This is a genomic window from Novosphingobium ovatum (assembly GCF_009909235.1).
In the GTDB taxonomy this organism is placed as follows: Bacteria; Pseudomonadota; Alphaproteobacteria; order Sphingomonadales; family Sphingomonadaceae; genus Novosphingobium; species Novosphingobium ovatum.
The window spans coordinates 1-57,327 of record NZ_JAAAPO010000009.1; the positions used below are offsets into that span (position 1 = coordinate 1).

At 65.9% G+C, this 57,327-nt stretch carries 48 protein-coding genes and 1 rRNA gene (1 of these 49 only partly in view); 26 read left to right on the plus strand and 23 right to left on the minus strand.

Features of this window, described 5'->3' with window-relative positions; genetic code table 11:
* Positions 1-89, plus strand: a 5S ribosomal RNA gene (rrf, locus tag GTZ99_RS16330); the annotation flags it as partial.
* A 102-nt stretch (positions 90-191) separates the two neighbouring features.
* Here rrf and GTZ99_RS16335 read toward each other — a convergent pair.
* From GTZ99_RS16335 to GTZ99_RS16345, 3 genes are read right to left on the minus strand one after another with little or no spacing between them, the layout of a single operon-like run.
* Positions 192-803, minus strand: a complete 612-nt coding sequence (locus GTZ99_RS16335; RefSeq protein ID WP_161720838.1) for a DUF938 domain-containing protein — start codon at positions 801-803, stop codon at positions 192-194.
* The gene (locus GTZ99_RS16340) at positions 800-1,915 is read right to left on the minus strand and encodes an ATP-binding protein (RefSeq protein WP_161720840.1); all 1,116 of its coding nucleotides are present in this window, start codon (positions 1,913-1,915) and stop codon (positions 800-802) included. The genes GTZ99_RS16335 and GTZ99_RS16340 overlap by 4 nt, the downstream gene beginning before the upstream one ends.
* Positions 1,912-2,589: a response regulator gene (locus GTZ99_RS16345; protein WP_161720842.1), complete on the minus strand. Its 678-nt coding sequence runs from the start codon at positions 2,587-2,589 to the stop codon at positions 1,912-1,914. Before GTZ99_RS16345 ends, GTZ99_RS16340 begins: the two co-directional genes overlap by 4 nt.
* A gap of 103 nt (positions 2,590-2,692) precedes the next feature.
* Between GTZ99_RS16345 and GTZ99_RS16350 the strand changes: the two genes are divergently transcribed.
* From GTZ99_RS16350 to GTZ99_RS16360, 3 genes are read left to right on the plus strand one after another with little or no spacing between them, the layout of a single operon-like run.
* Entirely contained in the window at positions 2,693-3,811 is a 1,119-nt protein-coding gene (locus tag GTZ99_RS16350) for an efflux RND transporter periplasmic adaptor subunit (RefSeq protein ID WP_161720844.1), read from the plus strand.
* Positions 3,812-3,826: 15 nt separating this feature from the next.
* A complete protein-coding gene (locus tag GTZ99_RS16355) occupies positions 3,827-6,973 on the plus strand; it encodes a multidrug efflux RND transporter permease subunit (RefSeq protein WP_201742585.1) in 3,147 nt (1,048 codons plus the stop codon).
* The gene (locus GTZ99_RS16360) at positions 6,966-8,294 is read left to right on the plus strand and encodes an efflux transporter outer membrane subunit (RefSeq protein WP_161720845.1); all 1,329 of its coding nucleotides are present in this window, start codon (positions 6,966-6,968) and stop codon (positions 8,292-8,294) included. The genes GTZ99_RS16355 and GTZ99_RS16360 overlap by 8 nt, the downstream gene beginning before the upstream one ends.
* A gap of 40 nt (positions 8,295-8,334) precedes the next feature.
* Here the strand turns inward: GTZ99_RS16360 and GTZ99_RS16365 are convergent, their stop codons facing one another.
* Positions 8,335-10,569: a xanthine dehydrogenase family protein molybdopterin-binding subunit gene (locus GTZ99_RS16365; RefSeq protein ID WP_161720847.1), complete on the minus strand. Its 2,235-nt coding sequence runs from the start codon at positions 10,567-10,569 to the stop codon at positions 8,335-8,337.
* Complete coding sequence (locus GTZ99_RS16370; RefSeq protein ID WP_201742586.1) at positions 10,566-11,045, minus strand: (2Fe-2S)-binding protein; 480 nt, start codon at positions 11,043-11,045, stop codon at positions 10,566-10,568. Before GTZ99_RS16370 ends, GTZ99_RS16365 begins: the two co-directional genes overlap by 4 nt.
* Before the next feature lie 316 nt (positions 11,046-11,361).
* On the opposite strand from GTZ99_RS16370, the gene GTZ99_RS16375 reads away from it, so the two are divergent.
* The 3 genes from GTZ99_RS16375 to GTZ99_RS16385 are packed head-to-tail and all read left to right on the plus strand — an operon-like array spanning position 11,362 to position 15,454.
* The gene (locus tag GTZ99_RS16375) at positions 11,362-12,453 is read left to right on the plus strand and encodes an HlyD family secretion protein (RefSeq protein WP_161720849.1); all 1,092 of its coding nucleotides are present in this window, start codon (positions 11,362-11,364) and stop codon (positions 12,451-12,453) included.
* Positions 12,454-12,455: 2 nt separating this feature from the next.
* Entirely contained in the window at positions 12,456-14,015 is a 1,560-nt protein-coding gene (locus GTZ99_RS16380) for an MDR family MFS transporter (protein WP_161720851.1), read from the plus strand.
* A gap of 20 nt (positions 14,016-14,035) precedes the next feature.
* Positions 14,036-15,454, plus strand: a complete 1,419-nt coding sequence (locus tag GTZ99_RS16385) for an efflux transporter outer membrane subunit (RefSeq protein ID WP_161720853.1) — start codon at positions 14,036-14,038, stop codon at positions 15,452-15,454.
* A 67-nt stretch (positions 15,455-15,521) separates the two neighbouring features.
* Here the strand turns inward: GTZ99_RS16385 and GTZ99_RS16390 are convergent, their stop codons facing one another.
* Positions 15,522-16,097, minus strand: a complete 576-nt coding sequence (locus GTZ99_RS16390) for a TetR/AcrR family transcriptional regulator (protein WP_161720855.1) — start codon at positions 16,095-16,097, stop codon at positions 15,522-15,524.
* A gap of 144 nt (positions 16,098-16,241) precedes the next feature.
* Here GTZ99_RS16390 and GTZ99_RS16395 point away from each other — a divergent pair, with 144 nt between their 5' ends.
* The 7 genes from GTZ99_RS16395 to GTZ99_RS16425 all read left to right on the plus strand — a co-directional run bounded on the left by GTZ99_RS16395 (position 16,242) and on the right by GTZ99_RS16425 (position 25,305).
* The gene (locus tag GTZ99_RS16395) at positions 16,242-16,910 is read left to right on the plus strand and encodes a TetR/AcrR family transcriptional regulator (protein WP_161720857.1); all 669 of its coding nucleotides are present in this window, start codon (positions 16,242-16,244) and stop codon (positions 16,908-16,910) included.
* A 101-nt stretch (positions 16,911-17,011) separates the two neighbouring features.
* The gene (locus GTZ99_RS16400) at positions 17,012-17,449 is read left to right on the plus strand and encodes a c-type cytochrome (RefSeq protein ID WP_227711440.1); all 438 of its coding nucleotides are present in this window, start codon (positions 17,012-17,014) and stop codon (positions 17,447-17,449) included.
* Entirely contained in the window at positions 17,446-19,077 is a 1,632-nt protein-coding gene (locus GTZ99_RS16405; protein ID WP_161720859.1) for an FAD-binding oxidoreductase, read from the plus strand. Before GTZ99_RS16400 ends, GTZ99_RS16405 begins: the two co-directional genes overlap by 4 nt.
* A 102-nt stretch (positions 19,078-19,179) precedes the next feature.
* On the plus strand, positions 19,180-20,193 hold the full coding sequence (locus GTZ99_RS16410) for a LacI family DNA-binding transcriptional regulator (protein ID WP_320076705.1): 1,014 nt from the start codon (positions 19,180-19,182) through the stop codon (positions 20,191-20,193).
* 131 nt (positions 20,194-20,324) lie between these two features.
* Positions 20,325-22,661: a beta-glucosidase BglX gene (bglX, locus tag GTZ99_RS16415; RefSeq protein WP_227711441.1), complete on the plus strand. Its 2,337-nt coding sequence runs from the start codon at positions 20,325-20,327 to the stop codon at positions 22,659-22,661.
* A gap of 100 nt (positions 22,662-22,761) precedes the next feature.
* Entirely contained in the window at positions 22,762-23,904 is a 1,143-nt protein-coding gene (locus tag GTZ99_RS16420) for an acyltransferase family protein (protein WP_161720863.1), read from the plus strand.
* A gap of 189 nt (positions 23,905-24,093) precedes the next feature.
* The gene (locus GTZ99_RS16425) at positions 24,094-25,305 is read left to right on the plus strand and encodes an MlaA family lipoprotein (RefSeq protein ID WP_161720865.1); all 1,212 of its coding nucleotides are present in this window, start codon (positions 24,094-24,096) and stop codon (positions 25,303-25,305) included.
* 21 nt (positions 25,306-25,326) lie between these two features.
* On the opposite strand, the gene GTZ99_RS16430 is transcribed toward GTZ99_RS16425, so the two are convergent.
* The 8 genes from GTZ99_RS16430 to GTZ99_RS16465 form a co-directional block, all read right to left on the minus strand.
* Positions 25,327-26,187, minus strand: coding sequence for an alpha/beta hydrolase (locus GTZ99_RS16430; protein WP_161720867.1), 861 nt, complete (start codon positions 26,185-26,187; stop codon positions 25,327-25,329).
* A gap of 89 nt (positions 26,188-26,276) precedes the next feature.
* Positions 26,277-28,595, minus strand: a complete 2,319-nt coding sequence (locus GTZ99_RS16435; protein WP_227711442.1) for a TonB-dependent receptor — start codon at positions 28,593-28,595, stop codon at positions 26,277-26,279.
* A gap of 100 nt (positions 28,596-28,695) precedes the next feature.
* Entirely contained in the window at positions 28,696-29,532 is an 837-nt protein-coding gene (locus GTZ99_RS16440) for a fumarylacetoacetate hydrolase family protein (RefSeq protein WP_161720869.1), read from the minus strand.
* A 6-nt stretch (positions 29,533-29,538) separates the two neighbouring features.
* The gene (locus GTZ99_RS16445; RefSeq protein WP_161720961.1) at positions 29,539-30,459 is read right to left on the minus strand and encodes a VOC family protein; all 921 of its coding nucleotides are present in this window, start codon (positions 30,457-30,459) and stop codon (positions 29,539-29,541) included.
* Positions 30,460-30,466: 7 nt separating this feature from the next.
* Positions 30,467-30,895 carry a GlcG/HbpS family heme-binding protein gene (locus GTZ99_RS16450; protein ID WP_161720871.1) on the minus strand — a complete coding sequence of 143 codons (429 nt, stop codon included), beginning with the start codon at positions 30,893-30,895 and terminating at the stop codon, positions 30,467-30,469.
* Entirely contained in the window at positions 30,892-32,406 is a 1,515-nt protein-coding gene (locus GTZ99_RS16455) for a bifunctional 3-(3-hydroxy-phenyl)propionate/3-hydroxycinnamic acid hydroxylase (protein WP_161720873.1), read from the minus strand. The genes GTZ99_RS16450 and GTZ99_RS16455 overlap by 4 nt, the downstream gene beginning before the upstream one ends.
* A 5-nt stretch (positions 32,407-32,411) precedes the next feature.
* Positions 32,412-33,671, minus strand: a complete 1,260-nt coding sequence (locus tag GTZ99_RS16460) for an amidohydrolase family protein (protein WP_161720875.1) — start codon at positions 33,669-33,671, stop codon at positions 32,412-32,414.
* Positions 33,672-33,812: 141 nt separating this feature from the next.
* Positions 33,813-34,727 carry a LysR family transcriptional regulator gene (locus GTZ99_RS16465; protein ID WP_161720877.1) on the minus strand — a complete coding sequence of 305 codons (915 nt, stop codon included), beginning with the start codon at positions 34,725-34,727 and terminating at the stop codon, positions 33,813-33,815.
* A gap of 50 nt (positions 34,728-34,777) precedes the next feature.
* On the opposite strand from GTZ99_RS16465, the gene GTZ99_RS16470 reads away from it, so the two are divergent.
* From GTZ99_RS16470 to GTZ99_RS16480, 3 genes are all read left to right on the plus strand, one after another.
* The gene (locus GTZ99_RS16470; RefSeq protein WP_161720879.1) at positions 34,778-35,146 is read left to right on the plus strand and encodes a hypothetical protein; all 369 of its coding nucleotides are present in this window, start codon (positions 34,778-34,780) and stop codon (positions 35,144-35,146) included.
* A complete protein-coding gene (locus tag GTZ99_RS16475; protein ID WP_161720880.1) occupies positions 35,143-36,270 on the plus strand; it encodes a class I SAM-dependent methyltransferase in 1,128 nt (375 codons plus the stop codon). Before GTZ99_RS16470 ends, GTZ99_RS16475 begins: the two co-directional genes overlap by 4 nt.
* A gap of 80 nt (positions 36,271-36,350) precedes the next feature.
* A complete protein-coding gene (locus GTZ99_RS16480) occupies positions 36,351-37,499 on the plus strand; it encodes an aminotransferase (RefSeq protein WP_161720882.1) in 1,149 nt (382 codons plus the stop codon).
* Here GTZ99_RS16480 and GTZ99_RS16485 read toward each other — a convergent pair.
* Positions 37,496-38,389 carry a LysR family transcriptional regulator gene (locus GTZ99_RS16485; RefSeq protein ID WP_201742587.1) on the minus strand — a complete coding sequence of 298 codons (894 nt, stop codon included), beginning with the start codon at positions 38,387-38,389 and terminating at the stop codon, positions 37,496-37,498. The two genes, GTZ99_RS16480 and GTZ99_RS16485, sit on opposite strands and share 4 nt — an antisense overlap.
* Positions 38,390-38,518: 129 nt before the next feature.
* Here GTZ99_RS16485 and GTZ99_RS16490 point away from each other — a divergent pair, with 129 nt between their 5' ends.
* The 6 genes from GTZ99_RS16490 to GTZ99_RS16515 all read left to right on the plus strand — a co-directional run bounded on the left by GTZ99_RS16490 (position 38,519) and on the right by GTZ99_RS16515 (position 43,683).
* On the plus strand, positions 38,519-39,310 hold the full coding sequence (locus GTZ99_RS16490) for a DODA-type extradiol aromatic ring-opening family dioxygenase (RefSeq protein WP_161720884.1): 792 nt from the start codon (positions 38,519-38,521) through the stop codon (positions 39,308-39,310).
* A gap of 30 nt (positions 39,311-39,340) precedes the next feature.
* Positions 39,341-39,940, plus strand: coding sequence for an FMN-dependent NADH-azoreductase (locus GTZ99_RS16495; protein ID WP_161720886.1), 600 nt, complete (start codon positions 39,341-39,343; stop codon positions 39,938-39,940).
* Positions 39,941-39,972: 32 nt separating this feature from the next.
* Entirely contained in the window at positions 39,973-40,590 is a 618-nt protein-coding gene (locus GTZ99_RS16500) for a YceI family protein (RefSeq protein WP_161720888.1), read from the plus strand.
* A gap of 368 nt (positions 40,591-40,958) precedes the next feature.
* Positions 40,959-42,350, plus strand: coding sequence for an MFS transporter (locus GTZ99_RS16505; RefSeq protein WP_161720890.1), 1,392 nt, complete (start codon positions 40,959-40,961; stop codon positions 42,348-42,350).
* The gene (locus tag GTZ99_RS16510) at positions 42,347-43,390 is read left to right on the plus strand and encodes a class I SAM-dependent methyltransferase (protein WP_161720892.1); all 1,044 of its coding nucleotides are present in this window, start codon (positions 42,347-42,349) and stop codon (positions 43,388-43,390) included. Before GTZ99_RS16505 ends, GTZ99_RS16510 begins: the two co-directional genes overlap by 4 nt.
* Positions 43,387-43,683 (plus strand): hypothetical protein, encoded by a 297-nt coding sequence (locus tag GTZ99_RS16515; RefSeq protein ID WP_161720894.1) that lies wholly within the window; start codon positions 43,387-43,389, stop codon positions 43,681-43,683. The genes GTZ99_RS16510 and GTZ99_RS16515 overlap by 4 nt, the downstream gene beginning before the upstream one ends.
* A 155-nt stretch (positions 43,684-43,838) precedes the next feature.
* Here the strand turns inward: GTZ99_RS16515 and GTZ99_RS16520 are convergent, their stop codons facing one another.
* The 8 genes from GTZ99_RS16520 to GTZ99_RS16555 form a co-directional block, all read right to left on the minus strand.
* Complete coding sequence (locus tag GTZ99_RS16520; protein ID WP_161720896.1) at positions 43,839-46,277, minus strand: TonB-dependent receptor; 2,439 nt, start codon at positions 46,275-46,277, stop codon at positions 43,839-43,841.
* A gap of 27 nt (positions 46,278-46,304) precedes the next feature.
* Positions 46,305-47,078 carry a phosphatase PAP2 family protein gene (locus GTZ99_RS16525; protein ID WP_161720898.1) on the minus strand — a complete coding sequence of 258 codons (774 nt, stop codon included), beginning with the start codon at positions 47,076-47,078 and terminating at the stop codon, positions 46,305-46,307.
* Between the two features lie 260 nt (positions 47,079-47,338).
* Positions 47,339-48,016, minus strand: coding sequence for a response regulator transcription factor (locus tag GTZ99_RS16530; protein ID WP_320076706.1), 678 nt, complete (start codon positions 48,014-48,016; stop codon positions 47,339-47,341).
* Positions 48,017-48,061: 45 nt separating this feature from the next.
* Positions 48,062-49,459, minus strand: a complete 1,398-nt coding sequence (locus tag GTZ99_RS16535) for an FAD-dependent oxidoreductase (RefSeq protein WP_161720902.1) — start codon at positions 49,457-49,459, stop codon at positions 48,062-48,064.
* Between the two features lie 31 nt (positions 49,460-49,490).
* Positions 49,491-50,387 carry a LysR family transcriptional regulator gene (locus GTZ99_RS16540; protein WP_161720904.1) on the minus strand — a complete coding sequence of 299 codons (897 nt, stop codon included), beginning with the start codon at positions 50,385-50,387 and terminating at the stop codon, positions 49,491-49,493.
* A gap of 3 nt (positions 50,388-50,390) precedes the next feature.
* Positions 50,391-50,723: a DUF5333 domain-containing protein gene (locus GTZ99_RS16545; protein WP_161720906.1), complete on the minus strand. Its 333-nt coding sequence runs from the start codon at positions 50,721-50,723 to the stop codon at positions 50,391-50,393.
* Positions 50,720-51,901, minus strand: a complete 1,182-nt coding sequence (locus tag GTZ99_RS16550) for a class I SAM-dependent methyltransferase (RefSeq protein ID WP_161720908.1) — start codon at positions 51,899-51,901, stop codon at positions 50,720-50,722. The genes GTZ99_RS16545 and GTZ99_RS16550 overlap by 4 nt, the downstream gene beginning before the upstream one ends.
* Positions 51,902-52,091: 190 nt before the next feature.
* A complete protein-coding gene (locus tag GTZ99_RS16555; RefSeq protein ID WP_161720910.1) occupies positions 52,092-52,577 on the minus strand; it encodes a nuclear transport factor 2 family protein in 486 nt (161 codons plus the stop codon).
* Positions 52,578-53,108: 531 nt separating this feature from the next.
* On the opposite strand from GTZ99_RS16555, the gene GTZ99_RS16560 reads away from it, so the two are divergent.
* The 3 genes from GTZ99_RS16560 to GTZ99_RS16570 all read left to right on the plus strand — a co-directional run.
* Entirely contained in the window at positions 53,109-55,448 is a 2,340-nt protein-coding gene (locus tag GTZ99_RS16560) for a TonB-dependent receptor (RefSeq protein WP_161720912.1), read from the plus strand.
* Positions 55,449-55,538: 90 nt separating this feature from the next.
* Positions 55,539-56,651, plus strand: a complete 1,113-nt coding sequence (locus GTZ99_RS16565; RefSeq protein WP_161720914.1) for a glycoside hydrolase family protein — start codon at positions 55,539-55,541, stop codon at positions 56,649-56,651.
* A protein-coding gene (locus GTZ99_RS16570; RefSeq protein ID WP_161720916.1) for an alpha/beta hydrolase family protein crosses the window boundary here: on the plus strand, positions 56,644-57,327 show its 5' portion. It continues 273 nt past the right edge of the window; 684 of the gene's 957 nt are visible here — the first part of the coding sequence; the start codon lies at positions 56,644-56,646; its stop codon lies beyond the right edge, outside the window. The genes GTZ99_RS16565 and GTZ99_RS16570 overlap by 8 nt, the downstream gene beginning before the upstream one ends.

Below are 57,327 nucleotides of genomic sequence, written 5' to 3' on the forward strand. Positions count from 1 at the left end.
ACCCGATCCCATCTCGAACTCGGCCGTGAAAGTAGTTTGCGCCAATGGTACTAACGCTCAAGCGTTGGAAGAGTAGGGCGTCGCCAGGCATTATCGCTCGCGCAATCACACAAAAAACCCATTTGCATTGTCTGTATAAATAAGAAAAAGCGCCTTACCTCATGCCGGTAGGGCGCTTTTGTCGTTTGAGCTTATTCTCCCCTGATCAACACCAGGGACAGGTTGTCAGCCGGCATATGGACAGTATCGTGATGGTAGAATCCATGGCTTTGCGCACATGCCACGACATCGGCCACTTCCCGCAGGCCCCATTCTGGATGGCGGCTGCGTAAATCGCTGTCGAATGCAGCATTCCCCGGCTGCAGAGGCAATCCAGCCTGCCGATAGGGCCCATACAGATAGACCACACCGCCGGGGCGAAGCACCCTCTTGGCGCCCCGCATCAGGGCCTCTGTCGCGGACCAAGGGCTGATGTGCACCATGTTGATGCAAACAATGGCGGCTGCTTCTGCAACGGGCCAAGGTGCCTGTCGCGTGTCCAAGGCTATCGGCGAACGCAGATTGGGCAAATCGCCGGGCATGAAACGGGCCATGCTGGCCAGCGCTTCGGGCGCCGGGTCAGACGGCTGCCACGTCAGCTTTGGCAAGTGCCGGGCGAAATGGGTGATGTGTTCCCCGGTGCCGCTGGCGATTTCCAGCACCAGTCCGCTGGGCGGCAGATGCGCGCGTAGCACCTCCAGAATGGGATCGCGATTGCGCTGCGCCGCCGCAGAGGATCGACGCAGGTTCAAGGGATCGGTCATGGCAGGTTCTCGCCGGTTGGGACGAAGGTGGACACAAGGGCAGGCTGGGGCAGCAACAGCAGAAAGCGCGATTGCGTGCCGTCTCGGTGATAGGCTGCCTTGCCGCCATGGGCGCTGGCGATCGCCTGCACCACGGCCAGGCCAAGTCCTGATCCGGTGCGATGGGTGTTTTGCGCGCTTGCGCCCCTGCTGAACACCTCAAACAGCGCCTCGACCTGCGCCTCGGGGACGCCCGGACCTTGGTCACCCAGCGCGATTTCCAGCCCGTTTGGCCCCAACGCCGCCTCCAGCCGCAAGGTGCAGGGGTGGGCATAGTGCAAGGCATTGTCCAGCAGCGCCAGCAATGCCTGCCGCAACCGTCCCGCATCCAGCCGGGCGATGACTGGCGGGCAGGACACGTGCAGGCCAAATTGCGCCTTGGTCAGTGTGGGTTGCATCAAGGCGGCCCATTCGGCCAATTCCTGCGTCAGATCGACGTCGGTCAGCCGCAGTTCCAGCCGCCCGATATCGGCCAGACTGACACAGCGCAGATCCTCGACCAGCCGCGCCAGACCATCCACCTGCGACAACAGCCCGCGCAACAAGGCCTCGTCCATGGCAAAGACGCCATCCGACACGCCCTGCAACCGCCCCTTCAGAATGGTCAGCGGCGTGCGCAATTCATGCGCGATCTGGGCGTTCCAACTGATGGCATTATGCGCCCCCTTTTCCAGCCGCGCCGCCATGGTGTTGAAATCGGCCACCAGCATCGCGGTTTCGCCCGGCGCTTCCAGTACGGGATTGGCCCGCGCGCTCAGGTCACCATCGGCGATCGCGCGGGCGGCGCGGGCGACCTCGTGCATGGGCAGGACGATACAGCGCGAAATGCGCAGTCCCAGCCACCCGGACAAGGCGATGCCCATCGCCGTCACCACCCCCATGATCGCCAGATCCCACCCGCTGGGCAGGGCGGAATAGTCGGGCGGGAACAGTTGCGGGGCGATATGGATCGCCACCGTATAGGCGACATAGAACGCCAGAAAGCTGAAGACGACCGTGCCCACCGCCACCATCGCCATGGCCAGCGTCAAATGGCGCGACAGGTCAAAGCGGGGCTGGCGGCGCATGTTCATGCCGCCGCGCCCATGCGATAGCCCACGCCGCGCACGCCTGCGGGCACGCCCGCGACGCCCGCCTCTTCCAGCTTGCGGCGCAGTTTGCTGATGTGGCTGTCGACGGTGCGGTCCAGCGCGTCTGATCCGGGCAGGCAGGCATCGACCAATTCACCGCGGGCGAATGTCTTGTGCGGGCTGCGGGCCATATGCAGCAACAGGCGAAATTCGGTCAGGGTCAGCGGCAGGTCACGCCCATGGACGCGCACAATATGGCTGTCGGTGTCGACCTCGATCGCGCCAACGCGCAACACCGCGCCTGCCGCGCCCTGTCCGGTGCGGCGCAGGATGGCGCGCAGGCGGGCCACCACCTCGACCGGGTTGAACGGTTTGACCACATAGTCATCCGCCCCGATCCGCAGCGCCTGCAATTTGTCGATATCCTGATCCAGCGCGGTGATCATGATGACGGGGGTCTCGGCCTCGCGGCGGATCTGGGACAGGACCGCCCAGCCATCCAGATGCGGCATCCCCACGTCCAGCAACACGATGTCAGGCCGCAGCGCCCGGTGCAGGTCCAGCGCCACCCGGCCATCTGCGGCATGCACGGTGCGAAACCCCTCACGCTCCAGATAGGCGCGCAGGATATCGGCGATGTCGCCGTCGTCTTCGGCAATCAGTGCAAGCGCGCTCATGGCAAAGGCGTTATCATGGCAGACGTATGTGTCGCCAGACGCCTCCATCAAATCTCCACACAACCTCCACACAAGGGCAACGCAGCCCAGCCATAGGTCCAGCATGGTGCATTCTCTTTCCCGTCCGCTGATCCCTGTCCTGACCCTGTTGCTGGCCGCCTGTGGCAGTGGCGCGCCGCCGATGGCGCCCCCCGTGGCCGAGGTGCTGATCACCCCTGCCGCGCAGCAGCCGATTTCGCTGGCCGATGAATTGCCCGGCCGCGTGGTGGCCTATCGCACGGCCGAGATCCGCCCGCAGGTGGGCGGGATTGTGCAGGCGCGGCTGTTTACCGAAGGCGCGATGGTCGGCGCGGGACAGCCGCTGTTCCAGATCAACCCGGCCCCGTTCCGTGCGGATGCGGCCAGCGCCGGGGCGGCGATGGCGCGGGCGCAGGCCACCTATGCCCGCGCGCGGAGTCAGGCTGATCGGCTGAAACCGCTGGTGGGGGCCGATGCGATCAGCGCTCAGACCTATGACGATGCGGTGGTCGCCCGCGATCAGGCGGCGGCCGATGTGGCGGCGGCGCGCGCGGCTCTGGACCGGCGGCGGCTGGATCTGGGCTTTGCGCGGGTGACATCGCCCATCGCGGGCCAGATCGGCGCGGCCCGCGTGACCGAAGGCGCGCTGGTGGGTACGGCGGATGCCAACCCCATGGCGACCGTGCAACAGATCGACCGGGTGTATGTGGACGTGCGTCAGCCCGCCGCCCGTCTGGACGCCTTGCGCGCGGCGGTGGCCGAAGGCGCGGGGGCGGTGGCCGCCCCGGTCGAGATCATCGGTGCCTCGGGCGCGCCGCATCCGGTCAAGGGGCGATTGCTGTTTTCCGATGTGACGGTGGATGCGGGCACGGGCAATGCGGTGGTGCGGGTGCTGGTGGACAATCCGGGCAACCGGCTGTTGCCGGGCATGTATGTGCGCGCCCGCCTGCCGCGTTTGCACCTGCGCAATGCCATCACCGTGCCGCAACAGGCGGTGGCCCATGACGCGGCCGGCCGCGCGCTGGTGCATGTCTGGACCGGCAAGGCCATCGCCGATCGCATGGTCGAGGCGGGCGATGTGGTCGACGGGCAGGTGATCATCCTCAAGGGGCTGAAGCCGGGCGAGCAGGTGGTGGTGGTGGGCATGGACCGCGTCCTGCCGGGCGCGCCGGTCAAGGCGCTGCCCTGGCGCGCGGCGCGCTGATCAACGGAGGCCCAGATGATCCCCCAGTTTTTCATTACGCGCCCCGTGTTTGCCTGGGTGGTGGCGATTGCCATCGCGCTGGCAGGGCTGATCGCGCTGCCATCGATTCCCGTGGCGCGGTTCCCTTCGGTCGCGCCGCCCGCGGTGACGATCACCGCTACCTATCCGGGGGCCACGCCCCAGACGATGAATGACGGCGTTGTCGCCCTGATCGAGCGCGAATTGTCGGGCGCCAAGAGCCTGCTCTATTTCGAGGCCAGCGCCGACACATCCGGTTCGGCCACCATCACCGCGACATTCCAGCCGGGGACCGATCCTGACATGGCGCTGGTTGATGTGCAGAACCGGCTGAAGCTGATCGAGCCGCGCCTGCCGCAGACCGTGCGCCAATATGGTCTGGCGGTCGAGGCGGCCAATAGCGGGTTCCTGTTGCTGGTCGGGCTGAATTCGCCCGATGGCCGCTATGACGAGGCTTCGCTGAGCGATTATCTGGCGCGCAATGTGGTGAACGAGCTGAAGCGCATTCCCGGCGTTGGCCGCGTGCAAAGCTTCTCGGCGGAAAAGGCGATGCGGGTCTGGGTCGATCCGGCGCAGCTGATCGCCTATGATCTGGCAATGGCGGATGTGACATCCGCGATTGCCGCGCAAAACATCCAGATCGCGCCGGGCACGCTGGGCGCCGAACCGGCGTTGAAGGGCCAACGCGTGCTGGTGCCGCTGACCGCCAGCGGCCAGCTGACCACGCCCGCCGAATTCGCGCGCATCGTGCTGAAAGCCGATGCCAATGGCGGGGCGGTGACCCTGGGCGATGTCGCGCGGGTCGAGATGGGCCAGCAGAATTACATGATGTCCACGCGCGAGAATGGCCGCGCGGGGGCATCGCTGGCGGTGCAGATGGCGCCGGGCGCCAATGCGGTGCAGGTGTCGGACGCGGTGCGCAAGCGCATGGCCGAAATCGCCCGCGCGATGCCCAGTGGCATGGAATGGACGATTCCCTTCGACACCGCCCCCTTTGTCCGCGTCTCCATCGAAAAGGTGCTGGAGACGCTGGCCGAGGCGATGGTGCTGGTGTTTCTGGTGATGTACCTGTTTTTGCAGAACATCCGCTATACGCTGGTGCCCGCCGTGGTGGCGCCGATCGCGCTGCTGGGCACGGTGGCGGTGATGGCGCTGGCGGGCTATTCACTGAACGTATTGACGATGTTTGGCATGGTGCTGGCGATCGGCATCATTGTGGATGACGCCATCGTCGTGGTCGAAAACGTCGAACGCATCATGGCCGAGGAAGGCCTGCCCCCGCTGCAAGCCACCAAAAAGGCCATGCGCGAGATTACCGGCGCGGTGGTGGGCATCACGCTGGTGCTGGTTTCGGTGTTCATCCCCATGGCCTTTGCCAGCGGATCGGTGGGGGTGATCTATCGCCAATTCGCCATGTCGATGGCGGTCAGCATCCTGATCTCGGCGGTGCTGGCGCTCTCGCTGACGCCCGCGCTATGCGCCAGCGTGCTGAAGCCGGTGATCGGCCACCGGGCCAAGCCGCGCTTTTTCGCCGCCTTTGACCGGGGCTTTGACCGGATGGCGCGCGGCTATGCCGGATGGGTGGCGCGGGTGCTCAAACGCAGCATGCGGGCGATGGTGGCGCTGGGCGTGGTGGTGGCTTTGCTGGGCTTTGCCTTTTGGCGCTTGCCCACCGCCTTTCTGCCCGAAGAGGATCAGGGCTATTACATCACCGCGTTCCAATTGCCCGCCGACGCCACGGCCGAACGCACGCGTGAGGCGGTGATGACGCTGGAACGCCACACCGCCACGCGTTCGGGGATCGCGGGCAACGAGGCGATTTTGGGCTTTGGCTTTGCCGGGGCGGGGCCCAATGCGGCGGTGGTGTTCACCGTGATGAAGGATTGGGCGCAGCGCGGCGGCGCCACCGTGCAGGACGAGGTCGCCCGCACCATGCAGGCGATGTCGGTGATCAAGGAAGGCGTCATCATGAGCCTGATGCCCCCCGCGATTGATGAACTGGGCAATTCCTCGGGCTTTGCCATGCGGTTGGAGGACCGGGCCGGGCGCGGACATGACGCGCTGGTGGCGGCGCAGAACCAGTTGCTGGGCCTTGCGGCGCAAAGCAAGAAGGTGGTGGGCGTCTATCCCGATGGCCTGCCGGCGGGCACCAGCATCCACCTGTCCATCGACCGCCAAAAGGCCGAGGCGCTGGGCGTACCGTTCAGCCGGATCAGCGATACGCTTTCGGCGGCAATGGGGTCGGCCTATGTCGGGGATTTCCCCAATAATGGGCGGATGCAGCAGGTGATCGTGCAGGCCGACGCGCCCTATCGCATGAATCTGTCGGACATGATGCGGCTGAACCTGCGCAACAACGCCGGGGCGATGGTGCCTTTGTCCGAAGTCGTCACTGCCCAATGGCAACAAACCCCGCTGCAACTGGTACGCTATAACGGCTATCCGGCGATGCGCCTGTCGGGGATGGCGGCGCCTGGTGTCTCCAGCGGCGAGGCCATGGCCGAAATGGAAGCGCTGGCCAAGCAATTGCCGCCCGGTTTCGCCATCGAATGGACCGGCCTGTCCTATCAGGAGCAGCAATCGGGGGCGCAGGCGCCGATGTTGCTGGCGCTGTCGATGCTGGCGGTATTTCTGGTGCTGGCGGCGATGTATGACAGCTTTGCCGTGCCGCTGGCGGTGATGCTGGTGGTGCCGCTGGGGCTGATTGGCGCGGTGACGGCGGTGGAATTGCGCGGCATGGCCAATGACGTGTTCCTCAAGGTCGGGTTGATCACCATCATCGGCCTGTCGGCCAAAAACGCCATCCTGATCGTGGAATTCGCCCGCCATTACCGCGCGGCCGGGATGGGATTGATGCAAAGCGCGATGGCCGCGGCCAAGGTGCGTTTGCGCCCGATCGTGATGACATCCATGGCCTTCACGCTGGGCGTCATGCCGCTGATGCTGGCGCGCGGGGCCAGCGCCGAAACACAGGCGGCGATTGGCACGGGCGTGTTTGGCGGCATGATTTCGGGCACGGTGCTGGCGGTGTTCTTTGTCCCCGTGTTCTTTGTCGTGGCGATGGGCATCAGCGAGAAACTGGGTAGGGGACGCTGGCGCCGCCCGCCCTCGGCCCCCGCCGGGCAGGAGCAGGCCGATGCGTAAGGGGATGATCGCGCTGATGGCGCTGATGCTGGCGGGTTGCGCGGGCGGGCAGGGCGTCATGCCCGCCGCCCCGGTGCCCGACCATTTTGCCCAAACCGGGCCGCGTGTGGTGCCTGAATGGCGGGCGATGTTTGGCGATGCCCGGTTGCAGGCGCTGATCACGCTGGCTTTGCAGGAAAACCGCGATCTGCGCATCGCCGCGCTGAACGCTCAGGCGGCGCGGGCCAGCCTGACGGTGGCGCGGGGCGCGCAAATGCCCACGCTGGAGGCGCAAGGCTCGCTGGTTGCCACCCGCACGGCCGCCGACCACCTGACCGGCCAGATCGCCCTGACCAGTTTTGAACTGGACCTGTTTGGCCGGTTGCGCGCCCAGACCCGCGCGGCGCAGGACCGCTATCTGGCCAGCGAGGCTGGGCAGCGCGCGGCGCGGCTGACGGTGATCGGGGCGGTGGCCGAAAGCTATGTCGCGCAAGCTTTGGCGCAGGAACAATGGCAGTTGACGCAATCGACGCTGGCCGATTGGCAAGTGTCGCTGGATCTGACGCGGCGCTTGCATGATGCGGGGCAGGCCAGCGGCAGCGATGTCGCGCAGGCCGAAGGGCTGGTCCGTCAGGCCGAAGCCGATCTGGCCCAGCGCCAGCGCGAGCGCGAGCAGGCCGCCCACGCGCTGGCGCTGGCCGTGGGGGCACAGCCGCCCGCCGATCTGCCCGCGCCCGTGGGGCTGATGGCCGCGATGCTGCCCGCGTCACTGGGCGCGGGGGTGCCGTCCGATCTGTTGCTGGCGCGGCCCGACATTGTGCAGGCCGAATATGCCTTGCGCGCGGCGCAGGCCGATGTTGCGGCGGCGCGGGCGGCGTTCTTTCCCCGCCTGTCGCTGACGGCGGCGCTGGGCACGCTCAGCCCCGGATTGTCGGGCCTGTTTGGCGGCGCCAACCGCACGTGGAGCTATACGCCCGCCGTGTCGGTGCCGCTGTTTCCTCCGTCCAGCCTGCGCGGCAATCTGGCACAGGCCAAGGCGGCGCGCGGCATCGCCGTGGCCCAATATGAAAAGGCGATCCAGACCGCCTTTGCCGAAGTGGCCGACGGCATTTCCGCCCAGACCACCTATGGCCCGCAGATCACCGCGCAAATGGCGGCGGCGGCGGCGGCGGACAGGCGCGCCAGCCTGTCGCGATTGCGCTATTCTGCGGGGGTGGACAGTCGGCTGGAGCTGCTGGACGCGCAGCGCAGCGCCTATGCCGCGCACCAGACGCTGCTGTCGACGCGGGCGGCGGCGCTGGTGGGGATGGTTCGGCTGTACCGCGCATTGGGCGGCATGTAACAAAAGGGCGGGGCCATCACAGCCCCGCCCCCTTTGCGTGTCAGGCCTGATCCACCCGGCCAATCGGCATCCGCCGGATGCGGCGGCCCAACAGGCGCGAAACCGCATTGGCCACGGCGGGCGGCACCGCAGGCAGGCCGGGCTCACCAATTCCGCCCATCGGCGCGCCGCTTTCCACCACGCGCACATGGACACGCGGCATGCGGTCAGGCGTCAGGATGGAATAGCCGTCAAAGTTGCGGGCCTCGCGCAGGCCGTCCTTGAACACGGCTTCCTCGATCAACACCTGCGACAGGCCCAATGCCACGGCGGAATTGACCTGTGCGGTGATGATCGCCGGGTTGACGATGTTGCCCGGATCGATCGCCTGCCACAGGTCATGCACCACCACCTGCCCGTCCTTGACCGAAACTTCGGCAATGGCGGCGGTTTCGGTGCCAAAGGGCGAGGCCATCGCCACGCCGCGCGCCCGCTTGCTGCCATCGGGCGCGGTAAAGGGCCCGGCCTTCCACCCGCCCGCCAGATCGGCCACCGCCTGCAACAGATTGGTCAGCCGCGCGTTGCCCTGCAACAGCTTCATGCGCAGCGCGAATGGATCCTGCCCGCCCTTGTCGGCCACTTCGTCCAGGAACGTTTCGTAAAAGAAATCGTTCATCGAATTGCCGACCGACCGCCAATAGGCCAGCGGCGCGGGGCTTTTGGCGTAGATCTGGGCGATGCGCTTGGCGGGCAGGGCATAGGCCTTGCCGGTCAGGCCCTCCAGCGCTGCCGGATCGATCTTGCCGCTGCGCTTGTCGGCGATGCCCTCGGTCGGGCCTTCGGTGATGCTGACGGCCTCGATCGCGGATGGCAGGCCATCGGCGCCCAGCGCGGCGCGGAACCGCACCGCCGCCATCGGGCGCAAGGGATCGCGCAGGAACTCCTCCTCGCGCGTCCAGATCAGCTTGACCGGGGCACCCACGCGCTTGGCCAGCTCGATCGCCTGCGGAAATGGGCTGGCGTGGGGATAGATGAAGTGGCGGCCAAAGAACCCGCCCAGCAGCGGCGAATGGACCGTGATCTTTTCGGGCGGCAGGCCGGACGCCTTGGCGATCTCGCCCAGAAAGATGTCGGGGGCCTGATTGGGCAGCCACACCTCCAGCGTGCCGTCGCCATTGAACCGCGCCAGCGCCGAGGGCGGCTCCAACTGGGCGTGGTTCAGATATTGGCTGTGATAGGTGGCGCTGATCGTGGTCTTGGCGCTGGCCAGCGCGGCGGCGATGTCCCCGCTGCTTTCGCCCACCTCCTCGGTCCCCTGTGTGGTGGCCAGTTGCGCCGCAAACGCGGCCGAGGAAAAACTGGCGGGCATGGGGCGATAGGTCGCCCCGCTCGCCTCGGCCCAATCCACTTGCGCGGCCTCAACCGCGCGGCGGGCGTGCCAGAAACGCTGCGCCACCACGGCCACCGCGCCGTTCAGCACATGCACCGAATGCACGCCCTTCATGGCCTTGACCGCCGCCTCGTTGCGGATGCGGGTGACGGTCATGCCCAGACGGGGCGCATGCTGAACCGCGGCATGCAACATGCCCGGCACCGCCATGTCGATCGAGAACTGCGCCCGCCCGGTGGATTTGTCGCGCACGTCCAGCCGCTTGACCGGCTTGCCGATCCAGCGGAATTGGGCCGGATCCTTCAGCGTGACCGCGGCGGGCGCGGGCAGGTCCAGCGTGCCCTGCACCAGTTGCGCATAGGTCAGCACCCGGCCAGAGGCGGCGTGGACCACCTTGCCCGGCTGGGTCGTCAGGGCCGAGACCGGCAGCTGCCAGCGGCTGGCGGCGGCCTGCATCAGCATGGCGCGCGCGGTCGCGCCCAGTTTGCGCATGGTGGCATAGCTGCTGCGGACCGAGAACGACCCCCCGGTTATCCGCATCTGCCCAAACACCACCTGATAATCGCGCCCGGTGGGGGCGTTTTCGATGACAAAGCTGGCCGGATCGGCATCCAGCTCCTCGCCCACGATCTGGGCCAGCGCGGTCCAGATGCCTTGGCCGCCCTCCATGAAGGGGCTTTGCAACCGGATGCGGCCATCGGGCAGGATCGCCAGAAAGGCCGGAACGCGGGTGCCCGGCACAATCGGTGCAGCCGCCGCGCTCTGCGCCCGCGCCGCGCCCACCGGCAGGCCAAAGCCCAGCACCAGCGCGCCCGTGGCCAGACCACCCAGCACCCCCCGGCGCGAGACATTGACCGGATCGCCGGTCGGCAGCGTTTCGCCCTGCGGCTGGCTCATGTGGTTCATGCGCCCTTGCTCCCGGCTGCGGGGGCGCTCAGGCCCGCGACATCGCGCACCGCCGCCTTGATCGCGTTATAGGTGCCACAGCGGCACAGGTTGACCATCGCGTCCTCGACGTCACTGTCGGAGGGTTTGGCCTTGGCCTTCAACAGGGCGGTCGCGGCCATCACCTGACCTGATTGGCAATAGCCGCATTGCGGCACCTGATGCGCCTCCCATGCGGCCACGACGCGGGCGCCAACGGGATCGGCCTCCACCGCCTCGATCGTGGTGACCTTGCGCCCCGCGACCAGTTCCAGCGGGGTGATGCAGGACCGGGTGATCTCGCCATCCACCATCACCGAACACGCGCCGCACTGCGCCACGCCACAGCCATATTTGGTGCCCGTCATCGCCAGATCATCGCGCAGTACCCACAACAGCGGCGTGTCGGGCTCGGCATCGATGCTATGGGCTTTTCCGTTGATGGTCAGTTGTATCATGGTGGGGCGTAACCTTTGGACGGGCCGGCGGGGGCGCCGGATCAGTATTGCGGTGCAATGTGGGGGCGAAAGCCCGCTTGCGCAACCGCCCGAACAGGCATGTCCGGCGGTTGGTTGCGGCAACCGGCCCATAGCGCGTCCGTCGTGGATTGGCAGCGGCCACAAGTGTACTGGCGGCCCGGCTGGCCTGAATGGATAGGTATCCGTGACCGGGCAATGTTCTTGCATAGCGGGCGCAAAGGCATTACCGGACACTTTGTCCGTTACCGCGCCGCGGCAGGCCCCCGCCTGTCCCGCCCCCATCTGCGAGTGTCCCATGGCCGATACGCCCGAGCTTTCCGAAACCCAAACCCCGCGCAATCCGGCCGCGCGCCGCGTGATCCTGACGGTGCTGGGCGCGGCGGTGCTGGGCGGGGCGTGGTATGGCTATGGCTATTACACCCACGGCCAATATCAGCAGGAAACCAATGACGCGCAGGTACAGGCAGATTCGCTGACCGTGTCATCGCGCGTGTCGGGCTATGTTACCGATGTGCAGGTGCAGGACAATCAGGACGTGGCGGCTGGCGCGCCCTTGCTGCGGCTGGACCCGCGCGATTACCGGGCCAAGACCGATCAGGCATCGGCCCAGATCGCCATGGCGCAGGCGTTGCAGGCCAATGCGCAATCGGCCATGGCCGAGCAACAGGCCGCGATCGAACAGGCCCGCGCGCAACTGGCCTCGGCACAGGCCAAGGCGCAGTTCGACGCCGATCAGGTCAAGCGTTTCGCGCCGCTGGTCGCCAGCGGGGCCGAGCAGGCGCAGCAACTGGCCCAGTTGCGCACCGCCGCCGATCAGTCCGCCGCGCAGGTCCGCGCCCAATCCGCCATGGTCGAGGCGCAGCAGCGCCGGCTTTCCACGCTGGAGGCGCAGGTGCGTCAGGCTGGCGCGCAGGGGCAGGGCGGCGCGGCGCAATTGTCGGCTGCCAATGTCGATCTGGCAGCCACGCAGATCCGCGCCACCATGGCCGGCCGCGTGGGCGACAAAAGCGTGACCGTGGGCCAATATGTCACCCCCGGCATGCGGCTGATGTCGATCGTCCCGCTGGACAAGCTGTATGTCGTGGCCAATTTCAAGGAAACGCAGATGGCGCTGGTGCGCCCCGGTCAGCCGGTGACGATCAAGGTCGACGCGCTGGAGGGCAAGGTGATCAAGGGCCGGGTGGCCAGCATCGCGCCGGGCACCGGGGCCAGTTTCAGCCTGATCCCTCCCGCCAATGCCACCGGCAATTTCACCAAGATCGTCCAGCGCGTCCCCGTGCGGATCGAGATCGAGGCAACCCCGGCCATCCGCCGCCTGTTGGTGCCAGGCCTGTCGGTGACGGCCAGCATCGACACCATCAGCGCCCGTGACGAGGCCGCGCACTGAACATGGCAGAGGCGGCCGCCCCCACCGTTTCGCCCGTTCCCGCCGCGCCACAGAATGCCGATCTGACGGCATGGCTGGCGGTGGCGGCGGGCACGCTGGGCGCGCTGATGGCGACGCTGGACATCTCCATCGTCAATTCGGCGCTGCCCACGATCCAGGGCGAAATCGGCGCGTCGGGCACCGAAGGGACGTGGGTGGCCACCTCCTATCTGGTGGCCGAAATCGTCATCATCCCGCTGGCGGCATGGTTTCAGCGGGTGCTGGGCCTGCGCACATTCCTGTTGATCGCGGCCAGCCTGTTCACGCTGTTTTCGATGATGTGCGGCATGGCCGACAGCCTGACGATGATGATCATCGGCCGCGTCGGACAAGGCTTTACCGGGGGGGCGCTGATCCCCACGGCGCAAACCATCATCGCCATGCGATTGCCCCGCCATCAGCAACCGATCGGCATCGCCGCCTTTGGCTGTACGGCGATCATGGGGCCGGTGATGGGGCCGCTGATCGGCGGCTGGCTGACCGAGAACATCTCGTGGCATTACGCCTTTTTCATCAACCTGCCGGTGTGTGCGGTGCTGTTGTGCCTGCTCATTCTGGGGCTGCCGCATGAACGCAGCCATTTGCGCGAATTTGCCCGCGCGGACTGGTTTGGCATCATCGGGCTGGCGCTGGGACTGGGCGGGCTGACGGTCCTCCTGGAAGAAGGCCAGCGCGAGCAGTGGTTCGATTCCGAGGTGATCCGCCTGATGGCGCTGGTTTCGTTGGCCGGGTTCATCAGTCTGGGGATCGGCCAGAAATATGCCGCCCGCCCGGTGATCCAGCTGAAGCTGTTGCTGGACCGGCAATTTGGCGCGGTGGCGGCGATGGGCCTTGTGCTGGGGATGGTGCTCTATGGCACCTCCTATGTCATCCCCCAGTTTCTGGCGATGGTGGCCAATTACAACGCGCTGCAATCGGGCAAGATCGTGCTGATCTCTGGCCTGCCCAGCCTGTTCATGATGGCGATGGTGCCGATCCTGCTGAAACGGGTGGATGTGCGGATCGCGGTGGCGGCAGGGCTGATGATCATGGGCGGATCGGCTTTGCTGGATTCCAACCTGTCGATCCTGGCCGATGGCGATGATTTCGTGGTCTCGCAATTGCTGCGCGGAGTGGGGCAGATTTTGGGCATGCTGTTCCTGTCGCAAGCCTGTGTGCGGTCGGTCCCGCGCGAACTGGCGGGCGATGCGTCCGGCCTGTTCAACAGCGTGCGCAATCTGGGCGGCAGTCTGGCGCTGGCGGGGATTGCCATCATTCAGGACGAACGCCTGTGGCTGCACGCCCGCCGCATGGAGGAAAGCCTGCGCGCCAACAGCGTGGCGGTGCAGGCCAAGGTGCAAGCCATGGGCGGCCTGCACGCCGCCGTGCCCCAGATCGAGGCGCAGATCCAGATGCAGGCGCTGGTGATGACCTTCAACGATATCTTCTGGATCATGGGCGTGGGGACGATGATCGTCCTGCCGCTGGTCCTGTTGCTGCGCCCCTTTGCCAAAGACGCCGCGCCCGACGCGCCGATGCATTAAGCCAATCTGTGAGAGCCACCATGACGCCCGCCCATTCCCGTTTGCTGATTTCGCTGCTGGCCGGTGGCCTGCCCTTGGCGCTGGGCGCCTGTGCGGTAGGGCCGCGCTATGCCGGGCCGCCCGCGCCGCCGGTGGCATCGGACGCGCGTTTCGCGCGCGGCGCGGGGCTGGCGGCGGGGCAACCGGCGCTGGCCAATTGGTGGGAGGCGCTGGGCGATGCGCGGCTGAACACGCTGATGGCGCAGGCGCTGGCCAACAGCCCCTCGGTGGCCGAGGCGCAGGCCCGGCTGGCCGAGGCGGGGGCGCTCCTGCGTCAGCGCAAGGCCAGCGATCTGCCTTCGGTGTCGCCCACGCTGATCACCGGGCGGGCGGAATTGCCCGCCTTTACGCCGGGGGGATCACGCACCGATCTGGAAATCTACAATCTGGGCGCGACCGCCTCGTGGGAGCCGGATTTCTGGGGGATGAAGGCGGCCGACAACGCCAGCGCCGCCGCCACCCGTGACAAGGCGCGTGCCCAACTGGCCGATGTGCAGGTCAGCCTGAGCGCGCAGGTGGCGCAGGCCTATGTCAATCTGCGTGACGCGCAGGGGCGGCTGGCACAGGCCCGCGCGCTGACCGGGCTGCGCGCCCGCGCGCTGGAACTGATCGAACAGCGGTTCAAGGCAGGCGCGGCCACGCAGGCCGATATCGCCCGGGCCCAGACCGCCCGCGCGCAGGCCGCCGCCGCGCAGGCCCCGCTTCAGGCACAGGCAGAGGTGGCGCTGAACCAGTTGGCGGTCCTGACCGGCCATGCACCGGGGGCGCTGGATGGCGATCTGGCCGCCCTTGCGCCTTTGCCGCAATTGCCCGCCAGCGTGGCGGTGGGCGATCCGGCGGGCCTGATTGCGCGCCGCCCCGACATCCGCACCGCCGAACGCCAACTGGCCGCCAGCACCGCCAATATCGCCGCCACCCGCGCCAAGCTGTTGCCGCGCCTGTCGTTCACCGGCATTCTGGGCATGGGCAGCAATTCGGTGGAAAGCATCGTTGACCCCAGCACGGCCGCCTATGGCGTGTTGCCGCAGCTGAAATGGAGCGGGCTGGATTGGGGCAAGGGCCGCGCCAGCGTGGCACAGGCCCGCGCGCAAAAGGATACAGCCCAAGCGCAATATACCCGCGCCGTGCTGACCGCGCTGGAAGATGCCGAGAGCAGCCTGTCACGATTCCGCGCCAATCGCACCCGTCTGGCGGAACTGGACGTGGCCGCCGCTGCCGCCCGCCGTGCCGCCGATCTGGGGGCGCAGCGCGTTGCGGCTGGCACGTTGTCGGGGCTGGAACAGGCAGACATCGCCGCCACCGCGCAGCAGGCGCAGATGACCGCCGCGCAAGCCCGCGCCGATCTGCTCTCCAGCTATATCACCGTGGCCAAGGCGTTGGGGCTGGGTTGGCGGGACTGACGCCCGCTGGCGGTCTGGGCCTGCGGGACTGAAGCCGGACGGGGGCGCCCGCCGCCTGTCGGCGCGTTCAGCGCGGGGCGATGCCGTGCAGCAGCAGGGTCAGCCCCGTGGTCACCATCTCGGCGATTTCATCCTCTTCTTTGAAGGGCTTGCACAGAGCGCCCAGCATCCGCACCACCATCAGCAATTCCTGCGCGCCGACATCGGGCCGCAACCGGCCCTCGGCATGGGCGCGGGCGACCAGCGGTTCCAGCGCCCGTTCGGCACGCAGCCCCAATTGCCGGAACGCGGCCAGTTGCGCCTCGTCCAACTGCACCTCGGCCAACAGGCGGGCGAACAGCGCCGACATCCGCGCCCCATCGCGCACGATCCGCCGCAGCGCGTCCTCAAACGGTAGTTCCAGCGTTTCGGGCGGCACCAACTGGTCGATCTCACGCGCGAATATGGCCAAAGCCAGCGCAACGCGATCCTTGAAATTGCGGTATAAAGTGGCGCGGCCCACCCCCGCCCGGTCGGCGATTTCCTCCAGCGGCACGGCATAGCCATGCGCCTCGATGCAGTCGATCGCTGCATCCAGCAACGCTGTGCGGCGGGCCACGGCGTCCTTGCGCGTCGGGCCGGAAAGGGCGATTTGGGCGGGCATCTGTCCTTCTCTGTTTAGCCTGTCATTGTAGGCGTCCTGTGCGTCCGGCGCAATCGGGATGACGGCGCGGGGCAAACCGCCTAAGGCAGGCACGCGATCAGATACGGCGTTGGAGGGCGTGAAATGGTTGTCAATGATAGCAATATGGACGCCTCTGCGACCGCTTTGGCCGAGCGCGAGCGGCGGCAGGCGGTGGGCCGCCTGCGCCGTGCCCGCACCCGCGCGCGCATTCTGGCGGCGGCCTTTGACCTGTTCGGATCGGACAGCGGCCTCTATGCCCGGATCGAGGAAATCGCCCAGCGCGCCGGGATCACCCGCGCCACCTTTTACGACCATTTCACCGGCATGGCCGAACTGCGCGAAGCCTTGGCCGTGGAGGTGACGCATGACTTCCTGATCGCGGTGCGTGACGCGCTCTCCACCCTGCCTGATCCGCGCGAAAGGGCGGCCGCCGCGATCCGGTTCTATCTGCACCGGGTGCGCGCCGCGCCGCGCTGGGGCTGGTCGATGGTCAATCTGTCGGCCAGCGGGGTGATCTTTGGCGCCGAAACCCATGGCGAGGCCGAGCACACCGTGCAGGAAGGGATGGCCGCGGGCATGCTGCATCTGCCCCACAGCGCGCTGGGCCGCGATCTGATCCTGGGCGCGACATTGGCGGCGATGGGCACGATGCTGCGCGAAAGGGTGGCGCCCGACTACCCCGAACAGATCGTCGTGCCGGTGCTGTGCGGGCTGGGCGTGGCGCGCGATGCGGCGCAGGCCATCGCCGCCCGGCCCTTGCCGCCGCTGCGGGAAACCGCGCCCCAAACTTGACGATTTGCAAGATTTGGCATAGCCATTCCCGCATCCGACAGAATGTCTGATTCCGTCGGCGCATCCGACCGGGGCATATCCCGGCGAGCAAAGGAGAGGTTATGTCTGCACAGGCTGTGCACCGGGCGCGTACCGGTGCGTGGGCGGTGGCGTGCGGCTGGCTGATGGTGGTGGGCGCCGCCGATGCCAATGCCAGCGCGCGTCCTGCCCCCCAAACCACCGCCGTTCCCGCGTCCATCGCGCAATTCCGCCGTCCGCCCGCGCCCCCCCGCGCGCCAGAGGCGATCTATGTCCGCACCTGTGGCTATTGCCATGGGGCGCATGTGGCGCCGATCATTCGCGGGCGCGGCCTGCCGGCGGAAATGGTCGAGCTGTATGTCCGCACCGGCCCGCGCGGCATGCCCGCCTTTCGCCCGACCGAGATCAGCCCGGCAGAGCTGAAGGCGCTTGCCGTCTGGGTCAGCCAGTCCAAGGCCGATCCCAACGAGCGCGCGCCGCTTGACCCCATCCCCGCCGCCACCAAGGAGCGCGCCCAATGACCGGCTTTTCCCGCAGAGATGTGATCCGCCAGTCGGCTGTTGGCGCGGCGGTAGGCGCTGCCGCCTATGCCGCGCAAGGGGTGGCCTCGCCGCTGGACGGGCCGCGCATGTTGCCTGCGCACCTGTCGAAATCGGGTTTTGCCGCAGCGGTTGCCGAATTGCGCGCGATTGTCGGGGCGCAATGGGTGTTTGCGGACGCGGAATCGACCCTGCCCTATGCCAAGAGTTTCACCCCCGATCCCCGGCACGAACACGTCCCCGCCGGCGCCGTCGCCCCCTCCAGCGTCGAGGAGGTGCAGGCGATCCTGAAGGTGGCGAACAAGTACAAGCTGCCGCTCTGGACCGTTTCGACCGGCAAGAACATGGGCTATGGCTGTGCGACGCCCGCCAGCAGCGGCCAGATGATCCTGGACATGAAGCGCATGAACAAGATCATCGCGATTGATCCCGAACTGGGCACCGCGCTGGTCGAACCGGGCGTGACCTATCAGGACCTGCACGATTACCTGACCGAGCATAACCTGCCGTTCTGGCTGGACATTCCCACCGTTGGCCCGATCGTTTCGCCGGTGGGCAACACGCTGGACCGGGGCGTGGGCTATACCCCCTATGGCGACCATTTCTTCATGCAATGCGGCATGGAGGTGGTGCTGGCCGATGGCACTCTGGTGCGCACCGGCATGGGCAGTGTCAAGGATTCCACCACGTGGCAGGCGTTCAAATGGGGCTATGGGCCCTATCTGGACGGCATCTTTACCCAGTCGAACTTTGGCGTGGTGACCAAGATGGGCTTTTGGTTGATGCCCAAACCGCCCGCGTTCAAACCCTTCATGGTGCGCCACAATGAAATGGCGGACGTGGGCAAGATCGTCGATGCCATGCGCCCGTTCCGCATGAACAACCTGATCCCCAATGTGGTGCTGATGATGGGGGCGGCCTATCAGGTGGCGATGTTCCACCGCCGCGAGGAATTGTGGGACAAGCCCGGCAGCATCCCGCAGGATGTGGTGCGCGACTTTGCCAAGCGCCAAGGTCTGGGCATGTGGAACACCTATTTCGCGCTGTATGGCACAGACGAGATCATCGCCGCGATCGAGCCCATCGTGCGCCGCGCCTTCGAGGCCTCGGGCGGGGAGGTGCTGACCGAAAAGGAGATGGGCGGGAACCTGTGGTTCAACCACCACAAGAACCTGATGAGCGGCCAGATGACGCTGGAGGAAAAGGGCATCTTGCGCTGGCGCGGGGGCGGCATGGTGTGCTTTGCCCCGGTGGCCCCGGCAAAGGGCGAGGAAACCGCCCAGCAGACCGCATTGGCGCAGGAGATTTTGGGCAAATACAATCTGGACTATCACGCCGCCTATGCCATCGGCGGGCGCGAGCTGCATCACCTGATCTTCATCCTGTATGACAAGGAAAACCCGGTCGAGGAAAAGAAGGCCGATGACTGCATCCGCGAGATGATCACCCGCTTTGGCCAGCGCGGCTGGGCCAGCTATCGCACGGGGGTGAGCACGATGGATCTGGTGGCGCGCCAATATGGCGATGCCAACCGCAGCCTGAACGCCCGGATCAAGCAGGCGCTGGACCCCAACCACATCCTCTCGCCGGGCAAATCGGGCATCCGGTAAGGGCAGGGCGCGCGGCGGCTGGCTGGTTCAGGGTTGGTATGGGACCGTCTGGCCGCCGCGCGGCTTTTGCGTTAGAGCGCAGGGATGCCTGCCCGCCGCTCTGTGCCTCATCGTGTGACCATTCAGGACGTGGCCGCGCGCGCGGGTGTTTCGGCGATGACCGTGTCCAACGTCATCAACCGTAAGGGCAAGACCAGCCAGGCCACCCGCGACAATGTCCAGCGCATCATCCGCGAGATGGGCTATGTCCCCAGTCAGGCCGCGCGCAGTCTGGTGGGGGCGGCGGCGGCGCGCATCGGGCTGATGTATTATGATGCCGACAGCCCGTTTATCGACACGCTGATCGCCGCTGTCGCGCTGGCCACGGCCGAAAGCGGGCTGCAATTGCTGATGCGCGATGTGCGGGGCATTGATCCGGCATCGGTTGTGGCCGCTGCCCAGGGGCTGGCGCGGTCGGGTGCGGATGGGCTGTTGCTGATGCCCCCCTTTGCGGAAATGATGGCCGAGCACCCCGGCTTTGCCGCGCTGAACGTGCCCGCGGTGGCGATCGCCACAGCGCGCGGATTGCCGGGGATGGCCAGTGTGCGGATCGACAATGGCGCGGCGATGCGGGATCTGGCCTGCGGGCTGATCGCGCGGGGGCGGCGGCGCATCGCCTGTGTCACCGGCCCGCGCCGCCATTCCGACAGTCAGGCCCGGCTGGACGGCTTCCTGCAAGCCATGGCGCAGGCCGGGCTGGATGTGCCCGATGCTTATGTGGTCGAAGGCGGGTTCACCTTTGCCACCGGGTTGGCCGCGGCGCAGGCGTTGTTGACGCTGCCCGAACGGCCTGACGCGATCATGGCGGCCAGCGATGACATGGCCGCCGCCGTGCTGTTGGCGGCGCACCGGGCCGGGCTGGATGTGCCGGGCGATCTGACGGTGACGGGGTTTGATGATACATCCATCGCGATGCGGGTGTGGCCCGCGCTGACCACCGTGCGTCAGCCTTTGCGCGCGATGGCGGGTGCGGCGGTGGGCCTGTTGGCACAGGGCGTGCGGGCGGGCACGGGCGCTTTGGCGGGCGATACGGTGCTGGATTTTGATGTGATCTGGCGGGAATCGACCCCGGCCTGAACGCGGTGGCGGGGCGCGCGGGGCGCATGCATTTTTCGCTTTTGGTTTATCGTTAAACGCAATATGCCGCCGCCCACGCAAACCACGCGCCGGGATTCATGCAACGCACCCGGCCAGCCCACGCAGGAGGCATGATGAAAGGTTCCCCCAATTTCTGGCGCAGCGCTTTGCTGGCCAGTGCCGCTTTGGCTGCCGCGCCGGTGATGGTGGGCGCGGTCAACGCCGCCCCGGCCAAGTCCAAGGCCGCCCCCGCAGCCGCCCCTTTGACCGAGGCGCAGGTGGACGCGCGCGTTGACGCGCTGATGGCGCAGATGACCACCGAGGAAAAGGTGGGCCAGCTGATCCAGTATTTCAACTTTGGCGGCACGGGCGAACAGGCCGCCCCGCTGGAAAAGGAAGTGGCCGCAGGGCGCGCCGGTTCGTTGTTGTTCATGACCGATCCGGTGCAGATCAACCGCATGCAGCGCATCGCGGTCGAGCAGTCGCGGTTGAAGATCCCGCTGTTGTTCGGCTTTGACGTGATCCACGGGTTGCGCACGGTGATGCCGGTGCCGATCGCGGTGGCCGCCAGCTGGGATCCCAAGGTGGCCGAAGCGGGCCAGACCGTTGCCGCCGCCGAAGCGCGCGCGGTGGGCATCCACTGGGCCTTTGCGCCGATGGTGGACATTGCCCGCGATCAGCGCTGGGGCCGCATGGTCGAAGGCGCGGGCGAGGATCCGTTCCTTGGTTCGGCGATGGCGGCCGCGCAGGTGCGCGGGTTCCAGGGCGCCTATCTGGGCGCGCCGGGCCGCATCATCGCTGGTCCCAAGCATTTTGCCGGTTATGGCGCCTCGCTGGGCGGGCGCGACTATGACGAGGTGAACATCTCGGACAACGAGCTGTGGAACGTCTATTTGCCGCCGTTCCAGGCCGCCATCGAGGCGGGCGCGGGCAATATCATGAGCGCCTATATGGGCCTGAACGGCACGCCGGCCAGCGGCAACCGCTGGCTGTTGACCGATGTGCTGCGCGGGCGCTGGGGCTTCAAGGGCTTTGTCGTGACGGATGCGGGCGCGGCGCGTGACCTGTCCACCCATGGCTATGCCGCCGATGACGCCGATGCGGCCACGCGCGCGCTGAATGCGGGCGTCGACATGGAAATGGGCATTTCGCCGGGCAAGACCGCGTTCCAGCACCTGCCCGAACAGATCGCGGCCGGTAAGGTCAAGATGGCCGACATCGACACCGCCGTGCGCCGCGTGCTGGCCGCCAAGATCCGCATGGGGCTTTTTGAAAACCCCTATGTCGATGTGGCGAGCGCGACCAAGGTGCTGGCCGATCCGGCCCACCGCGATGTCTCGCGCCGGGCGGCAGAGGCCAGCTTTGTCCTGTTGCACAACGCGGGCAACCTGCTGCCGCTGAACCGTACGGGGGTCAAGTCGATCGCGGTGATCGGGCCGATGGCCGATTCCGCGCGTGACACGATCGGGCCTTGGGTGTTCGACGTAAAGAGCGCCGAAACCGTCACCGTGCTGGCGGGCATCAAGGCCAAGCTGGGGGCTGGGGCCAATGTTGCCTATGCACCGGGCGTGTCGACGCCCAAGCGCGTCAACGGCAGCTTTTTCGACGAGATGGGCCTGAACAAGCAGACCTATGTCGAGGTGGACGACAATGCCGCCATCGCCGAGGCCGTCGCCAAGGCGAAGGCCTCGGATGTCGCCGTGCTGGTGCTGGGCGAGCCGCAGAACATGATCGGCGAATATGCCAGCCGTTCCTCGCTGGATCTGCCGGGGCGTCAGCAGGAATTGCTGAACGCGGTGATCGCCACTGGCAAACCGGTGGTGGTCTTGCTGATGAGCGCCCGTCCGCTGGACCTGAAGGGCGCCAAGCCCGGTGCGTTGATGAACATCTGGTATCCGGGCACGCAGGGCGGCACGGCGGTGGCCAATGTGCTGTTTGGCGATGCGGCCCCGGCTGGTCGCCTGCCGTTCAGCTGGGCGCGCTCGGTCGGGCAATTGCCGATGATCTATAGCCACCTGACCGGGCATCAGCCCTCGACCGCCGACAAGCACTACGGCGATGCGCCCAGCACGCCGCTCTATCCGTTTGGCTATGGCCTGTCGTACAGCACGTTCAGCTATGCCAACCTGTCGGTGGCCAAGGGCAAAATCGCGCCGGGCGAAAGCGTGGAGGTGAGCGTGGACGTCAAGAACACCGGCACCCGCCCCGCCGACGAGGTGGCGCAGCTGTATATCCACCAGCGCCATGGTTCGTCCGCGCGCCCCGTGCGTGAGCTGAAAGGCTTTAGCCGCATCACGCTGGCGCCCGGTGAAGTGCGCAAGGTCACCTTCCGCCTGAGCCCCAAGGAGCTGACCTATTGGTCGGCGGCCAAGGGCGCCTATGTGCAGGACGAGACGGTGTTTGACCTGTACGCGGGCGGCGACAGCACGGCGCCGCTGGCCACCACGCTGAGCGTGGCCAAGAACTGAACGTAACAGCCAAAAGGGGGCGGGCCAGCCACGGCTTGCTCCCTTTTCGGCGCGGATATGGGCAAAAGACCCATCGGCGCCACACAGGGGGAGAGCAATGATGACCGGCCACACGGACGCGGCCCAGACCGCACAGAGCCACAGCGCGCCAGGCACAACCGCACAGGACACAACCGCGCAGGGCAAGCCGCATTTCGAGGTATTGGATGGCCTGCGCGGCAGCGCGGCGCTGTTGGTGGTGCTGTTCCATATTCAGGGCATCACGGTCGGCTTTCAGGGGCCAAAGCTGTGGCTGCACCATGCCTATCTGGCGGTGGATTTCTTTTTCGGCCTGTCGGGCTTTGTCATTGGCTATGCCTATGACGACCGGTGGGGGCGGATGGGGCTGGGGGCCTTTGTCCGCACGCGGCTGGTCCGGCTGCACCCGCTGGTGGTGCTGGGCGCGCTGATGGGCTTTGCCAGCTATGTGCTGGACCCCTTCTCGGCCGAGCAGGCGGCGGTGCCCTTGTCCAGCGTGCTGTTCGCGCTGGCGCTTTCGCTGCTGGCGCTGCCGGCGGGGCCTTTGCCCAACCGCTGGACCGATACCCATACGCTCAACGGCCCGACATGGACGCTGTTGCAAGAGTACATCGGCAACATCGCCTATGCGCTGGTGCTGCGGCGGCTGCCCAACTGGGGGCTGGGCGTGGTGGCCGCTGTGGGCGCGGTGGCGCTGATCGTGGCGGGGCAAAAGCTCGGCTCGCTGGACAGCGGCTGGGGGTTTGACAATTTCGCCATGGGGCTGGTGCGCATGACTTTTCCCTTTGTCATGGGGCTGTTGCTCTATCGCCTGCGTGATCGGTTGCCGCGCTGGCAGGTGGGCTTTGGGCCGCTTAGCCTGGTGCTGGTGGTGGCTTTTGCCCTGCCGACATGGGAGCCATCGGGCGGCATCGCGTGGAACGGCCTGTATGAAGTCGCCTGTGTGCTGATCCTGTTTCCGCTGATCGTTTTGGCCGGCGCGCATTCGGCGGCTGGTTGGGGTGGCGGGGCGCTGTGTCGTCAGGCGGGGCGGCTGTCCTATCCGCTGTATATCACCCATTATCCGGCCTGCTATGTCTGGATGAACTATGTCATCGCGCGCCATCCCGCGCCCGCGCAGGCCGCGCTGGTGGGGGCCGGGCTGTTGGCGCTGTCGCTGGTGGTGGCGTGGAGCGCGGCGCGATTCTGGGACGAACCTGTGCGCCGGGCGCTACGTATCGGCTAAGTTTGCGCCAAAAACGCGTCAAGATCGCGGAATGCCCGGCGATCTGCGCCAGCATGGTGAAGACGTCTTGCGCAATGCACAAAAAAACCGTTAACGCCTAAGGGCAGATGCGTGGAGGCGGGCGATTCCGCAATTGGGGCGCCCGCTTTTGCGTAACTGACGGCATTCCGACGGCAAAGGGTTTCATTCATGCGGCATCCCGCCCCGCATCGCGCAGAGGTACGGCAACAGGCTGGGCGGTTGGCCGGCCGGGCGGGCTGGGCGCTGGGTACGGCGCTGGTGGCGGTGGGAATCGCGCCGCAGGCCGCGGCCGCGCGCGGGCATGACGTGATCCTGTCGGCGCGGGCGCGCGGCGGCGATGCGGCCACGATCTATGTTGCCGCACAGGACGGGGCCACCGCCTATATCAGCGCGGATGATCCCACCCGGCCGATGCTGGCGGCGCAACCGGTGCAATTCATGGCCGATCCGGGCGTGAATGGCGGCCTGGGGCTGGTCACCACCGCTGGCGTTACGGCGGGCAATACGGCGGATGACGGGGACGAACCGATTGTCGTGTCCGGTTCGGCCAAGCCGCCAGCGACCGACCCGATGTTCAAGGCCAACCAGCGCAGCTTTGAAGTGGTGCAGGGGATGGACCGCTCGATCGTCGCGCCTGCTGCCCGCTTTTACGAGAAGGCGGTGCCGCGCCTGATGCGCCGGGGCTTTCAGAACTTCATCTTCAACATGCGCGAGCCGACGAATTTCGCCGGTTTCGTCTTCCAGCACAAGATTGGCAAGGCGACCGAGACCGCGCTGCGCTTTGCGCTGAACAGCACGGTGGGACTGGGCGGGCTGATTGATGTCGCCGCGGCCAAACCGTTCAAGCTGCCCTATCGCCCCAATGGCATGGCCAACACGCTGGGCTTTTACGGGGTAAAGCCGGGGCCGTACATGTATCTGCCGCTGATCGGGCCGACGACGGCGCGCGATCTGATCGGCACGACGATTGACCGCTTTACCACGCCGCTGGCCATCGGCGGGCCGTTTGCCACGCCCTATTACGGCATGGGGGTGATCGTGATTGGCGGTTTGAATGACCGTCTGGCCGCCGCGCCCCGGTTGAAGGAATATCAGGAGGGGGCGGTCGACCCCTATCGCGCGACGCGGGAATATTACCTGACCCGTCGTCAGGCCGAGATTGACGCCCTGCGCCACCCGGCGAAAAAGGGCAGGCAGGACCCGCCGGCCGCCGCGCCTGCGCCAGAGGTTGCGCCCGTCTCCGCCCCGGTGGCAGAGCCTGCGCCGGCTGCGCCCGCGCCTGTCGCCGCGCCCGCGCCCGTGTCGGCGGTGCCGGCCTTGCGGGCGGAGGCGGTGGCGCTGGTGGATCTGTCAGCGCTGCGGGGGCCCGGCCGCCGCTAAGCGTCCGGGCCGCGCAGATGCCTATGCGCAGACGCGGGTGATGAAATCGGCCACTTCGGCCGACAGGCGCGTGTCAGACGTGCCGATATGCATCGCCATCGAGTAATGGTTGTGGCCATTGGCGATATGGCCCAGCGGCATGGTGCCATGGCGCTGGTTGCGCTCGGTCATCAGGCCCAGAAATTCGGCTTGAAAGCGTTGCGGATCATATTGCGCCGCCGCGACAAACAGCGGCAGCGTGGTGGCCGCCACGCCCTCGCGCGGCATGCGGGCGGGGTAGTCCTCGGGCGCGCCGTAATAGCGCTCGTCCTTTACGTCCAGCGGGGTATAGCCATACAGGCCCGAAAGCAGCACCGCGCCACGCACCAGATCGGCGTGATCGGGGCGCAGGCTCAGGAAACCGGCGACATGCACCGCGCCCGCAGATGTGCCCATCGCCACGATGCGCGCCGGATCACCGCCATAGGCGCCGATATTGGCCCGCACCCAATCGACCGCCGCGCCCACATCCGCACCGCCCGCAGGCCACAGGTGGTCGGGCGCCAGGCGATAGTTGATCACCACCCCCACCATGCCCTGTGTCGCGGCCCAGCGGCCCACCGCCGCATTGGCCCAGCCATCCTCGCATTTGCTGCCCAGAACAAAGCCGCCGCCATGGACAAAGACCACCACCGGCGCATCGCGCGCATCGACGGGAGCGTAAATGTCCAGCACGTGGCGCGCGTCCGGGCCATAGGGGACATCACTGGCGACCGGCGGCACGGCGGCGACCAGCGCCATCTGTTCCTCGCCAAACAATTGGCGGCAACCGGCGATCACATCGGGCCCCATGGCACAGCCGGTGGCATCGATCGCGGCGCGAATTTGGGCGGATTGGGTCATGGCATAACTATCCATCAACAGGCGTTGAAAAGCAAAGGCCCCGGCAGGAGGCGTTCCTGCCGGGGCCGATGGTGTTTTGGGTTAGCGGATCAGAACTTCATTTCCGCGCTGACGCCGATGGTGCGGCGGCCTTCGCGGGTCAGCCAGTTCACCTCGCCGCCGGCATCGGCGAACGGCAGGCCGATCACCGAGGCGTGGAAGCGACGATCCAGCAGGTTGCGCACGAACAGGCCCAGATGCCACTTGCCCTCGGCATCGCCGATGCCGGTGTTCAGGCCGATGGTGTAATAGCCCGGCTGATACGAGATGGCGTTGGCCACATCATACTGCACCCGGCTGCGGTAATACACATTGGCCGAAGCATCGAACATCACGCGATCGTTCAGCGGCACGCGGGTGTCCGCCGACAGGGTAAAGCTGATCTTGGGCGCGCCCGAGAGCGGCTCGCCAGCAGCCTGCACAACGCTGGTGGTGCTGCCGTTGACCGTCAAGTTATAGCAGCTGTAGCCAGCCTTCACCACATTGGGGCACGCGGTCACGTAATCGGTGAACTTGGTGTCCGAATAGGTGAAGCCACCGCGCAGCGAGAACGCCTTGGACACGCGCCAGCTGGCGTCGAATTCAAAACCCTTGGCCTCGAAGCCACCGGCGTTTTCGGTCAGGAATTCCGTCCCGTTGAACACGCTGGTCTGCAGGTTGGTGTATTTGTCAAAGAACACGTTGGCGTTGAACGTCACCGCGCGGTTGAACAGCTGCGACTTCACGCCAAAGGCGATGTCGCGCACGGTCTGCGGATTGACGTTGGTGCGCGTGCCCGTCAGGCCCGAGAACGAGACCGTCGGCCCCAGATAGCCACGGGCAACGGTGGCAAAGAACATCAGGTCGCGGTCGACCTTGTATTCCAGACCAGCCTTGCCGGCCCAGCCGCCCTTTTTGGTCGAACCGGTCAGCAGCGGGCTGGCGGCATAGGGCACGACAAACGCGCCATTCACCACCGAACCGGGCGCATAGGCCGGATCGATCGTCGACATGAACGAGGCGTCCACCCAGTCATACTGGTAACGGAAACCGCCCAGCACCGCGATGTGGTCGTTCACCTTGAACTTGCCATCGATAAAGGCCGCGATCGAGTCCGAACGAGTCTGGGTGTTCGACTGCCCGCCCGAGATGTTGACATAGAACGCGCTGAACGGGTTGGCGGGCATCAACTGGGCGCGGTTGACGTCGCCCGGATTGCCGGTCTTGCGCCGCGAGGCATAGACGCCCGTGGTATAGACGAAACGGCCATCCGACGGGCTGGACAGGCGCAATTCCTGGCTCAGGAAAGCGTTATGCACCGAACCCTGCTGCGCCTGGAACACCGTCACCGACGAGCCGTCGATGCCAAAGTTCTGCGCGCCCTGGATATAGCCGCGATAGGCGGTGATCGAGGTCAGCGTGTAATCGCCCAGCTTCTTGCCGATTTCGACGCTGGCGCCATAGTTGGTCTGGCTGGTAAAGCCGTCGGTGTTTTCCGCGCTGGTGGTGTTGTTGAAGCCGGGCGTGATGCCCAGCGAGGTCAGGTTGCCAAAACGGGCCGCCATCAGCGGGTTGGCAAAGCTGGGCACGGCGTTCAGCGTCCAGAGCTGGCCCGGACCAACGCCGGTGGTGCGGCTATAGTCGCCCGCGATGAACACGGTGACATCGTCGCTGGCGTCCCACAGGAACTTGGCGCGGCCACCGAACGAGGTTTCGCCGCCCCACATCTTGTTCAGCGTGGCGTTCCACAGGAAACCGTCATTGCGGCGGTAAAAGCCATACATCGCCAGCGCCGAATTGGCGCTGACCGGCACGTTCAGCGACAGACCCGCGTTCACTTCGTTCAGCGAACCATAGGAAATGTTGGCCTTGCCAAAGAACTGGCCGATCTTGGGGCGGGCGGTGGTGATGTTGATCACGCCCGACGAGGCGTTCTTGCCGAACTGGGTGCCCTGCGGACCCTTCAGCGCTTCAACCCGCTCGATATCGCCCAGCGCGCCGACCGGGTTGCCAAAGGGGATGACCACGTTGTCGACCACGGTGCCAACGTTCTGTTCCGAGGACGAGGCAAAGCCGCCAGCCGTGCCCACGCCACGCAGGCGGAAGCCGCTGTCATTGGGCGAGGAGCCGAACTGGACGCCCGAAACCTGATATTGCAGGTCGGTCAGCTTTTGAAAGCCGCCCTTGGCCATCTGTTCGCCACCGATGGCCGACACGGCCAGCGGCACGTCCTGCAGACGTTCGGCGCGGCGCTGTGCGGTGACGACGATTTCGCCCGGCGCCGTATCAGCGGCAGGGGCGGCGGGGGCTTCGGCGGCGTAAACGGTGTTGGCAGCCAGCGCGATGCTGGCCGCGCCCGCCAACATGGCGGTACGAAGCAAGGTATGCATGGAAATGTTCTCCCCTGAGTCCTTGTTGTGTGGTTTTGCTATGGTTGGTTGATGGGAAAGGGCCGGGCGGCACACGGGCGCCGCCCGGCCCTGCTTGCGGTTACTGTTCGTCGACGACGGGGTTGGTCAGCGTGCCAATGACGCCCACCGAGATTTCGACCACATCGCCGGCCTTCATGTAGAGCGGCGGCTTGCGCTTATCGCCCACACCGCCCGGCGTGCCGGTGACGATCACATCGCCCGGCGCCAGATCGGTAAAGGTCGAGCAATAGGCGATGACCGTGGGGATATCCCAGATCATGTCGCTGATCGGCTGATCCTGCACCAGTTCGCCGTTCAGGCGGGTCTGGACGCGCTGGCTGCTCAGATCCCCGATCTCGTCCGGGGTGACCATCGCCGGGCCAAAGGCACCGGTGGCAGGCCAGGTCTTGCCCGGCAGGAACTGGATATTGTGGCGCTGCCAGTCGCGCACGCTGCCATCGTTGAAGGGCGCGTAACCGGCGACATGATCCCACGCGGCGTCCTTGGCGATGCGGCGGCCCGCTTTGCCGATGATCACGGCCACTTCGCCTTCATAGTCAAAGCGCACGCTTTCGCCGGGGCGAACCATCGCCGCGCCATCGCCGATCAGCGAGTCATTCCAGCGGTGAAAGATCGCCGGATGCTCTTTCTGTTCACGCCCGGTTTCGGCGACGTGGGTGGCATAGTTCAGGCCGACGCAGAAGATCTTGCCCGGGTTGGGGATCACCGGCAACAGCGCCACTTCGCCACGGGCAAAGCTTTCGCCCGCCGCCAGATCGGCCAAAACGCCAGCGGCAATCGCCGACTTGAGATCGACCGGCGCATCGGCGCCCGCCGACAGGTCAACCACCGTGTCGCCCTCCAGACGGCCATAGGCGGCGCGACCATCGGGGCGGGTGAAGGAAACGTAACGCATGGGGGCTCAGGCTCCTGCAAGTTGCGCGATCGGGGCGGGGTCCCATTCGCGGCGGAATTTGAACATTTCTTCGGCGATGCGCAGACCGGCAAAGTCCTTGTCGGACATGCCCCATTGGTCGATGCGCTTTTCCGGCCAGGTCCAGTCGTCAGGCGCGCCCGCGACATAATCGGCGGGCACCTTTTCGACCGGGGTGGAATATTCAATCACCGGGCCAAAGGGCGCGATGTAATAGGCGTACACATTGTCGCCCGGCCCATGGCGGCCCGGACCCCACGCGGGGGCAAAGCCGTGATCGCGCATGCAGCCAATGCCGCGCATCACGCTGTCCAGATCCTCCATCTCAAACGCGATGTGGTTCAGGCTGGCAAAACCGGCGCGGGCAAAGGCGGTGGAATGGTGCGCCTCGTTGCAGCGCACGAAGACCATGCCCTTGGTCCGGTCCGACACGCGAAAGCCAAGGACGTCCTCGACCAGATCGCCGCTGGCTTCGGCATCGGCCGCGTTGAACACGACATGGGTCAGCTTCACCGGCATCACCCGGCGGCTGGCCTTGGAGTGGCCCGCGATGGGGGCAACCTCGGAGGCGTCCACCAGAAAGCGCAGGCATTCGCCCTCAGCCAGTTCGACCACCAGACCGTGGCCGCCGCCCGGATCATTGCTGATCACGGGGGCGGCGTTCAGCCCGCGCTGCATCGCGGCTTGCGCCACCTGCGCCAAACGCTCGGCGCTGCACACCCATGTGACGGTGCGCACGTAATTGTCGGCGTTTTCTGCCAGCGCCACCAGATAGGGATAGGTGCCGCTGCCCCGCAGGTAATAGGTGCCATCCTGCTGCCCCGCGTCAGCGCAGCCCCAGATGTCGATCATCCATTGGTGCGCCTGTGCCGCGTTGGGCAGGGACAGTTCGATGCTGCGCAGTTTCATCATGAAATCAGTTGCTCCCGATCAGGCCAGCGGCCTTGATCCCCACATTGGCACAGGCGGCATCCGCCTCGCCGGTGTCGCCCGACACGCCCACAGCGCCGATCACCACGCCATCGGCGTCATGGATCAGCACGCCACCGGGCGAAAACACCACATCCCCGCCCAGAGTCGTGACGATCCCGGCGTAGAAGGTGGGGTTGCCCTTGGCGCGTTCGGCCGTGACGGCGGTGTCGACGCCCATGCCCAGCGCGCAGGTGGCCTTGGCCTTGGCGATCTCGGTGCGGAAAAAGGTGGCCCCATCCTCACGCCCCGCCGCGACCAGATGGCCGCCCGCGTCCAGCACGACAAAGGCCAGCGGTTTCAGGTTTTGCGTGCGGGCATGGTCGTGCGCGGTGGCAACGATGGTTTGCGCGGCGGCAAAAGTCAGGGCGGTCATGCGATATTCTCCAGTTGCAGGCCCAGCATCTGGCAACGCGCCGTGATCAGCGCGTCTGTCGTGCCGGTGCCAAAGACGTTGTGATCCGGACGGATCAGCACCGCCTCTACACCGCGCGACTTCAGCCAATCCAGCACCTTGCCGCCATCGGCCAGCGTGGTTGCATCCACCGTGGTGATGCCCTGCGCCGCGCCCACCGGGCCGCGCGCAAACAGGCGCCAGCCATCGCCGGTGTGGTCATCCAGCTTGCGGCCATCGGCCATCACCGGCTGGATAAAGCGTTCGCCCGCCGCCACGCTGCCCATCAGCACGATCCCTGCGCCAATCGGGGGCACCAGGTCATGCGCGGTCTGGCGCTGGCCGGCCTGCGCCTTGGCGCGGGCCACCATCTCGGCATCGCGTTCGGCGGCCTTGGCCGGGTCCAGTTCGCAGATGTAACGGCCTGCCGCCACCGCCGCGCCGATCACGCCGCGCACATGGCTGTCGCGCTCGGCCTGATAGGTGTCGAGGATCGCGGGCGATGCGCCGTCATTGACGATGGCCGCCATCTTCCACGCCAGATTGGCCACATCGCGCAAGCCGTGGCACATGCCCTGACCAAAGAAAGGCGGGGTCTGGTGCGCGGCGTCACCGGCCAGAAACACCTGACCGACCTGCCATTGTTCGGCCACCAGTCCGTGGAAGCGATAGGTGGCCGAGCGGATGATGGTGTGCGGCAAATGGCCGATATAGGGGGCCAGCAGCTCTGCCACCTTTTCCGGCTGCATCATCGCCGCGTCGTCTTCGCCCGGCAACAGCATCAATTCCCAGCGGCGGTGCGTGCCCCGGCCCGGCACCACCGTTGCAGGGCGCTTGGGGTTGCACATCATCACCGACAGGCGTTGCAGATCGGCCTCTGCCGGCACGCCGTCGATCTCGGGGAAGCGGACGGGGCCGTCGACCTCGGCGTCGACCACCAGCCACGGCTCTTCAAACTTCAGGTCGTCCAGCCGCACGCCCAGCGCCTTGCGCACGGGGCTGCGCGAGCCGTCGCTGGCAATGGCCCAGCGGGCGGTCACTTCCTGCGCCGCGCCATCCTGCAAATAGGTGATGTGGACCGCCCCCTGATCCTGCACCAGCCCGGTGAATTCCGCACCCAGGCGCAGATCGACGTTCGCCATGTCGGCAAAACCGGCGCGCAGATGGGCTTCCAGTTCGGGCTGATAGAAGAACCAGTCGTTCGACCAGCCGAACGGGCGCTCCATGCCCACCGTGCCCATATAGCGGATCGCCTGATGGGCGGCGCCGACATGCAGGTGGCCATCGGTGTCGACCATATCGGGCAACACGCGGTCAATCACGCCCGCCGACTGGAACAGGCGCATCATTTCATGGTCCAGATGGACGGCGCGGGGCAGGGGGTGCAGGTCGACCTCCTTTTCCAGCACCACCACCTTCAGCCCGGCGCGCCCCAGCAAACAGGCCGCCAGCGCGCCCACAGGGCCGCAGCCGATAATCGCAACATCAAACATGGAAATTAAGCCACCTCAGCAGGGACGGGGGCGGGCGTCAGCGTGTTCTTGTGGAACGCGCCGCCCTTGATGATCATCGCCAGATTGGCCGGATCGCGCAGCAGGCTGATGTTGGCGGTGGGGTCACCGCTGACCAGCAACAGGTCGGCCAGATAGCCTTCCTTGACCTGCCCGATCTCCATCCGCATCAATTCACCACCCAGTTGCGTGGCGGCATGCAGCGTTTCGACCGGCGAATAGCCGAACCATTCGACAAACAGTTCCAGATCGCGCGCGTTCAGGCCGATCGGGTTCCACGGAAAGCCATAGTCCCCACCCGGCAGCGAGCGGATGCCGCGGCGGCGCAGTTCCTGACCGATCGCCTTTTTGGTGGCGACGGCGTTGGCCTGCTCGGCCACCTGGCCTTCGCTGGCCATGACGCCAAACTTGGGCGCGCGGATGTGGTCGGCTTCCTCGATGCCGGGGGCAAGGCCCACGAACAGCGTGTCCTTGGCTGCCTCGATCATGTCCAGCGCTTCGGCGTCGGAATAGTTGCAGTGATAGATCAGGCGGAAACCGGCGCGGATCGCCACCTTGACCGAAGCGGCGGTATAGCAATGCGCGGTCAGTTCAACGCCACAGCGGCGCGCGGCTTCACCCGCGGCCATGATCTCGTCCTCGTGGAACTGCTCGGTCAGGTTGGTGCCGGGGTCCATGGCCGATACGCCGTTCAACAGGAACTTGACCGTTTGCAGGCCCATGCCCGCCATTTCCTCGACAAAAGCGGCAACGGCGGCCGGATCGGACGGGCGGGTGTCGCGGGCGGGGAACTTGAAGATCAGGCCGGGCGCGCCACCGGGCAGCTTTTCCATCGACGAGGTGACCATGCGGGGCCCGGGCAGCGTGCCACGGTCAAACGCGGCCTTGACCGCCAATTCGGCCCCGGCGGAGGACGAACCGCCCGAAAACGCCCCGGTAAAGCCATGGTCCAGCAGCACGCGGCCCGCGTGGGCGGCGGTCAGCGCCAGTTGCTCGGGCGGGAAATTGCCCGGCTTGCCCATGGCCTCGACCGTGCTGCCCAGTTGCAGGTGGACGTGGCAATCGATCAGGCCCGGCATCAGCGTGCGGCCCGCGCCGTCAAACACGGTGTCATCGGCCTGCGGGGTGATGGTGTCGGGGGCATAGGCGATGGCGGCGATGCGCTCGCCCTCGATCCGCACGCTGCCTGCGCGCGCCGGGGTGGGCGTGCCGTCAAAGATGCGGATATTGGTGATGCAAAGGCCCATGGGGCGCGTCTCCCGGTTCAATGTGTTTGCACCGGGATATCAGCGAGCGCTCAATTGCGAAAATATTCGCTCATTATTGCGTCATAGGCAGGGGTTATGGGGGTGTGGGTTGTTGCGTTGCAGCGCTAATGGTGGAGGTGGTTATTCCTCCTCGCGCAGGCCCTCCAGCACAAAGGCGACCACCGGCGAAGGCGTCGCATCAGCCAGCAGCCGCACCCCGACATTGCGGGCAAATTGCATTTCGATCAACGAGATGGCGCGCAAGGTGCCCGCCGCCACGTCATCGGCCACCACCCGCATTGGCAGGATGGTGACGCGGCCCGTGGCGGCCACCACCGCCTTGGTGGTCAACAGGCTGTCGCAACGGATCACCTGTGTCGGCAGGGACACACCCGCGCTGATAAACAGCGCATCGACCTGTCGGCGGAACGCCCCCTGCGCATCGGGCAATACCCAGCGCAAGGCGGCCACATCGCGCAACGACACCGAATCAGCCAGATCGCCATGCTCTGCCCCGGCCACCAGCACGAACTGGTCACGCGCCACGGTGATCTCGCGCAGGTCGGGCGGGGGCGGCTCCATGCGGGTGGTGACCACCGCCATGTCGATCTTGCGTTGGCGCAACAGCTCCATCAACTCGCCATCGGGGCGTTCATAGATATGCACCGGCACGTTGTCATAATGGGCGTCTATACGCTGCATGATCGCGGGCAGCAGAGTGAGCAGCGCGCCCGGCGTCCCCCCCACATGCAGCGGGCCAACGCGGGCGCTGGCCGCTGCGGTGACATCCTCGACCGCCTTGCGCAACAGCGTGGCCACCTCGTCGGCGCGGCGCCACAGGGCGTGGCCTTCCTCGGTCAGGCGGATGCCGGTGGAGGAGCGGTGGAACAGCTTGTGCCCCAATCGCGCCTCCAGCAATTGCATCGCGGCGGACACCGCCGGTTGTGACACATGCATCGCGCGGGCGGCCCCGCTGACCGATTGCGACCGCCCCACCTGATGAAAGATCAACAGGGCGCGCGGGTCTAGGGCGTTGAAAAGAGTACCGGTGGACATATGACCTATCATAGCAGGCTTGCGTCACATTCGCACAGCGAACAGTCTGGGTGAAATTATCGCCTGTCGGACGCGCCGCGCGTATCACCCTCTTGCCCGAATTGGAGAGCGAAGCCTTGGACAAGACGCCCTATACCGCAGGCCGCCGCGAGATCACCGGCCTTTCCGTGCTGGAAGATCAGGCTTTGGCGATGATTGCTGCCCTGGCCAGCGAACTGGCTGTCGCGCGGGAGCGAATCGATACGCTGGAACGGATGCTGGAGGACAAAGGTGCCATCGATCGCACTTTGATCGACAGCTATGCCCCCGACGCGGCGGCCGCCGCCGAGCGTGACGGCATCCGCCAGCGCATGATCGCCAAGATTTTCCGCCCGTTGCGCGATGCCACCCGCCGCGCCATTCAGGAGAAAACCGCATGAGCACGCCCATTGGCACGCACGCCATGTTGCCGCAGGCCAACCATGACGAGATGGCCGAGCAATTGTTCGCCCGCGATCTGAAGATCTGGCTGGGCAGCGAGGTCGAGCCATTGCAGGGCCAGTTGGCCGATGCGATCGACCCCGGCCCACAGCACAATGACCGCGACGCCGAGGCCTTTGCCCGGTTGCATGAGGAACCGGCCTTTCTGGGCTGGGCGGGGATGTTCCGTGCGGCGCAGGAATTGATGTGGGACGACATCTATCGCAGCGTCCACCGTCAAAAGGACGCCCTGAACGCCAAGGCCGCGCAGGCCGCCGACATCGGCTCGGTGACGATCGACCCCGATTTTACCGCGCCGGCCTATCTGGTCGATGGCCATGTCCACATGATGCCGGGCGGCTATGCGCTGAACGGCGATGATGTGACGCAGGGCGCGGTGATGGACCGGGGCGGGGCGGTCTATATGCTGGGCCGCAACGGCGGGTTCATGAACGACGGGCGCGGCGCGACCGTGGCGGGCCATGTCTTTGCCGAATATCCCGACCTGAAGCCGCTGAAAATTCTGGAGCTGGGCTGTGGCACCGGCGCCAGCATCGTGCCGGTGGCGCGCGCTTTCCCCGATGCGGAAACCTATGGCATTGACGTGGGGTCATCGGTCTTGCGCTATGCCCATGCGCGGGCCAGCCATCTGGGCGTGCCGGTGCATTTCGTGCAGGGCGATGCCGAACACGCCCCGTTCGAGGACGAGAGCTTTGATCTGGTCTTCTCGGCCGCGCTGTTCCACGAAACGTCCGAAACCGCGATCCCGCAGATCCTGGCCGAAAGCTATCGCTTGCTCAAACCGGGCGGCGTGGTGGTCCATCTGGAGGTGCCCGCGCGCTATGACCAGTTGAACCTGTGGGCGCAGATCCGCGCGCAGGTCGAGCGTGACTATAACAACGAACCGGCATGGCAGGTGGCGACCTCGGCCGATTATGACGCGCTGATGCGCAGCGCGGGCTTTGCCGATCCCAAGATTGGCTATCAGGACGCCTGTTTCGCCCCCGCGCCGGGTCAGGGCGGCTTTGGCCCTGAGTCCAAGGGCGTGTTCCGCAGCTGGTTCATCGCTTCTGGCCGCAAGTGATTGCCAGCCACGCAGGCTGACGGCAAACAGGGGGGCAGGCCGGGGCGACCGGGCCTGCCCCCTTTGCGTAAAGGCCTGATATGACACCTGCCATCCCCACCACCATCTTTGAACGGATGAGCCGCGCGGCAGCAGCAGCAGGCGCGATCAATCTGGGGCAGGGCTATCCCGAAATGGCCGAGCCGGCCGAGCTGATCGCGGCGGCGGTGCGGGGCTTGCGCGAGCATTCCAACCAATATCCGCCGATGCGCGGGCTGCCGGGGCTGCGTCAGGCGGTGGCCGATTACTATGCCGCGCATCAGGGCCTGTCGATTGACCCGGCCGAAGTGATCGTCACCTCCGGCGCGACCGAGGCCTTGGCCGCCGCCATTCTGGCCATTGTGCGCCCCGGCGACGAGGTGATCTGTGTCCAGCCGCTGTATGACGCGTACAAGCCGTTGGTGGAATGGGCGGGCGGGCGCGTGGTGCTGGTCAGCCTGACGCCGCCGGACTGGAGCCTGCCGGTGGACGCGCTGGAGGCCGCGATCACGCCCAACACGCGGGCGATCATCCTCAACACGCCCAACAACCCCACCGGCACGATGCTCAGCCATGCCGCGCTGTCGGCGGTGGGCGATCTGTGCGCGGGCCATGACCTGACGCTGATCTGTGACGAGGTGTGGGAGGCGATGGTGTGGGAAGGTGCGGAACACCTCTCGGCCCTGACCATCCCATCCCTGCGCGACCGCATGATCAAGGTGGGCTCGGCGGGCAAGCTGTTCTCGCTGACGGGGTGGAAGCTGGGCTGGGTGGTGGCCGCCCCGGCGCTGGCCGAACAGGTGGCGGCGCGGCATCAGTTCCTGACCTATACCACACCCACGCCGCTGCAATGGGCGGTGGCGGACGGGTTGGCGCTGCCGCGTGACTGGCATGACGCGCACCGTGACCGCTATGTGCCGGGGCGGCGGGCGCTGGTGGATGGCCTGCGCGATGGTGGCTATGTGGTGCTGGACAATGCCGCGAGTTGGTTCGTCACCATCGACCTGACCGCCAGCGGCATTGGGCTGGACGATGAAACATTCTGCACCCGCCTGATCCCGGAAGCGGGCGTGGCCGCCATCCCGTTCAGCGCATTCTATGCCGCCGCGCCTGAAACGCGATACGTCCGCCTGTGCTTTGCCAAGGAAGCGCCGGTGATCCAGACCGCCACCGCGCGGCTGGCCGCATTCCGCGCGGGGCTGGTGGGTTAATCGGGCTCGATCAAGGGGCGCAGGCGGGTGATTTGCGAGTCCAGCGCCTCGATCAGGGCGCGCACGCGCGGCATGTGGCGCAGATCGGCATGCACGCCCAGCCACATTTCGCGCAAGGGTGGCGCGGTACGCGTGGGGATACGCTCCAGCCCGGTCGCCTGATCGGCCAGAAAACGCGGCAGACACGCCAGCCCGATCCCCGCCCGCGCGGCGGCCAATTGCGTGTCGCGGCTGTTGGTGCGCAGCGCCACCACGCCGCCCGGTGCCGTCTCGGTCAGCCATTGAGCCTCGGGCTGGTGGGCCTGATCCTCGGCCACGGTGATCAGGGCGTGGCCGGGCGCGGTCAGGTCATGCCCATGGGCTGCCAGATAGTCCGGGCTGGCATAGAGCGCGCTGGGCATCCGCGCCACCCGCCGCGAGACCAACTCACCCCCTTCGAACCGCGTCATGCGCAGCGCCAGATCGGCCTCGCGCTTGGACAGGGACAGGGCGCGGGAATCGGTCAGCACGTCGACCTGAATGCCCGGATATTTGGCCCGCAACCCGGCAATCGCCCCCGGCAGCAACAGGTTGGACAAGACCTCGACCGTGGTGATCCGCACCGTGCCCGACAGCGCGACATCGCGGCCCTGCACGGCGCGCTCGATGGCGATGGCCTCGGCCTCCATGCGCTCGGCATTGCCCAGCACCGCCTCGCCCAGCGGCGTCAGGTCATATCCGCGCGGGGTGCGTTGCAACAGGCGGGCGCCCGATTTGGCCTCCAGCGCGGCCAGACGGCGGCTCATCGTGCTTTGCCGCAGGCCCAGTTCGCGCGCCGCGCCTGACAGGCTGCGTTGCCGCGCAATCGCCAGAAAGCTGCGCAGGTCATCCCAGTCGATCGGCTGATCCATCGGTGCGCCCTATCCTTTTTCGCATGGGTGGAATGCCAATATAGGCAATGGGAATGCGAAAATCATCTGCCTATCTTGGCTGCATCGGCGGCGCGCTGGCGCCTGTCCCAAGACACAAGGTTACACGCCATGCTGCCCACGCTGTATCTCTCGCACGGATCGCCCACCCTGCCGTTTGACGATGTGGCGGCGCGCGATTTTCTGCGCGGGCTGGGCGGTGAACTGCCCCGGCCGGACGCGATTGTGATGGTCTCGGCCCATTGGGACAGCCCGGTGGCGCAGGTCAACAGTGTGACGGTCAACCCGACGATCCATGACTTCTATGGCTTTCCCCAGGCGCTGTATGAGGTGCAATATCCCGCCCCCGGCAGCCCCGAACTGGCCGCCCAAGTGGCCGAGCTGATCGGGGACGCCGGGTTGCAGGTGGGCATGGATAGCGTGCGCGGGCTGGACCATGGCGCGTGGGTGCCGCTGATGCTGATGTATCCCGATGCCGATATCCCGGTGGTGCAGGTCTCGATCCAAAGCCACCTTGGCCCCGGCCACCATGTGCAACTGGGCCGGGCGCTGGCAGTTTTGCGGGAACGCAATGTGCTGATCATCGCTTCGGGCAGCATGACGCACAACCTGCGTGCGCTGAACCGGATGGACATGAATGCCCCCGAACCGGCATGGGTGCGCGACTTTGCCGAATGGATGCATGACGCGCTGATCAACGGGCGCAGTTGCGATCTGGTCTCGTACCGGGCGCTGGCGCCCTATGCCGAACATAACCACCCGCATGATGACCACCTGTTGCCGCTGTTTGTCGCCTATGGCGCGGCGGGGGCAGGGGCTGGCCATCCCGCGCCAGCGGCCACCCGCCTGCACACCAGCACCACGCTGGGCGCGTTGCGGATGGACGCCTACGCTTTTTCCTGAACCCCACCTCGAACCCCGGAGATCCCCTCCATGAGCCATATCCTTGTTATCCGTTCGGCCGCGACTGGTGATGCCTCGGTCAGCAATCAGTTGATCGACACCTATGTCGAGGCCGCCCGCGCCGCCAATCCCGATGTCACCGTGACGGTGCGCGATCTGGACGCCAATCCGGTGCCGCATGTGACGCAGGCCAGCCTTGCCGGCATTGGCCGCGCCGCGCCCGAAGGCGGCCAGTTCGCCGCCGCCCGCGCGTTGCAGGACGAATTGATCGCCGAAGTCTTCGCCGCCGACACGCTGGTGATTGGCCTGCCGCTGTATAACTTTGGCATGCCCTCGACGCTCAAGGCGTGGTTCGATTATGTCGCCCGCGCCGGCACGACGTTCCAATATACGGCGCAAGGCCCCGAAGGTCTGGTCAAGGACACCAAGGCGATCATCGCCCATGCCCGCGCCGGGCAATATGATGACGCCAGCGGTTTCCCCTTTGCCGTGCCGCATGTGAAGGCGCTGCTGGGCTTTGTCGGGGTGACCGATGTGCAGGTGGTGACGGCCGAGGGTTTGGCCTTTGGCCCGGACGCCGCCAGCGCCGCGATCACCGCCGCCCGCGCCCAGATCGCCGATCTGGCCTGAACCCCACGCCATAAAACTCAGGAGAAAGATCCATGCGTAACTTTGCCTCGCTGATGCTGGCCGCCGCCATGCTGTCGGCCACCCCCGCCGTTGTCCACGCGCAGGCTGTGGGTGGAAACCCCGCCCCCGCCGCCGCGCAGGGCGGCACGTTCAAGGTCGACAGCGCCCACACCCATGTCGCCTTCTCGGTGATGCATTTCGGCTTTTCGGACTGGTTCGGCGGCCTGTCGGGCATCGACGGCAGCCTGACCATCGACCCCAAGGCGATCGGCAGCGCCAAGCTGGACATCACCATCCCCGCCGCCAGCATCACCACGGCCAACGCCACGCTGAACGAGGAACTGCGCGGGCCCAAGTTCCTGGACGCCGCCCAATTCCCGCAGATCCGCTTTGTCTCGACCAAGGTGGTCAAGACCGGCGCCCGCACCGCCGCGATCACCGGCAACCTGACCTTTCACGGCGTGACCAAGCCGGTGGTGCTGAACGCGGTGTTCAATGGCGGCGGCGTCAACCCGATGAACAAGGCCTATACGCTGGGCTTTAACGCGACGACCACGATCAGCCGTTCGGCCTTTGGCGTGGGGGCCTATGTCCCGGCCGTGGCGGACAAGGTGGAACTGCGCATCACCGCCGCGTTTGAGCGTCCGTAAGCGATCAGACCCCAAGGCGCGCCGTCACCACCCCCCGCTGGCGCGCCACACGGCCCCGTCGTCACCCATGGACCTGGGTGGCGGCGGGGTTTTGACGTTTTGGACGCGCGCAAATGATTGATCGGCACGGGAAATGCCAGCGCTATTCGTCTGTCGGACAGGCGGCGCAAAGCGGGCGGCAAGAGCCGGGCGGGGTATAGGCTGACCCCTGTGTTGAAACGCTGGAACGGCTTGAAAAACATGCCTTTTGCGCATGGTTCCATAGGCTGAAAACCAGCGGCAGCGCAAGCGGGTATTTGCCCGCAACGGCCAAGCGGCAGTGAGCGCGGCATCCCGCCCGCGCCCGTCCGCATTGGGGAGAAACGAGCATGACGACGAGCCAAGCGCCCCAAGGCGCCACCGATGGCATATTGGCCAACGCCGTAACCGGCCCGCCGCCCGCCTGCACCACCCCGGGATTGCGGCTGGCATGGGGATCGGGCGCGCTGGGCGTGGCGCTGTTGATGAATTCGGTGGGCGGGTTGATCCTGTTCTACATGGTCTCGATCCTGCATATCGAACCGGCGCTGGCGGGCAGTTTGATCTTTGTTTCCAAACTGCTGGGCGTGGTGACCGATCCGATGGTGGGCACATGGAGCGACCGGTTGCAGACCAGTGGCAGCCGCCGCCGTCCTTTCCTGTTGGCGGGCGCGATGATTTGCGCGGGCAGCTATGTGATGATTTTCACCACCCCGCTGTTTGACGGCCAAGCGTTGCGGGCGGGTTATGTCTTTGTCGCGCTGTTGATTTACACGGCGGGTTATTCGCTGTTCAACGTGCCGTTCATGGCGATGCCCGCCGAAATGACCGACCAGTATCACGAACGCACCGCGATCCATTCGGTGCGGATGATGTTTGTCGCGGTGGCGGGCTTGATCGTTGGCTCGGTGTTTCCCTTGCTGCTGGAACATTTCGGGCGGCTGGCGTGGGGCTCCTATGCGCTGCTGGGCTGTATCGGGGGGGCGATCATTCTGGCCTCGACGCTGGTGGCATGGGGGGGCACGTCCAGCGCCCGCTTTTCCACCGCGCAGGTACAGCGCCCGCGAGTCATGGCCGAAATCGGCCATGTGTTCGCCAACCGCCATTTCCTGCGCCTGTTGGGGGTGAAATTCACCCAATTGCTGGGCGTGGCGGCGACACAGGCGGCCTCGATGTATTTCCTGCTGAATGTGTTGCAGGCCAAACTGACGCTGATGGCGCCGGCCGCCTTGGTCGCCACGCTGGTGCAATTGGTGGCGGCCCCGGTGCTGGTGTGGTTGTCGCGCCGGATCGGCAAAGCGCAGACCTATATCTTTGGCGCGGTGCTGTATGTGCTGACGGTGGCCAGTTGGGCGCTGGCATCGCCGGACGAACCGGCATGGGCCTATGTCCTGCGCCTGTCGGTGATCGCCTTTGGCGCCTGTGGCAATGTGATCATGGCGATGTCGATGCTGACCGATATCATCAGCCTGGACGCGCAAACCACCGGCATCCGGCGCGAAGGCGTGTTCACCGCCTTCTATTCCTTCACCGAGAAATTCACCTTTGCCTTTGGCCCGCTGATCGTGGGCGTGGCGCTGTCGGCGGCCGGGTTCGATAAAAACCTGCCGCCAGAGGTGATGCAAACCCCCGCCATCCGTCAGGCGCTGTTGCTTGGCGTGTGTTACATTCCGGCTGTGCTGGGCATTGTGTCGATCGCCCTGCTGGCCGGATACAAACTGAAACAGGAGGATCTGAAATGACCAGCAAGCTGGACGCCGTGCTGCATCAGCGCGGACGGGCCGGGGTGGATTTTGTGGTCCATCTGGCTCGGGGCGCCTCCGGGCTAAAGGCTGCCGCCGCCGCCGATCTGGCCGCCGCCGTGCCCGATCCGGCCGCGCTGCCCGATGACATGGACCGCCGCCACGCCCATATGGCGCAGGCGCTGGGCGGATCGCGGGCCAACCGCGTCAGCCAACTGGTGGGCGAATGGCACGCGCAAATGCATGGGCTTTTGGCGCGTGAGGCCTATGAGGAAATCCGCGAGGCCGTCGACCCGGTGCTGGCACAGGCGCAGGCCGATGGCCCCTGCACGCTGGAACCGGCCACAGGGCCGATGCCATCCTATTGGCAAGGCGTCCATTTCCACCGCACCGCCGGGGGGTGGGACGAACACCCGATGCAGGGCTATATCCATGGCGAGATCATCCACAAGCGGTTGGTCGAGGCCTTGTACCCCGGCGGCATTTTCAAACAGCGCCGCGAAATCGCCGCCCGCGCGCCGCGCGACCATTACGCCCGCATTCTGGACATGGGGGCCAGCACCGGCCACTTTACCCATGCGTTGCAAGAGGTGTACCCCGATGCCCAGATCGTCGGCGTCGATTGGTCGCTGCGCGCGCTGGAACATGCACAGCGCGTGGCCAACACCCATGGCTGGGCGTGGCAACTCTACCAGCGCGGGGCCGAGGCGACCGGGTTTGATGACGCCAGCTTTGATCTGGTGGGGTCATACATCCTGCTGCACGAAATCCCCGCCGACATCATCCGCGCCACCTTTGCCGAGGCGTTCCGGGTGCTGAAACCGGGCGGCGACATGATCATGAGCGATGTCACCCGCTATGCCGACATGGACAAGTTGGGCCAGTGGAAGGCCGACGCGGGCGCGTTGTGGGGCGGGGAACCGTTCTGGCGCGAATCCGCCTCGCTGGATCTGGCGCAGGTCGCGCGTGAGGCGGGCTTTGTCGATGTCACCGCCAGCGGCATTTACCCCCATGTGGTGCAGGGAAGGAAACCGGCATGACGATTTTGGACCCATCAAACCCCACCGCCTATAACCACCCGGCCCGCCCCACCCTGAACGAGGTGGACACCGGCGCATTGGGCGCGGCGCTGTTGGCGCTGACCAAGGAGGTGTGGGTGCTGACCGACCGGATGATGGTGATGGAGGAGGTGCTGGCCCAGCGCGGCATCGACATCAGCGCCCAGATCGACGCCCACCAGCCCGACCCCGATCTGCAATCGCGCCTGAACGCGCGCGGGGCTAAACTGGTGGCAGGCGTGCTGGACGCCCTGTCGGGCGTGGCCCGCGATTAAAAGGCCGGGCGTGGCGCGCGACTGATCCGCCCGCATGGCGCAAACACACAGGCCGTAGCGGGGATAATGCCTCGCTACGGCCTGTTTATTGTAGTCACTGACAACAAAATCGGGCGCGGCTGGGGGGTTGGGCCATCCGCGCCCGGATCGCGGCATCAGAAGGTGAAGCGTGCGTCCACCATGAACTGGCGCGGCGGCAAGAAGCTGAACTGATCGCCCTGACCATAGCCGTTCTGATAGGTCACACCGCCCACCGTCACCGTCGGCGCCCCCGACGAGCTGGTGGAAATGCTGGTGATCGCGCGGTTGTCGAACACGTTCGACACCGTCAGACCCAACCGGAAATTCTTGCCGAATTCCTGACTGATGGCAAATTCACCCACGCTATAGGGCGACAGGCGATACAGGCGATAATTGGGATTGCCGTTGTATTCATTGGCAAATTGCACGCCGGTATATTTCTGGTTGTACGATACGCGCAGGCCGTGGCGGGCATAGACAAAGCCGATGGCGGCGGTGGTAAAGGGCGCCTTGGCGATCTGTGCGCCGGTGGTGACCGACTGGGCGTAATTGTACGAACCGTTGACGAACAGCGACAGCCCATCGAGCGGCATCACCGCCACCTGACCCTCGACGCCCTTGTACCGCACCTGACCGATGTTGATCGTCAGCGAGGTGTCGCAACCGACCGTGGTGCAAGTGCCCAACTTGTTGTTAACATTGATGATATATCCGTCCAGATCCAGCGACACGCGGCGGCCGTGCCACACCGTGCCGATCTGGTAATTGGTGGTGGTCATCGGTTGCAGATCAGCCAGCGACTGGGCCAGCGTGGCCGAGGTCGAGTAGAAGCTGGACAGATCAGGCACATACATGCCCTGCGCATACTGGCCATAGAAGGACCAGTTCCGGCTGGCCTGCCAATTGACGGTCAGGAACGGCAGTGTCTTGGTCCAGGTGGCCTGCATGTCGGCGGGCGCACGGGTGGTCTGATTGACCAAGGCATTGACCGAACGGGTGAAATGAACATATTTCACGCCCGGTGTAATGCTCAGGCTGTCGAACGGCCGAAACTCGAATTCGCCAAACAGTTGGAACTGGTTCCAGCCTGAATTCTGCTCATACTTGATGTTGGCCAGACTGATGCCGGGATAGGCGGCGGTGGCGGCCGTCCCCAGATAGGCGTTTTCGTTATAGCTGGGCAGGCCGGTGGTGCGGTCCAGATCCCATGTGTGGCGCCATGTGTTCGAATGCTCGTACCAGCCGCCCGCGCGGATCTTGCCCAGCCAGAAATCATAGGTCAGCTGGCCGATATAGCCCAGCACGCGGTACTTGTTCAGCTTGTTATAGCCCAGAATATTGCTGTTGGTCAGCTTGGTATAGGGCAGGGTGGCGGTGTTGAATCCAGTCACTACCGTGCCGGAATTGCCCGACATGGTGTTGTTGCTGTACCCGTACATATACAGGCGGTTATCCAACGACAGCCCGCTGCCCAGCACGCTTTGCAGGCGCAGATACGAGAAATCGGTGGTCTTGTCGGTGCGGTTATAGGCCCAATAGTCCTGCTTGGTCGCATCGCCGCCCAAACCGTAATCGCGGCCATAGACCGCGCCGTTGGTTCCGGCCGCGCAATTGTTGGCGGTCAGTTGGGTCAGCAGATTGCCATTGGCGTCCAGCGCGGCATTGGAAAACCCGCTCACGCCCTTGAGCGCGCTGCCGCAGGTCGAACCCTTCAGCGAGTCCGACTGATAGTAATAGTTGCGGTTCCACGTCGACATGGCGGTCAGCGTGTGGTTGGCGCCGATCGGCAGAACCATCTTGAAAAACAGGTTCTTGGACTGCACCGGCGAGAAGCTGAGCGCGCCTTGCGATTTCAGATACTGGCCCGCGAACACCATGCGCGCGCCGCCCAGGTGCTCTATGCGGCCGCTCTGGATTTCGAAACGGCCCATCAGGCTGTTCCAGCTGCCATACAGCATCTGCAACTGGCCGCCGAACTGTTCGGCCACGGCGCGCGAATACATGTTCAGATTGCCGCCATAGGTCGCCTGACCCAGCTGGCTGGCATTGCCGGGGCCACGGTCCACCACCACGGTTTCGATGGTGTTCGACGGGAAAAAGGCGGTCGAATGGTGGGTGGGGTTGTTGGTGTCGGCAAAGGGGATCGAGTCATAGGTGACGTTATATTCGCCATCCTGGAACCCGCGGATCACCGCCTTGGTTTCGGAAAAGCCCTGACCATTGCCCGTCCCCGAGATCGACACGCCCGGTGTCAGCGCGATCAACTCGTTGAAATCGGCGCCCGCGTTGGCATTGTCGATAAAGCTGCGGCTGATGACGGCCTGCGGCTGGGTGGTGGTCAGCGAGGCGACCAGCGGCGCGCTCTGCGCGGCGGCCGAACCGATCACCACGATGTCGGCGGTGGTCAGCGACTGGCTGTCGTTGGCTTGGCCGGTCTGGCCTGCGCTGGTCGATTGGTCATCGGCGGCGGCCGGCGCGGTGGCCGGCGCCGTGGCGGCATGGGCAAAGGGCGCAGTGGCGGCACACAGTGCCGCGCCGGCCCAAAGCCAGCGGCGAAAAGCGTTGATATGCATGTGAATTCCCCCCTGAAACGTGACGAATTACTGTTTGGCCAATTCGGCGCGGGCGGCGGCGATCTGGCTGGCCAGACGCGGGTCGGCCATCAATTGGGCGGCGGCCAGCGTGGCCAGCGTGTGGGCGGCCTCGGTGTCGCTGGGATAATGGGCGCCGCAATATTGGCGGCTCATCGCGTAATCGCGGGCGCGGGCCAGGATCTTGTCCGCCTTGGCCGGGATCAGCCGGGCCAGCGCGTAACCCACCGCATAGCCCACCGTCGCATGGCCCGAGGGATAGGACTTGAACACCGGCTTGGCCGGGTCGGCCTTGGCCTCGCACAGGGGGATGGTGGGGTCGGCGCTATAGGGGCGCATCCGCTTGAAAAAGGCCTTGGAATAGCCGGTCGCCAGATAGGCCTCGTCCTGCACCAGGGTCAGCAGCGCCCATGTGGCGGGCAGGTTTTTCAGGTCCATGCTGACGGTGGCGTTGAACAGGCTGGGATCCTCGACCTCGGCATCCGTCAGGGCCTGCGCCATGCGGTCCTTGCTGGCCGAGGCGATCAGGCGGTGCAGCGTTTCCAGCTCGAAATTGGCGGCGGCCGAGTCCTTTTCATAGGGCGCGGGCAGCAACAGCGAGGGATCGAACTGCGTCGGGTTCAGGTAATGCAGATATTTGCCTTCGCCACCGGCATAGGTCGGGGCGGGGGCGGGCGCGGTTTGGGCCAGCGCGGGTTGAAGCGGGGCCAGCGCGATCAGCGCGGCGGCCAGACATAGCGGCAATTGGCGGGCAATGGCGGGGCGGATCGACAGCAGGCGCATGTGGGTTTCCTGATGTTGGGAGAAAGGGCGGCGGCGTGGGCGGGGCATGCTGCGTTGCAGCGCATGCCGCATGCGCGACGGAGTGTCTGGCGCGGCAATGGGCTGGACGACAAACATGGCAAGCCCCCGTCAAACAGTCAGAACTGACCGCGCCGCGCTAGGCAAAGGGCATGACTGAACTGTGACATGGCGCGCCGCGCCGCTGTTTTGCATTGCAACATTGCAGGTTTGGAATGTTGCGTCGCGCAGGGCCCGTTTGTTCAGCCGCAACGCTCTGTGCGCAGGACATAGCCCTTGCCGCGCTGCGTCTCGATCGGGTCACAGCCCAGCGTCTGCAACCGCCCGCGCAGCCGCGACAGGTTGCTTTCGACGATATTGGTTTCGGGGTCGAAACTGTATGACCACACCGCCGTCAGGATCATGCCCCGCGTCACCAACTGCCCCGCGTTGCGCATCAAATAAGCCAGCAGCGAGAACTCCTTGCGGTTCAGTCGGGCCGAGGCGCTGTGATAGCTGGCGGTGTGGCTGGCCGCGTCCAGTTGCAGGCGGCCCACGGCCAGCGCGCCCTGTGGCGGATCGGCGGGGCGGTCACGGCGGCAGATCGCGTGCAGCCGCGCGGCCAATTCGTCCATGGCGCAGGGCAGCGCCAGATAGTCATCCGCCCCTGCCCACAACCCGGCGGCCCGCTGTGCCGCGCTGGGTTGATCGGCCAGCAGCAACAGGCGCGGCCGCAGCGGCAGGGCGCAAAATGGTGCCAGCGTTGCGGCAGCATCCGGCGCGCAGGTTTCCAGTGCCACCGCATCGGGCGTGTCGCGCGCGCACTGTGTCAGCGCATCGGCAATCCCATCGGCCAGTGTCGGGCGATGGCCCGCCGCCGTCAGCATCGCCGCGATCTGCGCGCCCAGCGCCGGTGCATCGACGCGGATCAGGATATGCACGCCCGCCATCCTTTGCCCCTTGCAGGCAAAGGTGACGATTGCGTGTCAGGGGGTGACCAGCGCCGCCGCGTGGCGCCCGGCGATTTTGCCCAGCGTTGTGGCCGCCAGCAAGCCGTTGCCCGCCAGATAGCCATCCGCCCCCGGCCCCGATACACCGCGCGCCGCGCCGCCGCCGGCAAACAGGTTGGGGAAGGGCGCGCCATCGGCCCCCACCACCCGCGCGGTCTGGTCGATCACCAGCCCGCCCTGGGTATGGAACAGCGCGCCGGTCACCTTGGCCGCGCGATAAGGGGCGGTCAAAACGGGGCGCGGAGCGAACGTCCGGCCAAAGCCATCAGCCTGCCCGCTCTCCACCAACGCGGCGACTTGCGCCAAGGTGGCGGTCAGGGTGTCCAGCGGCAGGCGTGTCTTGTCCGCCAGTTCGGCGATGCTTTCGGCCTCAACCACCGCGCCGGCGCGCAGGGCGTCATGGTAATCGTCAAACTGCAACATCAGGTCATGTAGCCGCCCATCGAATATCGACCACGCGAAATGGCCGGGCTGGGCGTTGACCTTGGCGGCCTGCTCGGAATAGCCCGAAGCCTCGTTCGAGAAACGCACACCATCGGCGTTGACCTGAAAGCCGCCCTCCATGATCAGCGGCCACAGGATCGGCACGCCATGGCCCAGCGCCAGCCCGCCATGCCCCTGATAGCCGGTCATGTCGGCCAGCGCGGCACCCATTTCCTCGCCCCAGCGCATCGCGTCGCCCTTGTTCCCCGGATGGCCGTGGAACACCGCGCCCGCCATGTCGGGGATGAAGCGTTCGACCATATCGGCATTCCCGCCAAAGCCGGAACAGGCCAGAATCAAGGCGTCACAGCCAATATCCTCGGCCGCGCCATCGGGGCGGGTGATGCGCACGCCGACCACATGGCGGCCATCGGCATAGATCGCCTCGACACAAGCCTCGGGCAGGATGGTCGCGCCCTTGTCACTGGCGGCAGCCTCCAGTGCGGCCATCAATTCGCCGCCGGTGCGGTTGGGCGTGCCATACATCCGCCGCGCGCTGTGGCCGGGGTAGAGGAACCCATCCACCAGCGTCAGCGGCACGCCATGGGTGTCACGCAACCACGCCACCGTCTCGGCGCTTTCGCGGGCCATGCAGGCGGCCATGACGGGATCGGTCTTGCCCTTGGTTTTGGCCATCATGTCGGCGGTAAAGATGTCGGGGCTGTCGGTGATGCCTTGCGCGGCCTGTTCGGGCGTTCCGGCGGCGGGGATCAGGCCGGTGGACATCGCCGTGCTGCCCAGCAGGCTGGCGTCGCGTTCCAGCACCAGCACATCCACATCCCCATCGCGCACCGCCAGCGCCGCGGCCAATCCGGTGCCGCCGCCCCCGACGACCACCACAGGAAATGACAATTCAAACGCATCGGAGGGCGGGGGCAGAATGGCAGACATGCAGGGTTCCAGTTATGCGAAAAGGGGTGTGTTACCAGTCGGTTGACAGGTTGCGGAAGGCATCGGCCACGGCGCGCACGGCCGGCAGGCGCAACACTTCCTTGCGATAGACCAGACCGCCTGCCGGGCCACCGGCGGGGGCCGGGGCGTCACAGCTTTCCAATCGGCCCGCCAGACGCGGGGCATTGGCCACCCGTTCGGGCAGGATGGTCAGCAGGTCGCGCTGTTGCACCAGATCCAGCACCAGCCCCAATGACGAGGATTGCAGGAACTGTTGCGGGAAGGGCAGGCCCTGCGCGATCAGGTTTTCCTCAAACGCGCGGCGGAAATTGACCGCGCCCGACAGCGCCCATGCCCGGTCCATCAGATCGCCCAGACGGGTGATCCCGGTGATGGGGCGGGCCGCGCCCACGCGTTGATAGATGCGGCAGGCCAGATGGAACAGGTGCTCGAAATGGGCGATATTGCCCGACCTTTCGATCGGAAACAGGGTAAAGGCGATGTCCAGTTCGGCGCTGGCGACCTTCTCGACCAGTTCCGACCCCGGCCCCACATCGATGCACAGGCCGATGGCCGGGTTGGCCGCGATGAAATCGGACAGCGCGTCGCCCGCGCCGATTTCACGCAGCACGGTGTGGATGCCCAACCGCACGTCGCCGCTGCGCAAACTGCCTGCCGATCGGGCCTCGGCCATGGCGCGGTCGTGTTCGTTGACGATCACCTCGGCGCGCGTCATCAGCTTGCGCCCGTGTTCGGTCAATGACACGCCGCGCGCCTTGCGCTCGAACAGGGCCAGACCCAGCACCTCCTCCAGCGCCCGGATCGAGCGCGACAGCCCCGGTTGCGAGAGGTTTAAGGCCTCTGCCGCCTGACCGATGCTGCCGTGGCGCACCACGGCCAGAAAATGGCGGAGTTGCTGGATCTCCATGGGTTATGCCGCGCCTTCTGGCTGAGGCCGGGCCATGCCGGCACGTTCCAGAATGGCGTCGACGCTGCGCTCGCGCCCGGCCACCGGCGCGCCCAGCACCTTGGCCGCGAAACGGTCGCGCAAGGCCTCGATCTGCGCCTTGGTTGCGGGGTCTGCGACATAGGCCTCGATCTCGTCCGCGCCGATGCCCACCTTGTCGGCCAGCAACAGTTCGGTCACGGCCATGCGGTCGCGCATCACCCATACTTCCTGCGTCAAGGCCATCAGCATGCGGCCCAGATCATCGACATTGATCGCGTTCAGTGTCGCGTCGGTCGGCGGCGGGGTCCAGCTCATGCGGCGATCTCCTGCGCAGGGGTGGCGGCGGGTTTGACGGCGCGCGTCACCCATGGATACCAGTCGCGGCCGATGGCATAGGATTCGACACCTTCGAACCCCGCCTCGCGCAGTTGGTCATCAATCCCCGCCTCCAGCACGGCGGAAAAGAACGGTTCGCCCCGGTTCAGCGTGTCCCAGTCCAGCACCACGGCATGGAACAGGTCCACCGCGCGCAGCGGCGGGGGATCGGAGATGACGATTTCGGCGCCCGGCTTCATGATGCGGAACAGTTCGGCAAACAGTTGCGCATTGGCCTTTGGCGGCAATTCATGGTGCAGCGCATAGGTGATGACCGCGTCAAAGCTCTCGTCGGGCTCCTGCGTGTCAACGATGTCGCGCTGTTTCAGATGGGCGGCAAAGCCCATGGTTTCGGCCATGCGGTGCCCGTTGCGCAGCAATCCGGGCGACAGGTCCGAGCCGTGGATCTCGGCATCGGGGAAGACGGTGTGGACGGCGCGCGCGGTGGTGGTGCCGCCACAGCCGGGCTCGTAAATGCGCGCGTAATGGTCCTTGCGGAACTGGCGGATGGTGGCAACGCGCTGCTGGGTGATGTCATCGCCCACGCCCACGGCCGCATAGCCGCCCTTGGAAAAGACCATCGGGCCCACGGCAAAGGCGAACAGCGCGCCATACAGGTCATAACCATCCCAGCCGCCCGGCTCCAGATGCCATTCGACATCCCAATATTTGGGCGCCTCGATGTCGGGGCGCAGTTCCAGCGTGCCGCCGGCCTGCCCCTTGATCGGGCCGTAAAACAGCGGGTAGAACTGCTCGCGGCGTTCCTCGATCGCGGGGATGCCGGTGTTGAAATTCTCCTCGGCCACCCAGCGTTGGCAGAACCGTTCCAGCCGGAACAGCGGGAGGGTGTCGGCAATCGCGCGGCCCTGTTTGACCCGCTCGCGCAGGGCGGCCACATCGGGCGAGCTGTTGTCGGCACCCGCGACATGTTCGGCATTCAGTTCGGCGGCCTTGGGCACGGCCATGAAGTCGGCCTTGGCGCGGGGGCGCAGATAGCCCGACGAAAACTTTTGCATCGAGCCGAGGAATTCCATCGCGGCGCGGCCATGCTGCGACAGGCCAAAGGCGGGCGCAACGCGCGCGGCCGCCTTCTCGCCCAGATTGGTGAGGAAGGTCATGGTATTCTCCCCAGGTTGATTTCTGCGGTCAGGCTAATGCGGGGGGCCGCGTTTGCCAGACAGATGATCTTGGGCATCCATGCGCGCCCTGCATGAAATGGGGCGCGGCGGCGGGCAAACTGGCCGCAATCGGGGGGAAATGGCGGCAAATGCCTGTCTGGCGGGGAATCGGCAAACATTCGCCTGTCGGTCATCCCTTGCGCGGGCGGGCCATGCCGCCCAACACTTTCCACGCGCCGCCCTCGCGCACCCAGACGTGGATCACGTCATAGCGCTGATCCACCGCTGTGCCGTCGGGCATGCGCGTGCGGTGCGTCTGGTAATAGATCACCGCCGTATCGCCATTGAGCGCCAGCGCGGTAAAGGTCATTTCCAGCAGTTCCTGCCCCTTCATCGTGGCATTGGCGGCGCGCAGTTCGGCAACCCCTGTGGGCGCGGTGGCATAGGGCGGCCATGCGGCATAGTCGGTGGCGACATTGGCGATATAGGCATCCAGATTGCCCGCGCCACGCGCGGCATAGATCGCCTGTTCCTTGGCCCAGATCTCGGCCTGGACCTGCGCCTTGGTCTGCGGGGCGGGGGCGGCGATGGCGGGCGGGGCGGCGGCCAGCATGGCCAGACACAGGGCGGCGCCTGTGCGGTGCTGGGGCGAACGGGGGAGGAGGGGGAATCGCATGGCGCGCATCCTATGCCCCGCACGGGCGCGGCCAGAGCGGATGTGGAGCCTGTTCACCTGTCGGTCAGGCCCAAATTTGATCCATGTCAAAAAAGCGTATGGTGGCCCAGTCTTTTGCTGGCATAGTCGCGAGGCTGCTTTTGGTGTCGATTTGGCGCCGCGTTTTATTTTGTTATTTTTAAATATTGATCGGCCTTGTTCTGCATGGATGGATAAAGGCTCTTGATCGATCGGCGTATGTGTGCATAATTGCGACGCATAACGACAGTGCATATGTGCATGCGGTAAATGGAAATATCCGCTTAATCGGATGATTTTCATTGATTGGCGTCAAAAATACGACATTTTTTGTTCGCCTGTCGATCAGGTGGCGTATTTTTTGTTTCCTGCATCAATATCCCCTGAGTAGCTTCCCCCATCGCTAGAGCCGTAATGGCCACTCACACACGTGGGGGATGATCACTCATGGGGAGCATTTCGATGATTCGTTCGCACGATAGATACGCGTCGCGCCGTTTGGCGGGCGTGTGCATGGCCGCCTTGATGGCGGCGGCAATGGGCACCCCGGCGTTGGCCGCTGCGGCCGAACCGGCCGCCAGTGATGGCACCCCCGGCGACATCGTCGTTACCGCCCGCAAATCCAGTGAAAAGTTGCAGGATGTGCCGCTGTCCATCGCGGCGGTGACGGCGGCCGACATGCAGGTGCGCGGCAGCGCCGATCTGCAGGATGTGGCAAACTATACGCCCGGTCTGCGCTTCACCGACTTCCTGTCGAAATTCAACGGCAATGCGGTGATCCGCGGATTGTCACAGGCCAATGTGCAAAGCGCGATTGGCAATACTGGCGTGTTTCTGGACGGGGTGTACCTGCAACGCGGCTATATGGTCGATTCCCAATTGGGCGATATCGAACGGATCGAGGTGGTAAAGGGCCCGCAAAGCGCGCTCTATGGCCAGAACACCTTTTCGGGCGCGATCAATTACGTGCTGCGTCAGCCCACCAACCGGCTGAAGATCGACGGTCAGGCCAGCATCGGCAATGGCGGGTACAAGGATGTGCGTCTGGGCATTGGCGGGCCGATCATCAAGGACCTGCTGATGGCGCGCGTCTATTACGCCAACGCCAGCTTTGACGGGGTGTGGAAGAACAATTTCGCCGGCGCGGGCACCAGCGATCTGGCGCATTTTGGCGGGTACAAGCGCGAGAACTTCTCGGCCTCGGTCAAGCTGACCCCGGCGCCGGGGCTGACCATCCTGGGCAGCTATTACAAGTTGACCCGCACGGAAAAGATCCGCGCCTTTTACACCATCGACGGCAATCTGAAGGAAGACGGCCTGAACTGTGGCCGCACTGGCGCGAACGGGTCGAAATACCTGTGGTGCGGCAATCTGCCCAACAGCCCGGCGGGCAAGCATACCGGCGTCAACAGCGCCAATTACCCCGATGGCCTGTTCGCCGCGCCCCAGCCGGGCATGTATGGCAGCACCGAATTGTGGCACGGCTCGATCAAGTACGACTTTGCGCCCGCATGGTCGTTCAACTATGACTTTGGCGACGCGCGGGGCGTGGGCATCGAACAGTCGATCTTTGCCTCGAACTCCTATTATCTGGACGCCAATTCCTACCGCCTGTCCACCGCCACGGTCGGCGTCTCGCGCCAGCGCGAGGCGGGCCTGTTGAAATACCAGAGCCACGACGCGCGCATTTCCTATGACAATCGCGGGCCGCTGAAATTCGACTTTGGCTATTTCCATTCAAAGGCATGGGACAGCTTCCTGTTCGGCAACCGCACGGGTCAGGCCGCAGGCGTTGCGTGGCTGTCGGACGATCTGAACCCGCTGTCGGCGGGGGGCATGAACCTGTTCAACAACCGCCTGACCGAATATTGGACCGACAGCGTGTTCGGCCGCGCCTCCTATGGCCTGCTGGACAACCGCCTGACGCTGTCGGCCGAGGCGCGTTATTCGCACACCGTTCTGCGCACCGTGGACCGTCTTGCGCTGACCCGTCCGCCGTTGCGCGCGGCCTATAACAACATCACCCCGCGCTTTTCGCTGGAGTTCAAGCAAAGCCCGGGCCTGATGTTCTATGCCAGCGCGGCCAAGGGCGTGAAGAACGGCGGCTTCAACGGCTATGTCACCGGCACCGTCAGCCTGCTGGAATCGGAACGCTCGTTTGGTGAAGAGGTCAACTGGACCTATGAAATCGGCACCAAGGGCTCGCTGCTCAACAACCGCCTGATCTATGCGCTCAGCCTGTTCTACATCGATTGGCAAAAGCGCCAGATCAGCGCCACGCCCGCCAATTATGTCGTGACTACGGTGACGGCGGCGGTGCCGGGGATCTATGTCTCGGGCGGCGCGGCGCGGTCCATGGGTGTGGAACTGTCGGCCACGTACAAGGTGACGCCGAAACTGACGGTCAATGGCTCGTTCGCGTGGCAGGACGCGCGCGCCAGCAACGGCGCGATCAACCCCACCACCAGCAGCTATTGCGATGATGTGGTTTGCGCCAGCAGCGGCAATGTGGCCGGCAATTTCCTGGGCAATGTGCCATGGTTGCAGGGCACGCTGGGGGCTGATTATCGTCAGCCTCTGGGCAATGGGTTGACGCTGTTTGCCGGTGTGGACGAAGTCTTCCGGGGCAAGCTCTACACCGACACCACCAACACCGCCTCGATCGCGCCCTATGCGCTGACCAATGGCCGCATCGGCGTCGAGGGCGGCACGTGGAAGGCGTTCATCTGGGGCAAGAACCTGCTTGACCACCAATATGCCGAAAGCTCCTTCGTGGTGCCCTCGATCTATCAGTACAACGTCAGCATGGGTGACCGCCGGACCTTCGGCGCCACGGTGACGTTCAACTACTGATCGGTGGCGATTGTCCCCGGATTGGGCGGGGACCGGACGGGGCCGTCTGGCGCGTTTCCCTCAAACGCGCGGGGCGGCCCTGATTTGGCCATGGCAACGGGCCAAAAGGGGGCGCTGATGGGCCGATGGCAGATGCTGAACCGCCGCAAGGGCGCCGGGCCGGATGGCGGGGCGGGGCTGGTGCTGGGGCCGGGGCCGGATGGGGCCTGCGACGATTACCGGCTGGGCGGGGCGATGGTGGACCACGACCCCGACAGCGGTCAGTGGCGGATGTGGTATTACGCCCGCGACCGGGCGCAGGCCGACAGCGGCGCTTTGCCGCCAACGTTGGGCACGGGGCGGATCGCCATGGCGACATCGGCCGATGGGCGGCGCTGGCGGCGCGAGGCTGGCCCGGCACAGGCGGGCGCGGTGCTGGCGCCGTCCCCTGATCCGGCCCGGTTCGACAGCCTGCATCTGGGCATTTCGGACATCACCCGCCTGCCGCATGGCTGGTTGATGTGGTATTTCGGCGGCGACACCACGGTGGTGGAGGCCGGGCGGCTGGGCGCGGTGGCGGGATTGCGCATGTTGCCCGGTCTGGCCCGCAGCCGCGATGGGGTGCACTGGCACCGCTGCGCCGGGGCAGAGGCGGGGGGCAGCATCCTGCCCATCGCCACGGGCGGGCTATATGCGGCATGGCCCAATGCGTTTCACGATGGCACCCGCTGGATCTGCCAAGTGACCGAGGCCAGCCCCGATCTGCGCCGTTTTGCCACCATGGTCTGGACATCGCCCGATGCCTGCGCGTGGGAACCTTTGGGGCAACTGGCTTTTGCCGATGCGGGGGGTGATCATGACGCGGGTGGGATGGTGACGCGACAGGTGCTGTCCAATCCGATTCCGCATGGGCGGCGGTTTTTGATGATCTATACCGCGATTGACGCGGCCGGAGGGCGATCCATCGCGGCCGCTGATTCCGATGACGGCCTGATCTGGCACCGCCTGTATGGCGAGCCGGTGTTCCACCCCGGCCCCGATGGCGCATGGGACAGTCTGGGCGTGGCGGCGACGCGGTTGGTGGTGGCCGATGGGCGGCTGCATTTCTATTACTATGGCTTCCAAAGCCTTGGCGCGGATCAGGGGCGGCGGGGGATCGGGCTGGCGCTGGCGCCGCTGGGCGATCTGCGGCGGTTGACACGGTGGAAGGGTGGCGATGATTAGGGCGATATTGGCCGGATGGGCGCTGGTGGCGGGCGTTGCGGCCCATGCCCAGCCCGCCCCGATCCGGGTGATTGATCCGGTGGTGCTGCCTTCCGCCCATGGGCAAAGGGCGCTGGCCCTGCGCGTCACCGGCCCGGCGCGGATCACGGGGCGGGCGGCGGTGATCCTGTTCAGCCATGGGTCCGGCCTGTCGCGTGGCGGCTATGCCCCGATCATCGAGGCGTGGGCGAGGGCGGGCTATATCGTCATTCAGCCCGACCATCAGGACGCCAGCATCGATGGCTTTCCTCCGCCGGTCGCGCCCGGCGCGGATTTGTGGCGCACGCGGGTGCAGGACATGATCCGCGCCGCCCACGCCATCCCCGCCATCACCCGCGCCGAACCGGCGTGGCGCGGCCATATCGACGCGCGCCGGGTGCTGGCCGCGGGGCACAGCTTTGGCGGGCATACGGTGGCGGCGCTGATGGGCGCGGGCGTATGGGACGCGGGGGCGGGGCGGTTTGTGCGCCTGCCCTTGCCAGCCTTGCGCGGGGCGGTGCTGTTGTCGCCCCCCGGCGATGGCGGGCCCGATGATCTGGCCCAGGGCTTTCGCGCGCGCGGCACCTATTTGCAGGTGGAGCGCAAGGGCATTCGCGGACCGATGCTGGTGATGGTGGGGGACGCCGATGACAGCCGC

Excerpts from the sequence above, each read along its gene's own strand:
- GTZ99_RS16485 (WP_201742587.1), bottom strand. The coding sequence starts at position 38,389 with ATGGATCAGCCGATCGACTGGGATGACCTGCGCAGCTTTCTGGCGATT.
- GTZ99_RS16420 (WP_161720863.1), top strand. The coding sequence starts at position 22,762 with ATGACCGGCCACACGGACGCGGCCCAGACCGCACAGAGCCACAGCGCG.
- GTZ99_RS16385 (WP_161720853.1), top strand. The coding sequence starts at position 14,036 with ATGACGCCCGCCCATTCCCGTTTGCTGATTTCGCTGCTGGCCGGTGGC.
- GTZ99_RS16450 (WP_161720871.1), bottom strand. The coding sequence starts at position 30,895 with ATGACCGCCCTGACTTTTGCCGCCGCGCAAACCATCGTTGCCACCGCG.
- GTZ99_RS16480 (WP_161720882.1), top strand. The coding sequence starts at position 36,351 with ATGACACCTGCCATCCCCACCACCATCTTTGAACGGATGAGCCGCGCG.
- GTZ99_RS16495 (WP_161720886.1), top strand. The coding sequence starts at position 39,341 with ATGAGCCATATCCTTGTTATCCGTTCGGCCGCGACTGGTGATGCCTCG.
- bglX (WP_227711441.1), top strand. The coding sequence starts at position 20,325 with ATGATGAAAGGTTCCCCCAATTTCTGGCGCAGCGCTTTGCTGGCCAGT.
- GTZ99_RS16390 (WP_161720855.1), bottom strand. The coding sequence starts at position 16,097 with ATGCCCGCCCAAATCGCCCTTTCCGGCCCGACGCGCAAGGACGCCGTG.
- GTZ99_RS16520 (WP_161720896.1), bottom strand. The coding sequence starts at position 46,277 with ATGCATATCAACGCTTTTCGCCGCTGGCTTTGGGCCGGCGCGGCACTG.
- GTZ99_RS16365 (WP_161720847.1), bottom strand. The coding sequence starts at position 10,569 with ATGAACCACATGAGCCAGCCGCAGGGCGAAACGCTGCCGACCGGCGAT.
- GTZ99_RS16445 (WP_161720961.1), bottom strand. The coding sequence starts at position 30,459 with ATGAAACTGCGCAGCATCGAACTGTCCCTGCCCAACGCGGCACAGGCG.
- GTZ99_RS16380 (WP_161720851.1), top strand. The coding sequence starts at position 12,456 with ATGGCAGAGGCGGCCGCCCCCACCGTTTCGCCCGTTCCCGCCGCGCCA.
- GTZ99_RS16500 (WP_161720888.1), top strand. The coding sequence starts at position 39,973 with ATGCGTAACTTTGCCTCGCTGATGCTGGCCGCCGCCATGCTGTCGGCC.
- GTZ99_RS16545 (WP_161720906.1), bottom strand. The coding sequence starts at position 50,723 with ATGAGCTGGACCCCGCCGCCGACCGACGCGACACTGAACGCGATCAAT.
- GTZ99_RS16360 (WP_161720845.1), top strand. The coding sequence starts at position 6,966 with ATGCGTAAGGGGATGATCGCGCTGATGGCGCTGATGCTGGCGGGTTGC.
- GTZ99_RS16340 (WP_161720840.1), bottom strand. The coding sequence starts at position 1,915 with ATGAACATGCGCCGCCAGCCCCGCTTTGACCTGTCGCGCCATTTGACG.
- GTZ99_RS16350 (WP_161720844.1), top strand. The coding sequence starts at position 2,693 with ATGGTGCATTCTCTTTCCCGTCCGCTGATCCCTGTCCTGACCCTGTTG.
- GTZ99_RS16475 (WP_161720880.1), top strand. The coding sequence starts at position 35,143 with ATGAGCACGCCCATTGGCACGCACGCCATGTTGCCGCAGGCCAACCAT.
- GTZ99_RS16440 (WP_161720869.1), bottom strand. The coding sequence starts at position 29,532 with ATGCGTTACGTTTCCTTCACCCGCCCCGATGGTCGCGCCGCCTATGGC.
- GTZ99_RS16565 (WP_161720914.1), top strand. The coding sequence starts at position 55,539 with ATGGCAACGGGCCAAAAGGGGGCGCTGATGGGCCGATGGCAGATGCTG.
- GTZ99_RS16505 (WP_161720890.1), top strand. The coding sequence starts at position 40,959 with ATGACGACGAGCCAAGCGCCCCAAGGCGCCACCGATGGCATATTGGCC.
- GTZ99_RS16515 (WP_161720894.1), top strand. The coding sequence starts at position 43,387 with ATGACGATTTTGGACCCATCAAACCCCACCGCCTATAACCACCCGGCC.
- GTZ99_RS16370 (WP_201742586.1), bottom strand. The coding sequence starts at position 11,045 with ATGATACAACTGACCATCAACGGAAAAGCCCATAGCATCGATGCCGAG.
- GTZ99_RS16460 (WP_161720875.1), bottom strand. The coding sequence starts at position 33,671 with ATGGGCCTTTGCATCACCAATATCCGCATCTTTGACGGCACGCCCACC.
- GTZ99_RS16540 (WP_161720904.1), bottom strand. The coding sequence starts at position 50,387 with ATGGAGATCCAGCAACTCCGCCATTTTCTGGCCGTGGTGCGCCACGGC.
- GTZ99_RS16400 (WP_227711440.1), top strand. The coding sequence starts at position 17,012 with ATGTCTGCACAGGCTGTGCACCGGGCGCGTACCGGTGCGTGGGCGGTG.
- GTZ99_RS16510 (WP_161720892.1), top strand. The coding sequence starts at position 42,347 with ATGACCAGCAAGCTGGACGCCGTGCTGCATCAGCGCGGACGGGCCGGG.
- GTZ99_RS16555 (WP_161720910.1), bottom strand. The coding sequence starts at position 52,577 with ATGCGATTCCCCCTCCTCCCCCGTTCGCCCCAGCACCGCACAGGCGCC.
- GTZ99_RS16525 (WP_161720898.1), bottom strand. The coding sequence starts at position 47,078 with ATGCGCCTGCTGTCGATCCGCCCCGCCATTGCCCGCCAATTGCCGCTA.
- GTZ99_RS16425 (WP_161720865.1), top strand. The coding sequence starts at position 24,094 with ATGCGGCATCCCGCCCCGCATCGCGCAGAGGTACGGCAACAGGCTGGG.
- GTZ99_RS16345 (WP_161720842.1), bottom strand. The coding sequence starts at position 2,589 with ATGAGCGCGCTTGCACTGATTGCCGAAGACGACGGCGACATCGCCGAT.
- GTZ99_RS16490 (WP_161720884.1), top strand. The coding sequence starts at position 38,519 with ATGCTGCCCACGCTGTATCTCTCGCACGGATCGCCCACCCTGCCGTTT.
- GTZ99_RS16465 (WP_161720877.1), bottom strand. The coding sequence starts at position 34,727 with ATGTCCACCGGTACTCTTTTCAACGCCCTAGACCCGCGCGCCCTGTTG.
- GTZ99_RS16335 (WP_161720838.1), bottom strand. The coding sequence starts at position 803 with ATGACCGATCCCTTGAACCTGCGTCGATCCTCTGCGGCGGCGCAGCGC.
- GTZ99_RS16430 (WP_161720867.1), bottom strand. The coding sequence starts at position 26,187 with ATGACCCAATCCGCCCAAATTCGCGCCGCGATCGATGCCACCGGCTGT.
- GTZ99_RS16395 (WP_161720857.1), top strand. The coding sequence starts at position 16,242 with ATGGACGCCTCTGCGACCGCTTTGGCCGAGCGCGAGCGGCGGCAGGCG.
- GTZ99_RS16455 (WP_161720873.1), bottom strand. The coding sequence starts at position 32,406 with ATGTTTGATGTTGCGATTATCGGCTGCGGCCCTGTGGGCGCGCTGGCG.
- GTZ99_RS16405 (WP_161720859.1), top strand. The coding sequence starts at position 17,446 with ATGACCGGCTTTTCCCGCAGAGATGTGATCCGCCAGTCGGCTGTTGGC.
- GTZ99_RS16550 (WP_161720908.1), bottom strand. The coding sequence starts at position 51,901 with ATGACCTTCCTCACCAATCTGGGCGAGAAGGCGGCCGCGCGCGTTGCG.
- GTZ99_RS16375 (WP_161720849.1), top strand. The coding sequence starts at position 11,362 with ATGGCCGATACGCCCGAGCTTTCCGAAACCCAAACCCCGCGCAATCCG.
- GTZ99_RS16355 (WP_201742585.1), top strand. The coding sequence starts at position 3,827 with ATGATCCCCCAGTTTTTCATTACGCGCCCCGTGTTTGCCTGGGTGGTG.
- GTZ99_RS16560 (WP_161720912.1), top strand. The coding sequence starts at position 53,109 with ATGGCCGCCTTGATGGCGGCGGCAATGGGCACCCCGGCGTTGGCCGCT.
- GTZ99_RS16535 (WP_161720902.1), bottom strand. The coding sequence starts at position 49,459 with ATGTCTGCCATTCTGCCCCCGCCCTCCGATGCGTTTGAATTGTCATTT.
- GTZ99_RS16435 (WP_227711442.1), bottom strand. The coding sequence starts at position 28,595 with ATGCATACCTTGCTTCGTACCGCCATGTTGGCGGGCGCGGCCAGCATC.